Source organism: Myxococcus sp. CA039A (genome assembly GCF_013336645.1).
In the GTDB taxonomy this organism is placed as follows: domain Bacteria; phylum Myxococcota; class Myxococcia; order Myxococcales; family Myxococcaceae; genus Myxococcus; species Myxococcus llanfairpwllgwyngyllgogerychwyrndrobwllllantysiliogogogochensis.
Genome location: NZ_JABUMQ010000043.1, coordinates 1 through 44,942, shown reverse-complemented (window position 1 = coordinate 44,942; position 44,942 = coordinate 1). Strand labels below are relative to the sequence as shown.

The window sequence follows — 44,942 nt, the reverse complement described above, 5'->3', positions numbered from 1 at the left end:
CTCCTGAGTGCCGCGCGGTGGAACGGGCCCTGGACGCCACCCTGCGCGCCCCCGACGAGCCCACCGTCGTGGCCGAGGCCCGCAAGCGGCTGGACGCCTGTGACAAGCCGCCCCCGCGCGCCTGTGAGCTGGGCGGAGCGCTTTCCGCCCGAGCCCCCTTCACCCAGGGGGCGGACACCCCCATGCGGGGGCTGCTCGCCGCCCTCTGCGAGCGCTGTCCCTCCAGGGTCAACGCCTGCGCGCAGACCGTGGCCCGTGCGCTGCTGGACACCGCCGTCGGTCAAGCGCCGAACATCCCCGAGCTCCAGTGGAGCTTGGAGCACGCGGGCCCAGGCACCCCGGCGGCCTGTGATTCCATCGTCCGACTGGGGCTCGCCCCCGCCGCCCAGGCCTCCGTCGAACTTCCCCCCACCGTGCGCACGCTCCTGGATGGACTGGTGTCCCGCTGCGCGAGCGCGGACCTGCTGCCGCTGTCCGTGCTGCGCGCGGCCGCCGCCCAGCAAGGCGCCCGGGCCCCGGCGCTGCTCACGGCGGCCAGCGCGAAGCCGGTGGAGACCGCGCCGGTGAAGCCGGATCAGCTCCTGGGGGCCCAGCCCGCGTTCCAGGCGTTCGATGGAGACCTCCTCACGGGAGTCCCGGTGAGCAACGCGAGGCGGGGCACGCGCTGGTCGGCGGACGGAGCGCTGCGAGCGGGCTACGCGCCCACGCTCAAGCACCTGGTGGGGTTCCGTGTCCGGGCGCAAGGCCCGGGCTCCCTGCGAGCCATCGTCCGCACGCCGAAGGGCGTGGGCTTGAATGATCCAGAGGGAGGCTTCTCGTTCGTCAATCCCACCGTGTGCCAGTTTCGTGGCACGGGCGAGTGGGAGACCTGCAACCCCGCCGCGCCCCTGGTCGAGGTGGACGCGGTCAGCGTGTTCCCCGAGAGCGCGGACGGCAAGCTCCTGGAGCTGGAGATCCTCGGCGCGCGCTGAGCGCCGACGGCGTCAGGCGACCAGGCCACGGTCCTTTGCGAGCTGGAAGATGGGCGCCGCGTCCTTCTTCAGGACGGCGCTGACGTCCTTGACGATGGACTCGCCCGACTTCGCGACCGAGAGGAAGTTGTCGAAGGTCCGGGTGAGGATGAGCACGCCGGAGATGATGACGCGCTGGAGGTTGTGTTGCAGGTCCGTGCCCTCGTAGATGAGCCACGCCTGCTCGACACACGTCTTCCTCGCATCCACGAGGAAGTTGTTGAGGATGGTGCGCTCGTTCGCGTCGGGAACCTTGGACTTCGGGCTCACGGAACCAATGTAGATGAGACGCGAGTTGAGCCGCGTCGAGGCCTCCTCCATCTGAGCCAGCATCGCCGCGACGTCCTCCTTGGTCGGAGGATTCTGCCAGCGGGAGAAGATGACTCGGTCGATGAGCTCTGCCTTGTACGTGGTGGGGCCGTTCACGATGCCTCCGGTGAGGCGGACGGTTTCGATGCCAAGAAGCGCCCGGCCGGCGTTCTCCACAGCGCCGCGCGTCTGGATGTGTAGCAGGAACACTCCTTTCGTTGAAGAGAGTCACTGCTGCACGCGATCACTCCACCGTCGCAATCCTGCTGTCCGTATGCAGCCGTGACGGACAAATCCATCCGGGTCGACGCTGACACGGCCTGAAAACGGGGTTTGATACGTGGAATGCCCTGATAGCCCTGTGTCCTGCTCACGCGAGGTGAGCCTCGCTCATCCAGCATTGCCGGGAAGTTTTGGCTTCGCGGCACGACGTGCGAGCACGGCCTTCACGTCTTCCAGGGAGAGCCCGAGCGGCCTCACCGCGACGAGGAGGTGGTAGAGGAGGTCGGCTGCCTCCTCGGCGGCGCGTCCGGCGTCCGCATCCGCGCAGGCCGTCACCAGCTCCGCGGCCTCCTCGCCCAGTTTCTTGAGACGCAGGTTGCGGTCCGCGAGCAGGCGGCGCGTGTAGCTGGGTTTTTCGCCCGGGGCATCGGGTCGGGTCGCGCGCTCGGCGAGGGTGGCATCCAGCGCGGCCAGCGCGTCTCCCCCTCCGGGACCGAAGCACGTGGTCTCGCCGGTGTGACAGGCCGGCCCGGCTTTCTCGACGCGGGCGAGGACCGCGTCACCGTCGCAGTCCGCGCGCAGGGACACCACCTGCTGCGTGTTCCCGCTGGTGGCGCCCTTGTGCCAGAGGCCACGCGAGCGCGAACGGTAGTGCATCTGCCCCGTGGCGAGGGTGCGCTCCAGTGCCTCGCGGTCCGCGTGCGCCACCATCAACACATCACCGGTGCGCGCGTCTTGAGTCACCACCGTCACCATGCCACCGCCCTTGGTGAAGTCGAGTCGGTCCAGGTCCAGAATCACGTGGCCTCCGTCGCGCCCAGGCGCTCACGGGTGAGTGTGGCCAGGGCCGCGTTGGTGGCGATGCCGTTGCCACCGAAGGAGGTCCGCCGCCCGGTCCAGTCGGTGAAGACGCCTCCGGCTTCTTCGATGATGGGTTGGAGCGCGGCGGCATCCCAGGGCGAGAGCAGCTCGTCCACCATGACCTCCGCTCGGCCCGTGGCCACCAGCAGGTAGCCGTAGCAATCGCCCCAGGTGCGGGAGATGGCCGCGTCGAGGGTGAAGCGGCGCCAGGCTTCTCCGCGCTCGGGATGCTGACGGAAGCGCTCGTCCGTGGAGAGCACCACCGCGCGAGACAGGTCCGCCTGCTCGGACACTCGCGCGCGCTTGTCGTTCCAGAAACAACCTTCCCCTGGCGCAGCCACCAGCAGCTCGCTCACGGCGGGGAAGTACGCGGCGCCCACGAGGATGCGCTCCCCTTCCGCCAGTGCCACCAGGGTCCCCCATAGAGGTACGCCCCGGATGAAGGTCTTTGTTCCATCGATGGGGTCCAGGATCCATCGGCGCCGCGCGCCCGGCCGTGTCTCTCCGAACTCTTCCCCGAGGATGCCGTCGTCCGGAAAACGTGCTTCCAGCCATTCGCGTGCGGTCTGCTCCGCCGTGCGGTCCGCCACCGTGACGGGCGTCCCGTCGCTCTTGGTATCCACTGCGATACCACCGCGGAAGTAGCCCAGCGCCACGTCCCCGGCCTTGCGCGCGACTTCGGCCGCCGCCTGCATCAAGCCCTGTGCACTCGTCATGTCGTGCTCCGGATGGGAAGGCCGCTGAAGGCGCTCGGCGCCACGTCTCCCGAATTGCGTGCGACTTCAGCCGCCCGCATCAAGCCCTGTGCGCTCGTCATGTCGTGCTCCGGATGGGAAGGCCGCTCGCTCGGAGCAGCGATTTGATGGCCCCTACCGTGGTGAGCCCATCGTGAAGGATGCCCGCAACGAGCGCCGCGTCCGCGCCGCCACGCGTGAGTCCGTCCCGCACGTGCTCCGCGTTACCCGCCCCTCCGGATGCGATGACGGGCACGTCCACCGCGTCCGCCACCGCGCGCGTCAGCTCCAGGTCGTAGCCCGAGCGGGCACCGTCCTGGTCGATGCTGGTGAGGAGCACTTCACCCGCACCTCGCGCCACACACTCACGCGCCCAGGCCACCGCCTCCAGCTCCGTGGGCTTGCGCCCACCATGCGTGTGGACACGCCAGCGCGAACCCTCTTTCCGAGCGTCGATGCTCGCCACCACGCACTGCGCTCCGAATCGCTCCGCGCACTCCGTGAGCACCTCCGGCCGGGCCACCGCCGCCGAGTTGATGCTCACCTTGTCCGCGCCAGACCGAAGCGCACGGCCCACGTCCTCCACCGTGCGGACGCCTCCCCCGACCGTCAACGGGATGAACAGTCGCTCCGCCGTGCGCCGCACCAAATCCCAGAGCGTGTCACGCTCCTCGGCGCTCGCGGAGATGTCGAGGAACGTCACCTCGTCCGCGCCCTCTTGCTCATAGCGCAGGGCCAACTCCACCGGGTCTCCCACGTCGCGGAGACCCTCGAAGCGAACGCCCTTCACCACCCGGCCGCCCTTCACGTCCAGACAGACGATGAGCCGTCGCGTCAGCATCAGAGCACCTCCAGGGCCACGGAGCCCTTCATGCTGAACACGGTGCCGGAGTCCACCATCGCATCCCGCAGCGCGAGCCCCAGCGCCTTGAACGCCGCCTCGGTGACGTGGTGACTGTCCTTCCCTCGCAGCACCCGCAGGTGCAGCGTCACCTTCGCGTGCTCGCAGAACGAGCGCATCCAGTGCTCGTAGAGCCGATTCTTCAACGGCCCCTGGTAGAAGAACCGTCCGCCCGCATCGAGGCACGCCTGCACCAGCGCGTCATCCATGGGCACCGTGCGCTCCGCGAAGCGGGCCGCTGTCGCCGGAACCACCCGCTGCACCGCCGTCCCCAACGTAATCGCCACGTCCTCCATCAGGTGGTGCGTGAGGTCGCCACGAGCGTGCAACTTCAAGTCGAGCCCCGCGTAGCGCGCGAAGGTGGAGAGCATGTGGTCGAAGAACTTGAGCCCCGTGTCCACCTGCGTGCTCCCCCGGCCCACCGACAGCTCCACGCGGATCCGCGTCTCCTTCGTCTCTCGAGTGACAGTGGTCATTTCGCGAACTCCAGCGCGACGTCGCGCGCATCCAGCCGCCCCGTGTACAGCGCCATCCCAATGACCGCCCCGTACGCGCCCACCGAGGCCAGCGCCCTCAAGTCTTCCAGCGTCGTCACGCCGCCCGACGCGTAGAGCCGGTGACGGCTGCGAACCACCACCTCGCGCATCAGCGACAGGTCGACGCCCTCGAGTTGCCCCTCCTTGTGGACCGCGGTCACCAGCAGGCCACCGAGCGGCAACGGCTCCAGCGCCGCGAGCACATCGCCCACCGTCATGCCACTGCCCGCCGTCCAGCCTCGCGTCACCACCTCGCGGCCTCGCACGTCCGCCGCAACCACCACGCGGCCTGGATGGCGGCTCGCGACGTCGGCCAACCACGCCGCGTCCTCGATGGCCCGAGTCCCCACCACCACGGCCGAGGCCCCCCCTTCCAGCAGCGCCTCCACCCGCTCCAGCTCTCGCACACCCCCGCCCACGGTGAACGTGAGCCCCGGCTCGTGCGCGGTAAGTCGCGCCACGGCCTCGGCATTGGAACCCCGGCCCAGCGCCGCATCCAGGTCGACCACATGGAAGGCCCTGAAGCCGTAGGCGCGCCAGCGCAGTAGCGCCTCCAGCGGATCCTTCACCCGCACCCGCTCGTCTTCATACGAACCTCCAACGAGCTGCACGCACGCGCCTTCGCGCAGATCGATGGCGGGAATCGCCCTCATGACGCCACCTCCCGCAAGAAGGTCCGCACGAAGGCGACACCCGAAGACGAAGACTTCTCGGGATGGAACTGCACGCCCACCACCCGGCCGCGTCGAACCACCGCGGGGAAGCGGTCTTCCTCGTGCGTCGTCCACCCCGTCACGACCGACGCGTCCTCCACGCGGCAGACGAAGCTGTGCGCGTAGTACGCGGTGTCCAGCTTCGCTCCCGACAACGTGCGGTCGCCCTCCACCTGGTTCCAGCCAATCTGCGGCACGCGTCGCGATGTCAGTCGCGTCACCCGTCCGGAGAAATAGCCCAGGCCCGCGCCCTCTCCCTCGTCGCTCGAATCGAACAGCAACTGCATGCCCAGGCAGATGCCCAGGCAGGGCAGGCCCTTCTCCAATGCCGAGCGCATCGCATCCCGCCCGGGCGCCAGTCGCGCCGCCGCCGAGCCAAAGGCGCCAACTCCGGGCAGCACGAGCACATCCGTATCCACCGCACGCGCCGGGCTCTCCTCCACGCGAACGTCGACGCCCTCCTCCGTGGCCAGGGCCTTGGTCAGCGAGTGCAGATTGCCAGCGCCGTAGTCGAACAGGGTGACTCTCATCGCAAGGACTCCAGCAGCGCCACAAGCGCCGCCTCCAGCAAGGGCCACGGTCCACTGCCGATTCGGAGCGCATCCCCGACCCCGGTCAGTCCCTGGAACGCCCTCACGTTCACGTCACGCTCCCGCATCCGCTCCGCCACCCCAGGCGCTCCGGGCAGCGGCACCATCAGGAAGTTGCCCTCGGACGGCAGCGGCTTCAGCCCCTGCGCCACCAGCGCGCCCCGCAGGCGCTCCCTGTTCTCCACCGCCTCCTCCACCCGAGCACGCACCCAACCCGCGTCCTCGCGCAGCACGGCCACGGCCATCGCTTCCGCGAGCGTCGTCAGCTTGTACGGCCCCCGTGCCTTCTCGACCTCCGCCACGAGCTTTGGGTGGCCCACGGCCCACCCCACGCGCATCCCCGCGAGCCCGAAGGCCTTCGAGAACGTGCGCGTCACCAGCACGTTCGAGCACGTGCGCGCCAGGTCCAGGAAGCCAGGCCCGCGCGCGAAGTCGGCATACGCCTCGTCGATGATGACCAGCCCCGGCGCACGCTCCACCACCCGCTCCACCGCCGCGCGCGACAGCACCGTGCCCGTGGGGTTGTTCGGTGAGCACAGGTAGATGACCTTCGCCCCCGTGGACACCAGCCACTCGGGCTCCACGTCGAAGTCCGCGCGCAGGGGCACCGCCGCCGTCCGCAGTCCGTTCACCTGCGCGAACAGCGGCATCATCACGAACGTCGGGTCTTGAAACACGAGCAACTCACCCGGCTCCAAGAACGCTCGCAGCGCGCTGTCGAGGACGTCATCGGAGCCGCAGCCCGTCGTCACGCACTCGGCTGTCACGCCAAGCTGCTCGGCCAACACGCCGCGCAGGTCGGGCGCATAGCTTCGGGGATAGCGCGAGAGCGACTCCAGGGAGGACTCGCGCAGCACTCGCTCCGCGGCGGGAGGCACCCCGAAGAGGTTGGTGTTGTCGCTCAGGTCCACGCGACAGGGTCGCTTCGCGGGCGAATACAACGGGATGTCCCGATAGGATGCACGCGTGGGAATCATTCGGCCCTCCAGGCCCGCGCGGCGTCCGCGTGCGCGAAGAGGCCCTCACTGTCCGCAAGCAGTCCCACGTCGTCCGCCAATGCCTGGGACGCCGCGCGCTCCACGCGCTGGTAGGTGGTCCATCGGTAGAAGTCGAGCAGGTTGAGTCCTGAGTAGGCCCTCGCCAGCCCCGCCGTGGGCAGCACGTGGTTGGAGCCCGTCATGTAGTCGCCGTAGGCCACCGAGGAGCGCTCCCCGAGGAAGACGGTGCCCGCGTTGCGCACTCGCGCCAGGTCCGCCGAAGGCGCGGCGGTGGCGAGCAGCAGGTGCTCCGGCGCGAAGTCCGCGACGAAGGGCCACGCCTCCTCCAGCGACGCCACACTCAACACCGCGCCACGTGAGCGCAGTGCGGCGGCGACAATCTCCTCGCGCTTCGCACCCAGTGACAGGCGCCGCACCTGCTCCGCGATGGCCTCCGCCACCCCCTCGCCTCGCGCCACCGTCACGCAGGCCGCATCCGGGTCGTGCTCCGCCTGCGCCAGCATCTCCCGCGCCACCGCGTCCGGACTCGCCGTCTCGTCCGCGATGACGAGGATTTCACTCGGCCCCGCCGGTGCTTCGATGGCCACCGCCCCCACCACCTGGAGCTTCGCCTCCGCCACGTAGGCATTGCCCGGCCCGACGATGCGGTCCACCCGGGGAACACTCTCCGTGCCGTACGCCATCGCCGCCACCGCGCCCGCTCCGCCCAGCGCGAAGACCCGGTCCGCGCCCGCCAGCACCGCCGCCGCCAACACGCTCGCGTGTGGCAGACCGTCCGGCCCCGGAGGCGAGCAGACGATGACCTCGCCCACCCCCGCGACCTTCGCCGGCACCACCCCCATCAACACGCTGCTCGGATACACCGCCCGGCCTCCCGGTGCGTACACTCCGACGCGGCCCAGGGGGTCCGGCCTCCGGCCCACCAGCACACCAGGCTCCGTCTCCACTTCCACCGCGCGAGGCCGCTGCGCCTCGTGCGCCCGCGCGATGTTGCGCGCCGCGCGTCCCAGGGCCCGCGCCACCGACGGGTCCAATGATTCGAGCGCCTGCTCACAACGCGCGCGGGGGACCTCCAGTGCGGACAACTCCGCGCGGTCGAACTGGCGCGCCATCTCGAAGAGCGCCCAGTCCCCATCCAGCCGGACCCGGGCGATGAGCTCCCGCACCCGGGCGGAGATGCGCGCGTCCACATCCCCGCCTCGCTGCAACAATCGGAGCCGGTCCTCGCGGGACAGGCTGGCCAGCGGTCCGCGATAGCGGAGGAACGAAGGAAGCGGCGTCATCACGCCACCAGCCTTTCGATGCGCGTGACGAGGATGCCCTCGCAGCCCAGGGCCTTCAGGGCGTTGACGGTGCGGTAGATGGTCTTCGCCGCCACCACCGCGTGCACCGCGACGAACGTCCCTCCGTCCAGCACATCCACCACCGTGGGGCCATTGAGTCCGGGCAGCACCTCGCGAACCCCCGCGAGCGAGTCCCTGGGGACATTGGCCATGAGGTAGCGCTTGCCCCGCGCCGCCAGCACCGAGCCCAGCGCCAGCTTCAGTTCGTCCAGCCGCTTGCGCGCCTCCGGGACGTTCGTCTTGCTCGACACCAGTCGGGCGCTGGACTCCAGCACCGTGGCCACCTCGCGCAGGCCGTTCATCTTCAGCGTGGAGCCCGTGGACGTCAGGTCCACCACGATGTCCGCGATGCCCAGGTGCGGAGCAATCTCCGCCGCGCCCGAGACGGGAACCACGGTGATGCTCTGCCCTCGCCGCGCGAAGTAGTCCTGCGTCAACCGGGGGAAACACGACGCCACCCGCATGCCGTCTCGCACGTCGTTGGAGTGGGTGATGCCGCTCTCCTCGCGCGCCGCCACGACGAGCCGGCACTTGCCGAACTCCAGGTCCATCAGGTGCTCGAGCTCCCGCCCCGCCTCGCTCACGAGATCCCATCCCGTGACACCCGCATGCGCCGCGCCGTCCGCGACGAACTCCGGGATGTCCTGGGCGCGCACGAAGATGGCCTCGAACTCGCCGCCGAGCGACGCGGTGAGTGCGCGCTCTCCTCTGCCGCGCACCTCCAGGCCCGCATCGTTGAAAAGTTCACGAACCTCTTCGGAAAGGCGGCCTTTGTTGGGAAGAGCGATCTTCAGCAACATGGGTAGACCTGCTGGGGGCTGCGGGGGAAACGAAGGCCGCGCGGAAACGAAAAAGGCCCGTCCTGGGGAGGACGGGCCTTCATTCGCTGCGGCAGGTGCCGGGAGGGTGGTGCGTCTAGTGGCTCACCCAGGCATGCGCGTGGCGAACGGTCCCGTCGGGGCCGAGCCGATGATGCGCATGATGGGGATGCACGGAAGAGAAACGCACGGCCCCATCAGTAATGGCAAAGGCCCCCGCCGTCAACCCGACCTCTGGGCTCCCTGTCCAAGTCGCTTGCAAACCCTCGACGGGGCGAGCAGGAAAGAAGTCCATGCGAGTTTCGGACGTCATCATCGTGGGTGGGGGAATCATGGGCTGCGGCATCGCGCTGCGGCTGCGGCAGGCCGGCGCGCGCGTCACCGTCCTGGAGCGCTCCATCCCCGGCGCGGAGGCCAGCAGCGCCGCCGCCGGCATGCTCGCTCCACAGATGGAGTCCGACGGCCCCGGCCCCTTCCTCGAGCTGTGCCTGAAGAGCCGCGCCCTCTATCCCGCCTTCGCCGACGAGCTGCGCGAGCTGTCCGGCGTGGACATCGCCTACCGCCCCAGCGGCGTCCTCAAGGTCGCCTTCAGCGAAGCGGCGGTGCAGCACGTGGAAGCCACCGTGCTGTGGCAGCGCGGCATGGGCCTGCGCGCGGACGTGCTCGACGGTGCCCAGGCCCGCGCATTGGAGCCGCGCCTCTCCTCGAAAGCCGTGGCCGCCGCCCACTTCCCGGATGACCACCAGGTGGACAACCGGCTCCTCGTCCGCGCGCTGACGATGGCCGCCGCGCGCGTGGGCGCCGAATTCCGAAGCGGCTACGTGCGCGGCATCGTCCACGAAGCGGGCCGCGCGGTGGGCGTGGACCTGGATGGCGAGGTGCTGCGCGCGGACGCGGTGGTGCTCGCCGCCGGCTCCTGGTCCTCGCTCGTCCAGGGCGCGGGCGTGGAGGCGAAGGCGGTGCGCCCCGCGCGTGGGCAGATGATTCAGCTCCAGACGCGCCTTCCCCTGCTCCAGCGGATCCTCACGTCGGAGAAGGGCTACGTCGTCCCCCGCGCGGACGGCCGCGTCATCGCCGGCAGCACAATGGAGCTGGTGGGCTTCGACAAGCAGGTGACCGCGGCGGGCCTGGCCCGCATCCTCGACATGGCCCTGGAGCTGTGCCCGGAGCTCGGGTCCGCCCCCATCACCGAGACGTGGGCCGGCTTCCGCCCCTGGACGGAGGACAAGCGGCCCTACCTCGGAGAGGGCCCCACCCCGGGCCTCTTCCTCGCCACCGGACACTTCCGCAACGGCATCCTCCTGGCCCCCATCACCGCGAAGCTCGTGGCCGAGGCCGTCCTCGGAGAGCGGACCACCCTGGACCTCGCGCCTTTCCGCCATGACCGCGCGAGTACGAGGGTCCAGGCCTGAAGGCTCGACTTCCTCCCAGGGCCCGTCCACGCCTGCCCGGCCGCCCTCCCTCCCAGGGTCGTCTTCCGGACCAGCGCACTGGACTGTCAACCTGCAAGTGGAGGAAGGTGGTAATTTCCCTGACTCATTCGCCATTGAAACCCGGAAACCTTTAGAATCTCCCGCCGTGGAAGCCATCCCCCCTGCCCCACCCCGAATCCTCATCGTCGACGATGACGACTCTGTCCGAGACGTCATCTCCGTCCTCCTGCGTGAAGAGGGCTACAACTGCGTCGTCGCGAGCGGCGCCGAGATGGCGCTGGACGTGGCTGGCGAGGAGGACACCCCGCTCGTCATCAGCGACATGAAGATGCCGGGCAAGGACGGCCTCTGGCTGTTGGAGAACCTGCGAGAGCGACTGCCGGACACGTCCGTCATCATGCTCACCGGCTATGGCGACACGGAGTCCGCGGTGGACTGCCTGCGCCGGGGCGCGGTGGACTACCTGCTCAAGCCACCGAAGCTCACCGACCTCATCCGAGCCATCGAGCGTGCGCTCGCCAAGCGCCGCATCGAGATGGCCCGCAAGCGCTACCAGAAGAAGCTGGAGCGCAAGGTGCGAGACCGCACCGCGGAGCTGCGCAGCGCGCTGCACAACATCGCCAACACCTACCAGAACACGCTCCTGGCGCTGGTGGCCGCGCTGGACGCGCGCGAGCACGAGACGAGCGACCACTCGCAGCGCGTGGTCAGCTACACGTCCGCCATCGCCGGCCGGATGAGCATCTCCGGCAAGGACCTGGAGGAGATTGGCCGCGGCGCGCTCCTGCACGACATCGGCAAGATTGGCGTGCCGGACGCGGTGCTGCTCAAGCCGGGCAAGCTCACGCCGGACGAGTGGCTGGAGATGCGCAAGCATCCGGAGATTGGCTTCCAGATGATCCAGGCCATCCCGTTCCTCTCCACGCCCTCCGCCATCGTCCTGTCGCACCAGGAGCGCTGGGACGGCGCGGGCTACCCGCGCGGCCTCCAGCGGCAGGAGATCCACATCGGCGCGCGCATCTTCGCCGTGGCGGACACGCTGGACGCGATGACGAGCGACCGGCCGTACCGCAAGGGCACCTCGTTCGCGAACGCCATCCAGGAGATCCGCCGCTGCGCCAACACCCAGTTCGACCCGGAAGTCGTCCGGGCGTTCCTGGACATCGGCGAAGAGGGTCTCATCCGCATCAAGGAGGAGATGGCGCTGCGGAAGCTCAATCTTCCCGTGGCCGAGCAGGAGGCGAACGAGGCCGAGGCGGAGCTGGCGCGTCTGACGGACCTGGACGATGACCTGGAGCCCGCGCCGGTCGCCCCGCGTGCCGCCCCGAGCGAGCCCGTCGAAGTGAAGGTGCCGATCATCCGGTCGGCCACGGGCAGCGAGGGCTGAGCCCCTCACGCTGGGGGGATTGAGATGAACGTCCCCCTGGCGGCTGTTATGAGGTCAGGCCGCCCGTGACGACGCCCGCACTCCAGACGGATCCGCTCGCCCCTCCCCTGCTGGATGCGCAGGGGCGCCGCATGACGTACCTGCGGCTGAGCATCACGGACCGCTGCAACTTCCGCTGCACGTACTGCTCTCCCGCGTCCTGGGGCGGCAAGAAAGACCTGCTGAACGCGGAGGAGCTGGGACGCATCGCCGGCATCTTCGCCGCGCTGGGCATCCGCCGCGTGCGCCTCACCGGGGGCGAGCCGCTCATCCGTCCGGACATCCTGGAAATCGCCCGGCGCATCGCCAGCATCCCAGGCGTGCGGCACCTGGCCATCACCACCAACGCCAGCCACCTGGAGGCCCTCGCGGCCCCGTTGCGCGAGGCCGGTGTCGACCAGCTCAACCTCAGCCTGGACACGCTGTCCCCGGAGACGTTCCGCCGCATCTCCAAGCAGGGGGACTTCGACGCCATCCTCCGGGGCATCGACGCGGCGGCGGCCTCCCACTACGCCTCGCTCAAACTCAACGTCGTGGTGATGCGGGGCGTGAACGACGGCGAGGCCCGCGCGCTGGTGGAGTACGCGCACGCGCGCGGCATCACCCCGCGCTTCATCGAGCTGATGCCCTTTGGCCAGGGCGTTCCGGTGCCCACCGCCGAGCTGATGGACCGGCTGCGCGGCGAGGGCCTGGACCTCTCCGCCGAGCCCGAGGAGACAGGCGCCGCCGCCGACTCCGTCACCTCCGGTCCCGCGCGCTACTGGAAGGCGCCAGGTGGCCGCGTGGGCTTCATCTCGCCGCTGACCCAGAACTTCTGCGGCGGGTGCAACCGCGTGCGCGTGGCCTCGAATGGCGACTTGCGCAGCTGCCTGGGCGGCCGCGCACAGGCGCCGCTGCATCAGCTCATCCGGGGTGGGGCCACGGACGTGGAGCTGGCACGGGCCATCCGCGCTGCCCTGGGCGACAAGCCCGAGGGCCACCGCTTCACCGAGCCCGGCAACGGCGCCACGCTGCTGTCCATGATGGGCATTGGCGGCTGAAGGCCCGCACGGGCGCCATGCTGCTGTCCATGATGGGCATCGGCGACTGAAGGCCCGCCCCACCGGCGCCACGCGGCTGTCCATGATGGGCATCGGCGGCTGAAGGCCCGCACCGGCGCCACGATGCTGCCCCCGAGGGGCCGAGACCGCGCTGCCGCGTCGCGAGGATGCACCCGAGTGCTGGCGCTCGCGCGTCCCCTGAAAAGACGACGGGCGGGCCCGCGCGCTCGCGCCTGGCCCGCCCGAGTGGCCGCGGGCTCCCCGAAGGGAGCCGCCGCCGTGCCGACTACTTCACCAGCCGGATGGCGAACGGGTACCGGTACAGCTGCCCCTCGTTCGCCTTCAGCCCGCCGATGATGCCGAACACCAGCGCCAGGATGCCGACGATGGGCAGCAACACCAGGCCGATGCCGATACACGACGTGGCGACGCCGACGAGGCCGGCGATGAAGAGGGTGATCTGGAAGTTCAGCGACTCCACCGAGTGCTCGCGAACAAAGGACGACTCCTTGCCCTTGGTCAGCATCAGCACCAGCGGAACCGCGAAGCCCAGGCCCACGAAGTTGGCCAGGATGGTTCCCATGTGGGCGATGAGCCCCATCGTCTTCTCATCCTGGGTCGGCATCGGCGTGCCGGTGATGTACGAACCCACTTGCTCCCGCGGCGGAGTCTCCATGAAGTATCCCCTCCAGATAATCGAGGGCGCGTGCACCGCGCCCATGCCTGCCTAACATGACATGCACCCACTCTCATTGTCACGTCTCGGACAGGTGATGTAGCAGGTCGTTTGACGCCCTCGATTCCTGGCTTCGTGGCTCAGCGATACAACTCGCTGCCTGCCTTCCGGAATTCCTCACTCTTCTGTTCCATCCCCGAGTCGAGCGCGGTGGCGTCGGTGACGCCCAGCTTCTCCGCGTAGTCGCGAACATCCTGGGTGATTTTCATGGAGCAGAACTGGGGCCCGCACATGGAGCAGAAGTGGGCGACCTTGGCGCCGTCGGCGGGCAGCGTCTCGTCGTGGAAGGCGCGGGCGCGCTCGGGGTCCAGGGAGAGGTTGAACTGGTCCTCCCAGCGGAACTCGAAGCGGGCCTTGGAGAGCGCGTTGTCGCGAGCCTGAGCGCCCGGATGCCCCTTGGCCAGGTCGGCGGCGTGCGCGGCGATCTTGTACGTGATGACGCCTTCCTTCACGTCGTCGCGGTCCGGCAGCCCCAGGTGCTCCTTCGGCGTCACGTAGCAGAGCATCGCGGTGCCGAACCAACCAATCATCGCCGCGCCAATGCCGCTGGTGAAGTGGTCATACCCCGGCGCGATATCCGTGGTGAGGGGCCCCAGCGTGTAGAACGGCGCCTCGCCGCACACCGCCAGCTGCTTCGTCATGTTCTCCTGGATGAGGTGCATGGGCACGTGGCCCGGGCCTTCGATCATCGTCTGCACGTCGTGCTTCCAGGCGATCTTCGTCAGCTCGCCCAGCGTCTCCAGCTCGCCGAACTGCGCCGCGTCGTTCGCGTCGGCGATGGAGCCCGGCCGCAGCCCGTCACCCAGACTGAAGCTGACGTCGTACGCCTTCATGATCTCGCAGATCTCCTCGAAGTGCGTGTAGAGGAAGTTCTCCTGGTGGTGGGCCAGGCACCACTTCGCGAGGATGGAGCCGCCCCGGCTGACGATGCCCGTCAGTCGCTTCGCGGTGAGCGGCACGTAGCGCAGCAGCACGCCGGCGTGGATGGTGAAGTAGTCCACGCCCTGCTCGGCCTGCTCGATGAGCGTGTCGCGGTAGATCTCCCACGTGAGGTCCTCCGCCTTGCCGCCCACCTTCTCCAGCGCCTGATAGATGGGCACCGTGCCGATGGGCACCGGCGCGTTGCGGAGGATCCACTCGCGCGTCTCGTGGATGTTCCGGCCCGTGGACAGGTCCATCACCGTGTCCGCGCCCCAGCGGATGGACCAGACCATCTTCTCCACCTCCTCCTCGATGGAGGACGAGACGGCGGAGTTGCCGATGTTGGCGTTGATCTTCACCAGGAAGTTGCGGCCGATGATCATCGGCTCCAGCTCCGGGTGATTGATGTTCGCGGGGATGATGGCGCGGCCCCGGGCAATCTCGTCGCGCACGAACTCCGGGGTGATGACGCGGGGGATGGACGCGCCCCACGAGTGGCCCGGGTGCTGCGCGGACAGCGACGCGTCCATGCGCAGGTTCTCTCGCAGCGCCACGTACTCCATCTCCGGGGTGATGATGCCGCGCCGGGCGTAGTGCAACTGGGTGACGTTGACGCCCTGGCGTGCCACGCGGGGCTTGCGGCGATGGCCGAAGCGCAGCCCCGCGAGCCTCGGGTCCGCCTCGCGCTCCTTGCCGTAGTCGGAGGTGATTCCCGCCAGCTCCTCCGTGTCATCGCGACGCAGCACCCAGGCCTCGCGCGTGGCGGGCAGGCCCTGGCGCAGGTCGATTCGCGCCTCCGGGTCCGTGTACGGACCGCTGGAGTCATAGACGAGCACGGGGGGATTCGACGTCACCCGGGCATCCGCGCCCGGTCCGTGCCGCGTGGGGGTTTGACTGATTTCCCGCACGGGGACTCGCAAGTCGGGGTGCAGCTCCCCACTCACGAACACCTTGCGCGAGGCTGGCAGGGGGCCCTGGCTGATGCCTTCGAGCACCTTGCCATCGACCTTGAGGCTTCTGGACGCTCCGCTCATCTCTCTCTCCTCGAGGACGGGCGGGAAGGCAGACGGAAGCCCCCAGGGGGTTCCGGGCCGCTTCCCTCCGCCGGTATGACCCGGTTCAGGTTCCAAGGGTTGGCCGCGCCACGCGGCCGTCTCAGCCCCTTACGAGGGGCACCCCTAGCGACTGGGTGAGCATCTAGCGCACGCCGGGACCGGCTTCAACCTGCCCGGTGGCCAGGGCTGGAAGCGCTCCAGTCAACACCGCTCGCGCAAGGAATGCGGGGCACCACACGAACGCGCAAACCTTGCGTGTACAGGGCACCGAAATCGCCGTAGCCCGAGGGAATCCGGGCTGGCCCCTTCCATGCAACGGCCCCCGGGAGTTCCACCTATCTACCGGGAGAGCGCCACATGCAGATCGTCGGAGAGCTGATGACGCGCGAGGTGGTCGCGCTCAAGGAGACCCAGAACCTGGGCAAGGCGGAGGAGCTGCTGCGCCTGCACCGCATCCGGCACCTCCCCGTCGTCCGACAGGGAAAGCTCGTGGGCCTCATCACCCACCGAGACCTGCTGAGGGCCGCGGCCACGCACGCGACGGACCCCGCCGCGCAGCCGCTGTGGGCCGCCGACATCATGACCCGGGACGTGACGACGGTGACGCCCGAGGCGTCGCTGCGCGATGCCGTGGTGCTGATGTTGCGCAACAAGTTCGGCTGCCTTCCCGTCGTCGGGCAGGACGGCGCGCTGCTCGGCATCGTCACCGAGGCGGACCTGGTGCGCTACGCGCAGCACCTCATCGAGGACAAGGACCGCCGCGAGCTGGCGAGGGAATTCAACGCGTAGGTCCCTCCTCCCCGCGTCCCTTGCAATGACCTCCCCACTCGCCTCGACACACGCAGACGCCGAGGCCCTGTCGACCAGCCTTCCCGAGGCCACCGTCGCGCCGTCGTCACGGCGTCGCTGGACCCGGCCCGTGCTCGCGCTGGTGGGCCTGGTCGCGGTGGCCGGGCTCGCGGGCTTCGGCGTGGACGGCGAGGTGGCATCGCGCACGGTGCTGGTGGCGGGCGTGTGCCTGGTGCTGTGGCTCACGGAGCTGGTGCCGCCCTTCGTGCCCACCCTGCTCCTGCTGGGCACCACGCCGGTGGTGCTCGGTCCGCTGGGGCCGGAGTACCGGCTGTCCTCCGTGCTCACCTGGGGCGTGGACCCGGTGCTCATCCTGTTCCTGGGTGGCTTCACGCTGGAAGTCGCGGCCATGCGCCACGGCCTCGACTCGGCGGTGGCGCGGCACGTCGTGCGCCTGTCGCGAGGCCGGCCCCGCCTCCTGCTGCTCCTCGTCATGGGCGGCGTGGCCTTCCTCTCCATGTGGATGTCCAACGTGGCCGCAGCGGCGATGATGCTCGCCGCGCTCAGGCCCGTGCTGCTCGCCTCACCTCCGGGCACGCCGCTGCGGCCCGCCCTGCTCGCGGGAGTCGCGTTGGGCGCAAACCTGGGCGGCATGGCGACGCCCGTGGGCAGCGGCCCCAATGCCCTCGCGGTGTCCGCCGCGAGCGCTCATGCGCACGTCACCTTCGCGGGCTGGATGGCGTTCGCCCTGCCCCTCACGGTGTTGATGCTGCTGCTCGGCTTCGGCCTGGTGCTCCTGCGCTTCCGCATGGGAGGTGCGCTGACCTTGCCCGCACAGCCCGCCCGCACACTCGATGCCTCCGGCCGACGCGTGCTCGCGGTGAGCGCCGCCTGCGTGGTCGCCTGGCTGTCGGAGCCGCTCCACGGAGTGCCCGCACCGGTCGTCGCCCTGGGCGCCACCGCGCTGCTGTTCGGCACCGGGCTTCTCAAACGCGAGGACCTGGGACGCCTGGACTGGTCCACCCTCCTGCTCATCGCCGGTGGGCTGGCGCTGGGAAAACTCCTGGAGCAGTCGGGCCTGGTGGCCCACGCGCTCGATGGCGCCCGGCTGGAGGCGTGGCCGCGCGAGGCGAGACTGGGGGCGCTGGTCATCGTCGCCGCGAGCCTGTCCGCGCTGATGAGCAACACCGGCACCGCCGCGCTGCTGATGCCCCTGGCCCTGAGCGTGGAACCCTCCGCGTCCACGCCCATCCTCGTCGCCATGGGGTGCTCGTTCGGCATCCCCTTCGCCATCAGCACCCCGCCCAACGCGATGGCCGCGGGCGAGGGGCTCGACACCTCCGAGCTGTTGAAACTGGGGCTTCCCCTCATGGTGGCCGGTTGTCTGCTGGTCAGCTGGACGGGCCCCCTGGTGCTACGTCTCTTTGGCCTGCCATGAGTTACCCTCGTCCGCCCGTCCGGGACTTCAGGGCGAATCCCCGGTCCACCATGAAGCACCTTCGCGGCACACGGGTTGTAAGGGCAATGCCGGAACAGGGCCCGGCGGAAGGAGCGCCCATGACGTCCGTGACCGTCACTGAGTACGAAACGCGTCTGTATTGGCAGGGCGAGCGAGGTGCCGTCCTGACGAGCGACCGTGCGCCGCCCGTCCCCATCGGCTTGCCACTCGTCGAGCAGGGCACAGCGGACGATGGACGCTGGGCGCCGGAGACCTTGCTGGTGGGCGCGGTGGAGGGGCGCACGCTGCTGGCCTTCCTGGAGCGCGCACGCGAGGCGGACGTGACTGTCCTCTTCTACCAGAGCTGCGCGGTGGCCCGCGTGGTGAGCGGCCCCGGCCAGCCACCCCACCTCACCGACCTCATCGTCCGTCCCCACGTGGCCGTGGCCACCGACCTGGACGCGGAGGTGGTGCGCCTCATCTTCTCCGAGCTGCCCGCCCACTGCTTCCCCAGCTCGGTCATCCAGATCGCGCCGCGCATCGAAGCGGTGGTGGAGACGTGGCACGCCCGCGCCGCCAGCCCCCGTGCGAAACCCGACGCCTCCCACTCGAAGCCCATCCCGGTCCTCACCCTTCCCTGACACCTCGAGCCCCCCCTTCCATGTCCGCACAGCGCATCCTGGTCGTCGACGATGAGGACAATGCCCGCAGAGCCATCGCCACCATCCTGAACGAGGAGGGCTACGACGTGGCCGAGGCCGCCGACGGCGCGGAGGCCCTGGCGCGCGTGTCGGACTTCTCCCCCGCCGTGGTGCTCACCGACGTGCGCATGCCCCGGATGGACGGCCTCACCCTGCTGCGCGCCGCGCGCGAGCAGGGCAGCGACGCGACGTTCGTCATGATGACGGCCTTCGCCAGCGTGGAGATGGCCGTGGAGGCGATGAAGTCCGGCGCGGACAACTTCCTGCTCAAGCCGCTGGACGCCGACCAGGTGCTCGTCATCCTGTCCAAGGCCCTGGAGAAGCGCAGCTTGCGCCGCGAGGCGGAGGCCCTGCGAGACCAGGTCCGCACGCGCGTGCGGCGCTTCCACGACATCATCGGCGAGTCCCCTCAGCTCCAGGGCATCTACGACGTCGTGCGCCGCGCGGCGAGCACCCGCGCCACGGTGCTCATCCTCGGCGAGTCCGGCACCGGCAAGGAGCTCATCGCCCAGGCGCTGCACCAGGAGTCGCCCCGCCGCGACAAGCCCTTCATCCGCGTCCACTGCGCGGCGCTGTCGGAGAACCTGCTGGAGAGCGAGCTGTTCGGCCACGAGAAGGGCTCCTTCACCGGCGCGCTCGCGCGCAAGGAAGGCCGCTTCGAGCTGGCCGACGGCGGCACCCTCTTCCTGGACGAAATCGGGGAGATCTCCCCCACGGTGCAGGTGAAGCTGCTGCGCGTGCTCCAGCAGCGCGAGCTGGAGCGCGTGGGCGGAACCCAGACGCTCAAGGTGGACGTGCGCATCGTCGCCGCGACACACCGGGACCTCGCCGCGGAGGTGAAGGCGGGCCGCTTCCGCGAGGACCTCTACTACCGGCTCAACGTGGTGAGCGTGACGCTGCCGCCGCTCAGGGAGCGCAAGAGCGACATCCCCGCGCTGGTGAACCACTTCCTGGAGAAGTACGGCGAGGCCTACGGCAAGCACGTGCGCGGCCTGGCACCGGGCACGCTCCAGGCGCTGCTCGCGCACGACTGGCCGGGCAACATCCGAGAGCTGGAGAACGCCATCGAGCGCTCCGTGGTCCTCACCCAGGGCCAGGAGCTGGCGACGGACGACCTGCCGCCCGTGCTGCGCGGCCCCCGTCCCACCGGCACGAGCCAGGGCGCGCTCATCCCCGGCGCCACGCTCGCGGCCATCGAACGCGAGGCCATCCTCCGCACCCTGGAGATGGTGCAGGGCTCCACGTCGCGCGCCGCGGAGGTGCTCGGCATCAGCGTGCGGAAGATTCAGTACCGCCTCAAGGAGTACGGAGCCCAGGCCGACGGCGCGCCCCCGAAGCCCGACGCCGACGAGCTCCCCGGAGACCTCGCCGCCGAGTCCTGACGCGAAGCCGGACACCGACGCGCGGGCGACGCGGTGTTCCATGACGGGCATCTACGACGTCCGTCGTTGACAGTTACGACGTACGTCGTAATACTTTCGCGAATGATGCCCGTTCCACCGCAGCCGACGCGCGCCGAGCTGGCCATCCTCCGTGTCCTCTGGCAATTGGGGCCCAGCACCGTACGTCGGGTGCATGAGTCGCTCCGGGACACGCAGGACAAGGACACCGGCTACACCACGGTCCTCAAGCTCCTCCAGAACATGACGGAGAAGGGGCTCGTCCAGCGCGATGAGAGCGAGCGCACCCATGTCTACGAAGCGGCCCTGAGCCAGAAGCGCACGCAGCGCGACTTGCTGCGGGACTTGATGGACCGGGCCTTCGGCGGCTCCGCGTCCAGCGTGGTGGCCCAGGCGCTTTCGATGAAGCAGGCCTCCGCGGAGGAGCTGGCGGAGATCCGGAAGCTGCTCGACGAGCACGAGAGGCGGGGGAAGTGATGGACGTGCTGGACTCGCTGGAACAAGCCCTGCTCGCCTTCGCCTGGCAGGGCGCGGCGGTGGCGCTGGTGGTCGCGGGGTTGCTGGCCCTGATGTCGCGCCGCTCGGCGCGGGGCCGCTATGTCGTCGCCTGTCTGGGCCTGCTGACCATGGCGCTGCTTCCGCTCGGCACGTTCCTGGGCGCGCTGTGGGGGACGTCGGTCCCCGTGACTCCGACGTCGGGCGGCCTGTCCGCGGAGATGCTCCTGTCGGCGACGCTGCCCCCGGGCACCTCGCTGGTGGACGTGGCGTCTCCGGCGACGGTGGCGGCCAGCACCTCCTGGCTGGAGCTTGTGCGCCCGTGGCTGCTCCCGGCCTGGTGCTGCGGCGTGCTGCTGCTGTCGGCGCGGATGCTCATCTCCTGGTACGCGGCCCAGCGGCTGTCCCGACTGCACACCCAGGAGCCCGCCGCCGCCTGGCGTGAGGCGCTGGCCCAGGCGCTCACGCGGCTGAGCCTGACGCGCCCCGTCCGACTGCTGGCGTCCGCCCGCGTCGACGTGCCCCAGGTCATCGGCCTGTGGCGCCCCCTCATCCTCGTCCCCGCGGGCGCCATCGCCGGCCTGACACCCGCGCAGTTGGAGGCGGTGCTCGCGCATGAGCTCGCGCACATCCAGCGACACGACTACCTGGTCAACCTGCTCCAGGCCCTGGTGGAGACCTTCCTGTTCTACCACCCCGCCGTCTGGTGGCTGTCCCACCGCATTCGCGAGGAGCGCGAGCACTGCGCGGATGACCTCGCCGTGCAGTCCTGCGGAGACGCGTTCCTCTATGCGCGCGCCCTCGCGCTCATCGAACAGCTCCGCGCGCCGCCGTCCGCCCTGCTCGCGCTCGGCGCGGATGGGGGGTCGCTGCTCGCGCGCATCCGCCGGCTCCTGGCCGTGCCGGAGCCCCGTGCCCCGCGCAGGTCCTGGCGGCTGGTCAGCGGACTGGGTGGCGCCGCGCTCGCCGTTGCCCTGGGCACCTCCCAGGTCCCCCTGCCTGCGATGGCCGTTCCGCCCACCTCCAACACCGCCTCCGCCGACGCCTCGCCCGTCTCGAATCACGAGCGCGCCTTCGAGATCGAGGAGCCCCGGGTCCACCGGCCCCTCGTCGCGCCCACGCCGCGAGTCATCCCGGCCAACCTCACCTCCACCGTGAGTCGTCCGGTCCGCGCGGCGGCCAAGGCCCCGACGAAGAAGGCCCGCGAGCCCAGCCCGCGTCCGCTGCTCATCCCGGACACGGAGGGGATTGTCCGCACGGAGCTGTCCCGAACGCCGTATCCGCTCGACGCGGAGCCGGCCGCCCCCGCCGTCGCCATCGACAGCGTGCCTGTCGCCCCTGTCCAGGTGGCGGAAGCGACGCCGGAAGTCGCGAAGCCCACCCCGACGCCTCCGCCGCCCTCCACCAGGCCCATGCCCGAGCAGGATGGCGTCTTCACGCTCGGCCCTGGCATCACCCCTCCCCGCTTCCTGACGGGGCGCAGGCTGCACTTCGCGGACCTCACCCAGAACATACGCTCGCGCGTGAACGCCGTCCCCAAGGGCGCGGTGGTCACCCGCTGCACCATCACCGCCGAGGGCACCGTCACCGACTGCAAGTCCCTCCAGAGCCTCTCCGGCCTGGAAGACGGCATCATCCGGACGCTGACCACGTGGCGCTACGAGCCCGCGACGCTGGATGGCAAGCCCGTGCCCGTGCACTACGAGTTCGACGTCTGGTTCACCAACGAGCCCGGCGGAGGCATGGACGAGCGTCGTCAGGTCGCCAGCGCGGACAAGCCGGGACAGCGCGCGGACGGCTCCAACCAGAGCGCCTGCATCCTCTGCGCGAGCGCCGCCTCCACCAGCCTCGTGACTCCGCCCGTCGGCCTCTGAGCGTCGACGGGCTTTCTCCCGGTGCGCGCGGGTCCGCTACCGCGCCACCGGCAAGCGCAGCAGGAAGCGAGCCCCACCTCCGGGCGCCGCGCCCACCTCCAGCGTCCCGCCGTGCTGCGTGACGATGGCGTGGACGATGGGCAGCCCCAGTCCCGAACCCTGGGCCTTGGTGGTGAAGAAGGGCTCGAAGATGCGATCCCTCATGGCCTCCGGGACGCCCGGGCCCGAGTCGTCCACGGTGATCCACACCCGCGCTTCGTCCGCGCCGACGGTCAGCGTCACCCGGCCTCCCGCGGGCGTGGACTCCAGCGCGTTGAGGCACAGGTTGATGAGCACCTGCCGCACCCGCTCCTCTTCTCCAGACAGCGCGGGCAACGGCGCCTCCGGCACACCGTGCGTCAGCGTCACCTTCCGCGTCTCGGCCTGACTGCTCAGCAGGTCCACCACGCGGCGCACCAGCACCTTCACGTCCACCGAGCCCGGGCGGAACTCCCGAGGACGGGCGAACTGGAGGAAGTCCTCCAGGATGTGGTCCAACCGGCGAATCTCGTCACGCACCAGCAGCAGGGGCTCCAGCAGCGTGCCCTGCTGTCCATCCGGCAGCCTGCGCACGCGCCGCTCCAACACGGACAACTGCAAGGCAGCGGCGTTGAGCGGGTTGCGAATCTCGTGGGACAGCCCCGCCGTCATCGTCCCCACGGCGGCCAGCTTCTCCGTCACCTGCGCGCGCCGGGCCAGCTCGCGCTTCTCCGCGTGCAGCCGCACCTGCCGCATCGCCTGCTCCAGCGTGAGGAGCAGCTCTCGCGGCGCGCACGGCTTCATCAGGTAGGCACACGCGCCCGCGCGCACCGCCGCCACGGCCGTCTCCAGCGTGGCGAAGCCCGTGAGCAGCACGACCTCCGAGTCCGGGGCTCCCGCCTTCAGCTCCGCCGCCAGCGCCGTCCCGTCACCATCCGGCAGGCGCAGGTCCACCAGCGCCACATCGAAGCCCTCGCGCGCCTTCTCCCGTGCGTCACGGCACGTCGACGCCGCGCGCACCGCATAGCCCGCGTCTCCCAGCAGCTCGTCGAGGTTGTCGAGGAACGCCGCGTTGTCGTCCACGACAAGGACTCGCGCGGGAGGTTGGGGAATGGGCTCGCTCATGGCGTGGCCCCGGGGCGCGCGGCGTACCTCGTCTCCAGCGCGCCGATGAGCGCCCCCGTGTCGAACGGCTTGGAGAAGACATCCACGCCCACGTCCAGTGGCGCCAGGTCCGGCCACGCCGTCATGACGAAGGTGGGCAGGCTCGGGTAGCGCGCCCGCAACCTCCGGAGCGTCTCTCCATCCGGCCCGCCCGGCATGCGCAGGTCCACCAGCGCCGCGAACGGCGTCGCGCACGAGAGCAGGTCCGCGTCCAGCACCGACGACACCGTCACGCAGGAGAAGCCGCGCGCGCGCAGCACCTCGGAGAGGTTGTCGCTCAGCGCCGGGTCGTCCTCCGCCACGACCACCAGGCCGTCGCGCCGCGCATTGGCCAGCAGGCCCATCAGCGTGGAGATGGGCACGGGCTTGGGCAGCACCGCGAGCAGTCCCTCGCGCCGAGCTGTCGCCAGATCGTCCTCGCGCGGATAGGCCGTCATCACGACGGCGGCGAGCCCCGGGTCCACGCGGCGGATGCGTCGCACCGCGTCCGCGCCGCTCATGCCGGGCATGCGCATGTCCGTCACCAGCGCATCGAAGCGCGTGGCGCCCACCTCGCGCAGGGCCTCGTCACCCGAGCTGACGACGGTGGCCTGGTGGCCCTCGTCCCGGAGAATCTCGGCCAGGTTCTCCGCCAGCGCCCGGTTGTCATCCAGCAGGAGGTAGCGTCGCATGGGGGCCCTCCTCGGGCGAGCTGGGGAGCTGCATCACGAAGCGCGCACCCGCTCCCGGGCGCGGCGCATAGGTGATGGTGCCACCGTGGCGCTCCAGGATGCGCCGGACCAGCGGAAGGCCCAGGCCGATGCCCCGGGCCTTCGTCGTCATCAGCGGCTCGAAGAGCCGTCCCCGGATGACCTCGCTGACCCCAGGGCCCGTGTCCTCCAGCACCAGCTCCACCTGGCCGGGCTCGCGCACGGCACCGACCAGCGACACGCCGCCCCCCGATTCCTCCAAGGCCTGCACGGCGTTCTCCAACAGGTTGACGAACACCTGACGCAGTTGCCCCGCGTCCCCGTGCACCGGTGGCAGCGAGACGAGTCCCTCCGTCTTGACGATGACACCCTCCGGACAGGCCACGGCCTTGAGGGCCTCCTGCCAGACCTCGTCCAGCCAGACCTCCTGGCGTTGCAGCGGTCGGTCGCGAATCATGTCCAGCAGGTCGGACACGATGTGGTTGGCGATGCCCACCTGCTCGCCAATGCGGTCCAGGTGCTTCGTCGTGCGCTCATCCACCACCGGACCCGCGCGGCTGCGCAGGATGTAGAGCGAGGTCTCGATGACGCCCAGCGGGTTGCGCAGCTCGTGGCCAATGGAGCCCACCAGCTGACCGAACGTCGCCAGTCGCTCGTTGCGCGCCTGCTGCGCCAGCAGGTCCTCGCGGTACGTGTGGAGCATGATGGCCAGCTCCAGGTCCAGGATGCGCCCCAGCGCCGCGCGGGCGCCGTGCAACGTCTCCGGCTGATTCAGGTACGCCGAGTCGATGATGGCGTTGAGTTCCTGGCGCAACACGTTCATCGCCCCGAACATGTAGTGCTGCGGCAGGGAGATTCGCACGTGCATGCGGCCGATGCGGCAGCGCAGCGCGAAGTAGGCCTCGTCCCACGGCCCCCGCAGGAGCTGGTCCATCCACACCTGCAACGTACCGCGCAGGTGGCCCACCTGGCTCTCGCCGCCCTCCAGCGCCCGACGCGCGCCCTCGTGCTCCAGGATGCGGTCGTAGAAGACGCGAGCGATGCGGGGGAAATGCGGATGCGCGATGGCATGGAGGCCGACGAGTGACTGCTCGTCCCGCGCTCCAAAGCCCACGTACCGCTTCAGCTCCTCGAACAAGGTTTCCGCCATGGTGTCGGGGCCCAGATTAACCGCTCGCCCCGCATCGGAGGAGGAACTCCGAAGCAAGCACCGAGCCAGCCACACGAGGGCATGGACGACCCGGGAGCGCGCAAGAAATGCGCACCCATCGACTCGGGGCCGAGGGTGCGCAAATCCTGCGCGAAGTTGTACGTGTGGGCGCCGAGGCGGCTCGCTCGCCGCTCCACCTGCGTCAGTGCATCAGCGACTCCCGCCCCCCGCGCCCGAGCGACAGCGACTCGCGCGTCACCGTCTCGCGCCCCGTGGCCTTGCCGCGCTCCAACAGGGACTTCAGGCGCAGCAGGTCATCGTCCATCTGCCGCTTGGGGTCCACGCCCAGCAGTCGCGCGAAGGCGTGGCCAATGGCGCCCGCGGGCGGGTTGTACGCGAGGCGGATGTCCACCCGCGTGCCCCCCTTTGGCGTGGGCTCGAAGTGGATGACGCCCGCGTTCTCCACCGAAGTCCCCTGCACGCTCTTCCACGCGAGCAGCTTGTTGGGCACGCGCTGGGTGACCACGGCCTGCCATTCGAAGTGCAGGCCCGCGGGGCCCTTCACCTTCCAGTGCGAGCGCCCGTCGGTGTCGACGCGAATCTCGTCCACGTGGGTCATGAAGCGCGGGAAGTTCTGCATCGCATCCCAGAAGGCGAAGACCTCCTCCACCGGCGCATTCACCGTGATGTCCTTGTGCAGGTTGATGGCACGAGCCCCCACGCCGATGCCGGTGAGCCGACGCAGCTCCAGGTTGCTGAGCGCGCGCAGCCCCAGCACCAGGCCTCCCGCGCCGAGCAACGCGCCCAGCACGCCTCCGCGTTGGATGGCCCCTGAAGCCAGGGACACGGCACCCAGCGCGCCGAAGAAACGCGCGGAGGGCGACCAGTGCGCCGAACCGAACGTCCGGGTGGGTCCCCGCCGTGCCACGCCGCCCTGCAGCTCGGACTGACGGCCCGACTCCGCGAAGGGCAACAGCCGGTTCTCCACGCCGCGCACGCCGCGCACGCGACCGATGAACGGAATGACGCGCTTGAACTCCTCGAGCAGGAGGGAGCCCTCCAGCGTCACCACGCCATCACGCGCGGCCACCTTCACGGATCCGGGATGCGAGCACACGCGGCCCAGCGCCGACCGGACGCGCTCGGCGAGCGTCACGTCATCCACCGTCTCCGAGCGGAACCGTCCGATGGACTCCAGGAACAAGCCCCGCGAGCGCTGGGTCAAATCGCGCTTCACGACCCCCGCCGCGCTTCCGGCCTCGTGGGCGGCATGCACCGCCCTGCCCTGCAGGTGGGACCTGCGCCAGCGACCACTGCGCGGGTCGGACCAGTACATCAACCCCACACCCAGCCCCAGACCTCCCAGACCCCAAAAGGCTGCCTTCATGTCGTGCCTCCTGTTCGGTTTTTGATGAGCCCCATCCGGGGAACGTGAAGGCGCTCTTGCCGCGGTGCAGCAGCCACGGGCCAACGGCTCCAGGCCCCGAGGGGACGCTCGTCACCCCTGGAGCCCGGGAGGGCACGAGGCCCCGCTCGGGAGATGGGCGGGACGGTGCCCGCCTGCCCGGGCATGCACACCTTGAGCGGACGGACAGTCGCAGACCTCTTCAGGAGCTCCACACGCATGCCCCAGCAGCAACCGCCGATTCCCGGACCGCCGTCGCCATTGCCTCCCACGCGCGAGCCGACGCCCAACAATCCCGTGAAGGAACCCGACCCCCAGCATCCCCAGCGCGAGCCGCCGACGCGGAATCCTCCCGAGCAGGACCCGCCCATGCGTCAGCCGCCGGAAATCGAGCCGCCGTTGCCGCCCGACATCACCCCGCCTGGCATCCATGACCCGCCGCCCCCAGGGCAGCCGGGCATGCCCACCATCATCGCGGGCGAACCGGGCTCCCAGGACACTTGAGCCAGGGGCCGCCTGTCTGGGTGGCCACTCGATGTGCCAGGGCCACGGGCGAGCGGACACCGCGACGACCTCGCCCTCTCTCCGGGCTGGCGACAAGTGGCGAGACGTTCCTCTTCGTTCGCTCGTGCCCAATTTCAAGGGGGAGAAGTGCGCCAGGAGGCACACGGACAAGGAGCTTCGCATGCAGGGACCTGCGTTCCAGGACCGCTCCACGGCGGGTCGAGCCCTCGCGGAGCGTCTCGCGCATCATGGCCACCGCCCTGAAACCCGGGTGCTGGCCCTGCCGCGCGGTGGAGTGCCCGTGGGCTACGAGGTGGCGCGCGCGCTGGGTGCTCCGCTGGACGTGTTCGTCGTTCGCAAGCTGGGGACGCCCGGACACGAGGAGCTGGCCATGGGCGCCATCGCCACCGGCGGCGTGCGCGTGCTCAACCCCGAGGTCATCGAGGAGGTGGGCATCCCTTTGGAGCAGATCGACGCGGTCGCCGCGCGCGAAGGCCGGGAGCTCGAACGCCGCGAGGCAAGCTACCGACAGGGAAGACCCGCCCTGGACGTGCGCGGACGCAACGTCATCCTCGTCGATGACGGGCTCGCCACCGGCTCCTCCATGCGCGCCGCCGTGGCCGCGCTCCGGAAGCAAGGGCCCGCTCGCATCGTCGTCGCCGTGCCCGTCGCACCTCTGGAGACCTGCGAGGACCTCGCGACGCTGGCGGACGAGACGGTGTGCGTCCGGACCCCGGAGCCGTTCTTCGCCGTGGGCCTCTGGTATCGCCAGTTCGAGCAGACCTCCGACGCGGAGGTCAGGGACCTCCTGGAGCGCGCCGCGCGTGAGTCGTCCATGGCAGAGGCGCACCCTTCCCCTGGGTGAGTGCGCGCCCTCGCGGTCCTCGCAGACCCGCATGTGGCAGGAGCATCGAGGACCCGCCCCCTTGCTCACCGAACAACGGGAGCACCTGTCCCAAGCTCCGGTGGCGCGGTGGCGGGCTCGATTCCGGTTAGGCTCGCGCTCCCCACACCCCCATGCACGAGTTCCCCACCCGCCGTCAGATGCTGCTGGCCGTCCTCATGGCCACCGCGCTCGCCGCTCTCATCGAGTGGGCCTGGGCCAGCCCCGATGCCGCGAGCCCCCTGCCCCGTGTCCTCACCACCGCGGCCCTGGTGCTGACCTGTGCCGGCACTCCCGCGTTGCTGCTCGCGCACGCCCGGGAGCGGACCCGCCGCGAGCGCGACGCCGCTTTGCGCAGCGCCGGTGACTCCAGCGCCTTGCGCGACGCCATCATGGACGTCACCCCGGTGGGCTTCGCCTTCTTCGACCGGAACCTGCGCTACATCCACGTCAACGCGGCGCTCGCGGCGATGAACGGGCTGCCCGCGGGAGGCCACCTGGGCCGTCACGTGTCGGAGGTGATGCCAGAGCTGGGTCGGCTCCTCGCGCCGCGACTCAAGAGCGCGCTGGAGACGGATGCGCCCGTCCAGGACACCTGCCTCGAGGTGGAGACCCCCGCCGCGCCGGGCGAACCGCGCTTCTGGTTCGGCAGCTACTCGCGCGTGCGTGGCACGGGCGGCGAAGTCCTGGGCGTCATCGCCTCGCTCTCTGAGCTCACCGAGCGGATGCGCGCCGAGGAGAGCCTCCAGGAACACGAAGGCCTCCTCGACGTGCTCACGCGCTCGCTGCCCGACTACCTGTGGGGCGGCAAGCTGCGCGACGGCGCGCTGCGCGACTTCTACTGCACGCCCGTCATCGAACGCACCACCGGCTATCCCGCGTCCGCGTTCGCCGAGCCCGGCCCCGGTGGCGGCCCGCCGCCGCTCTGGGCGGAGATGATCCACCCCGAGGACCGCGCCCGCTACCGCGCCCGCATCGAGTCGCTCGCGCCCGGCTCCGAGGTGGAGTTGGAGCACCGCCTCATCTGCGCCGACGGCCGCGTGCGCTGGGTCCGCAGCCGCGCGGCGGCCTCCGCGAAGGACAACCAGGGCGAGCTGCACGTGGGCTGCGTCGTCACCGACATCACCGACCGGTACCTCGCGGACGAGCTGCGCCAGCGCCTCCATGAGAGCTTCCGTCGCTCCGCCCAGGAGTGGCGCCGCACGTTCGACGCCGTCACCTCGCCGCTCGTCGTGCTCGGCGCGGACGGCACCATCCAGAGCCTCAACGCCGCCGCGTGCATCCTGTTCGGCGGGCTGGACCCCTCCGGCCAGCCCCTGTCCACCGTCGCGAGCGAGCCTCCCTGGTCCAGCACATTGCCGCTGGTGGACGAGCTTCGCCGCACGCATGGCAGCCTCATCCGCGAGGTGAAGGACCCGCGCTCACGCCGCACGTGGGAGCTGGCCGCCGCGTGGGTGGACGAGGTCGGCGGAGAGGACTCGCGCATCATCGTCGTCGCCACCGAGGTGACCCGGCTGCTGGAGCTGCAAGCCAGCCTGCGCCGCAGCGAGACGATGGCCGCGATGGGCGCCATCGTCGCGGGCGTGGCCCACGAGGTCCGCAACCCCCTCTTCTCCATCTCCGCCGTGGTGGACGCCGTGGAGGCCACCGTCGGCGCTCGCGCGGAGCTGGCCCCGTACCTGGACGTGCTGCGCGGCGAGGTGCGTCGCCTCAACCACCTGACGCAGGAGCTGTTCGAGTACGGCCGCCCCACCCGGGGCGAATGGGTGGAAGGCCCCGTGCGACCGGTGGTGGAGGAAGCGCTGGCCGCGTGCGCGCTCACCGGGGAGCAGTCCCGCGTGACGGTGACGCAGACGCTCGCGGAGGCCCTGCCGGCGGTGCGCATGGACTCACGTCGACTGTTCCATGTCTTCCGCAACGTGCTGGAGAACGCCGTGCAGCACTCGCCCGCGGGCACCACCGTGAAGGTGGCCACCTCGCCCCTGGAGGAGGAAGGCCGCGCCTGGGTGCGCTGCACCGTGAGGGACGGAGGGCCGGGCTTCCGCGAGGAGGACCTGCCTCACGTCTTCGAGCCCTTCTTCAGCAAGCGCAGGGGCGGCACCGGACTGGGCCTGTCCATCGTCCAGCGCATCCTGGAGGAGCATCAGGGCGTCATTCGCCTGCGCAATCACCCGGAGGGTGGCGCCGAAGTCACGCTGCTGCTACCAGCGGTGTCCTCGCCTTCCGTCAGCCTGCACCTGGACTCGCTCGCCTCATGACACGTACCCGCATCCTCCTGGTGGACGACGAGCCCGGTGTCCGGCTGGGCATGAGGGGCTACCTCACCGCCCACGGCTTCGACGTGGACGAAGCCCAGAGCCTCGCCGAGGCCCAGGAAGTCTTCCGCACGCACCGCCCCGACGTCGCGGTGGTGGACTACCGGATGCCGGACGGCACCGCGCTGGAGCTGCTGCCCCGCCTCAAGGAAATCGACGCCGCCGTGCCGCTCGTCGTCCTCACCGGGCACGGCTCCATCGAGCTCGCCGTCCAGGCCGTCAAGGAAGGCGCCGAGCAGTTCCTCACCAAGCCCGTGGAGCTGGCCGTCCTCAAGGTCGTGCTGGAGCGGCTGGTGGCCCAGCGCCGCGAGCGACAGCGCCTTCGCGCCGACCTGTCCCGCACCGCGCGCGCCACGGTGGACCCGTTCCTGGGCACCAGCGCCGCCATCCAGGGCCTGCGCGCCGAAGCCGGGCGCATGCAACACAGCGACAGTCCCGTGCTCGTCACCGGCGAGACGGGCAGCGGCAAGAGCGTGCTCGCGCGCTGGCTCCACGAGGGCGGCCCGCGCGCGGACGCGCCCTTCGTGGACCTCAACTGCGCCGCGCTGTCGAAGGACCTGCTGGACTCGGAGCTGTTCGGTCACGAGAAGGGCGCCTTCACGGGCGCGGTGGCCGCGAAGCAGGGCCTCCTGGAAGTGGCGGACCGGGGCACCCTCTTCCTCGACGAGATTGGCGACATGGACATGGCCGTCCAGCCCAAGCTCCTCAAGGTGCTGGAGGAGAAGCGCTTCCGCCGGCTCGGGGATGTGCGAGACAGGCGCGTCGACGTGCGCCTCATCGCGGCCACACACCAGGACCTGGGCGTCGCCACCCGCGAGAAGCGCTTCCGCAGCGATCTCTACTTCCGCGTCAGCACCCTCATCCTCCATGTGCCCGCGCTGCGGGAGCGGACCGAGGACATCCCCGTGCTCGCCCGCCACTTCCTCGCGGAGATGGGCGGCGCACGCGGACGCGGCGGCGTGGGCCTCCAGCCCGATGCGGAGGCCGCGCTGACGCGCTACCCCTGGCCCGGCAACATCCGCGAGCTGCGCAACGTGCTGGAGCGCGCCGTGCTGCTGTCCGGCGGCGGCCCCCTGTCACGCGGAGACCTGCGCTTCGAGTCCTCCGCCGATGAGGCCCGCGTCGAGGACGACCTGACGCTGGAAGAGCTGGAGCGCCGCCACATCGAGCGCGTGCTGCGACGGGAGAACGGCCACGTCGAGCGCGCTGCCCTCCGGCTCGGAATCCCCCGCTCCTCCCTCTATGAGCGCCTGAAACGTTTGGGAATCAACAGATCTGGATTCCAGAAGTCGGATCCATGATCTGGAAAACCCGGTGCCAGGGCGGGGCGGCCGTGCTCGCAAGTGCCGGGAAAGTCATGGGGCCCGGGTGAGAAGGACCCCTGGCCCCTGACTTGCTCACGGCCGGCGCGTGTCCCAGAACCTCCTCATCGTCGACGACGAATCCGCGCTGTGCTGGGTGTTGGGACAGTTCTTCGCGAGCGCGGGGTACCGGGTGGACTCGGCGCAGGCGCTGGACGAGGCGCTGGGGCTGATGACGACGGGCCGCTATGACCTGGTCATCAGCGACCTGCGGCTGAGCGGAACGCAGTCCGAGGAAGGCCTGGTGCTGGCGGACTTCGTGCGCCGTTACACACCGGACACCCGGGTGGTGTTGCTCACGGCCTTCGCGTCGCCGGAGCTGACGGCGCGGGCCCGGGAGCTGGGAGTGGACCTGGTGCTGCCCAAGCCTCAGCCCCTGCCCTCGCTGGCTCGGCACGTCTCTGAATTGTTGGCGGCCCGTTGATGTGGGCCGTTCCCTTCTGGCACCGTCGGGACATGCGAGTGCAATCCCACCCACCTCGTCCCGCGTCGTGTGGACGGAGTTCGAGGACCCTGGCGCGCCACGCGGCGTATCTCCGAGGGCCCACCGTCCTCGCGCTGTTGGGCGCCCTGCTGCTGACAGCGAGCACGGCCCGGGCGCAGGCGCAGGCCTCGCAGGCCATCGACGTGCAGCAGTACAAGCCGGGCCCCGGCGCCTACGACGTGCTGGGGCTGCATGGCGCGCGCGTGGGCAAGCACCTCGAATGGAACGTGGGGCTGTCGGTCAACTACGGGGAGAACCCACTCAACCTGTTGGATCCTCGCCGCGACGAGTTCGTCTACCGCATCGTCGACAGCCAGCTCACGCTGGACCTGATGGGCGCGGTGGCGCTGTTCGACCGGCTGGAGCTGGGTGTGACGCTCCCTGTCTCCACGACGACGTCACAGCCCGCAACGGCCATCTCGCCCACGCTGGCGGATGGCGCCGCCGGCACGGGCGTGGGTGACCTGCGACTGGTGCCGAAGGTCCGGCTGTTGTCGACGGAAGGCGGCCTGCACCTGGCCCTCGTCGCGCCGGTGACGCTGCCCACGGGGGGCGGCTCCGACTTCCTGGGCACCAAGGGGCTGACCTTCCAGCCGAGGCTCGTGGCCGAGTGGGCCGGAGACTCGCTGCGCCTGCTGGCCAACGTGGGAGTGAATCTGCGCGGCGAGCAGCAGCTGCGCAACCTGCGCGTGGGCAACGAGTTCTCGTATGGCGTGGGCGCGGAGGTGCCGCTCACCCAGGCGCTGTCGGTGGCGGCCACCCTGTCCGGCGCGCTGGGGCTGAAGGAGACGAACGCCGAGGAGCGTCCGTTGGAGGCGCTCGGCGCGGTGAAGTACCGCTTCACCGAGGAGCTGGCGGCGCACCTGGGCGCGGGCCCGGGACTCACGCGGGGCTACGGCACGCCGGGCTTCCGCGTGCTCGGAGGACTGGCCTGGACGGCCTCGCCACCGGCGGCCACGCCCTCGCGACAGTGCGCGCTGGGGCCCGAGGACTTCGATGGCTTCCAGGACGACGACGACTGCCTGGATCCAGACGACGACAGCGACGGCATCCTCGATGGACCGGACGTGTGCCCTGGCGAGCCGGAGACCTTCAATGGCTATCAGGACGAGGACGGGTGCCCGGATGCGCAGGACCCGAACGCACCCTCGACGACCGAGCCCTCCGCCGCGACGCCTGGCGCTCCGTTGACGCTGGCGCCCGCGCCGGTGGACTCGGATGGAGACGGCCTCATCGACACGGAGGACCGCTGCTCCTCGGAGCCCGAGGACATGGACGGCTTCGAGGACACGGACGGCTGCCCGGATGCGGACAATGACCGCGACGGCGTACCGGACGCGGTGGATGCCTGTCCGCTGGAGGCCGAGGCCATCAACGGGGTGAAGGACGAGGATGGGTGCCCCGACAAGGGCAAGGCGAGCGTGCGGCTGGAAGGCTCGCGCATCGTCATCCTGGAGAAGGTCTACTTCGCCACCGGCAAGGACGTCATCCTGCCCAATTCCTTCAGCCTGCTGGCGCAGGTGTCCTCGGTGCTCAAGGCGAACCCGCAGCTGGAGCGGTTGCGCGTGGAGGGACACACGGACGACCAGGGCTCGGACACGAGCAACCTGGACCTGTCCCAGCGCCGCGCGAACAACGTGCGGGAGTTCCTGCTGAAGGCCGGCATCGCGCCGGAGCGCCTGGAGGCAATGGGCTACGGCGAGACGAAGCCAGTGGACAGCAATGCGACGACGCGCGGTCGTGAGAACAACCGCCGCGTCGAGTTCAACATCGTGAAGACCGCCGAGCCCTCGGCACAAGAGGCCACGCCATGACCCGGACCCTTCCCTGCCTGATGGTGTTCGCGCTCGCGGCCTTCCAGGCCCGGGCCCAGGACACGGCGGAAGCTCCTTGCGGCGGCCTGCGCTTCGTCAACGGCCGCGTGGAGATGGGGCGCAAGCTGGAGCCGAAGGGGCCCTCGACGGAAGCCTGCTTGAAGCACGTCGCGGAAGCGCTCGCGGCACGTCCCGCCATTCGCGCGGTGACGGTGGCCGCGCGGCTGCCCGACGCGGAGCGGCTGGACGGTCAGGGGCTCGCGGTGGCGAAGGCCGCGGCGGACATCCTGGTGTCGGCGGGCGTGTCACGCACGCGCGTCTCCGCGGTGGCGCCTCCCGCGGTACCGGGCGAGCCGGGTCAGCTCCAGCTCGCGTACGTCGAGCGTCCCACGCAACCTCGGGTGGCCCGGGTGCGCGCGGCCAGCGGTGAGGTCTCCGCGGGCGCCGCTCCCGACGAGCTTCGCCCCCGTGGCGTCGGTGACTCGCTCTACACGGGTGAGCTGTTCCACACGAGCAAGGACGCGAGCGCGGAGCTGGAACTGGCCGATGCGAGCCGGGTGCGCGTGCTGTCCGACAGCATGCTGCGCCTGGGGGCCATCGAGCTGGGGGCCAACGCGAAGCGGGTGGTGCGCCTGGAGCTGATGCGCGGCTCCGTGGAGACCCTCGCCGCGCCCGGGGGCGACGGCTCCGTGTTCGAGGTGCGCACGCGAGGCGCGGTGGCCGGCGTGAGAGGCACGCAGTTCCGGGTGTCGGCGCAGGAGGACGGCGGCAGTCGCCTGGAGACGCTCGAAGGCAAGGTGGCGCTGGGCGCGGAGAAGGGCGAAGTCGAGGTGGCCGGAGGCCAGGGCTCTCGCGTGCTGCCCGGAGCCGCGCCGGAGCCGCCCCGACCGCTGCTCGCCGCGCCCCTGCTGAACGGACCGCGCGGTGGGAGCTTCACCACGGCGCCGAAGCTGGAGTGGTTCACCGTGCCGGGCGCGAAGACGTACCGCGTGGAGCTGGGCCGGACGGCGGACTTCGCCGCGGGCGTGCGCACGTTCGAGTCCCAGGCCCAGGAGTTCGCCGTGCCGGCGGGCCTCGCGGGCAAGTGGTTCTGGCGCGTGCTGCCGGTGGACGCGGATGGCTTCATCGGCTTCCCGTCGAAGATTTTCGCCTTCGACCTCCGGCCCTGAGACTTTCGAATGAGCCCGAGCCCCGAGACGCCCGCGCGAGGCCCGCGCCTGCCTCGCCCTTCCCCGCCGCTGCTGCGCGGACTGGCGGCCGTGGTGGGACTGGCGCTGGCCGGAGTGACGGCGGTGACGGGTGGCGCGCCGGGACTGTTCGAACGCGCGCTGTATGACCAGGCCGTGAGCCGGCTCCTTCCCGGAGTCCCTCGGAGCGCGGACCTGGTGCTGGTGGAGGTGGATGACCGGGCCCTGTCCGCGCTGGGCGAGCGCTGGCCGCTGTCGCGCGTGACGTGGGCCCGGGCCTTCCGCGCGCTGGCGGCCCAGCGTCCCGCGGCGGTGGCGGTGGACGTGGTGTTCGACCAGCCCGGCTCGCGCGATGCGCTGGAGCTCGGGGAGGACATGTTGGCGGCGCTGCGAGAGTCGGGCCTCGCGGACCAGCCCGCGGGCGCGGCCCTGGTAACGGACCTGGAAGCCCGGCTTCATGCGCAGGACGGAGATGCCCGGCTGGCGGAGGCGCTCGCGGAGAACGGCGTCGTCATCCTGGGCGCCGCCGCACTCACCGAGGACGTGTCGCTGATGCCGCCACTCGCGGACGGAGCGCTCGGATCGCCGTTGCCGCTGCCCGTGGGCTCGCTGCGGCTCCAGGCCCGAGAGGTCGCCGGCAGCATCGCCCCGCTGCGGATGGCGGCACAGGGCAGCGGCATGTTGAACATGCTGGTGGACGCGGATGGTGTCATCCGCCGCTATCCCTACGCCGTCGGCGTGGGCGAGCACGTCTGGCCCTCCCTGGCCCTGGCGACCGCGCTGCGCCTGATGCCCGAGCAGGGCGAGTCCCTGCAGCGCCGGGCGACCCTCGACCACGGCGCGCCGCTGATGCGCCTGCCCGCGCCGGACTGGCTTCCCCGGGTGAGTCTGGCGGATGTGCTCCACGCGGATCCGCGCTCGGTGGGACTGGACCTGGCGCTGCGCGGAAAGACGCTCTTCGTGGGAGTCACGGCGACGGGACTCCACGGACAGAGCACGCTCCCGGGTCAGGTGGCGGTGCCGGGCGTGGAGATTCACGCGTTCGCGCTGGACAACCTGCGCGCGGACCGCCTGATGCGCTCCTCGGGAATCGTGGCCCTCACGGGCCTGCTGGAGACGGCCGTGTTGCTGCTGGTCTTCGGCTGGCGCTGCCGACGCGCGCGCACGCTGGGGGCCGTGGCTCGCACGGCGCTGGGGCTCACCGGGGTGCACGTCGCGCTGGTGGGCTGGCTCGCGGCGGACTTCGGCTGGGTGTTGCCGCTGATACCCGCGTGCGTGGGACTGGGGCTGATGTTGCTGGTGGACTCGGCGGCGCGCACGGAGGAGTTGGGGCGTCAGCGGGGAGCGCTGCGCCGGCTCTTCGTTCGCTACCCCCAATCCTCCCCGGGCACCTCCGTGACGCCGGGCGACCCCCGGTAGGGCCCTGCCCTCGAGCGTCACCCGAGCAACCCGCCAGGTTCAGCCCTGTAACCCGCCCGCGTGCATCCGTGGCAGCATCCACGGGACATGGCCCGCTACGCCCTCATCGCCGAGCCCGACCCCCACCGAGCCGCTGGCCTGCTCGCCCTCGTCGCTGGCGAGGGGCTCGAAGGCGTGCTGGCCCGGGATGGCGCGGAGGCGCAGGAGGTGGTGCGCCAGCGCAGCGCGCCCGCCCTGCTCCTCACGGACCTGGCGCTGCCGCGAGTGGACGGGTTCACGCTGCTGACCTGGCTGCGTGAGCGACAGGACGCGGAGGGCACGCAGGTCGTCGTGGTCACCGCCTTCGACGAGCTGCGCGTGCGAGCGTGGCAGCTCAAGGACGCCCTGGGCATCCATTCGCTGCTGAGCCGCCGCGCGCCCGCGGAGACGGTGCGAGACACCGTGCGACGCGTGCTCGCGGGACAACGCCCCCTGCCCTCCACGCCCACGGAGAATACCCCGGACGAGGAGCACCAGCGGCTGGCGCGCATCGAGGCGATGCGACTGGTGGATGAAGGCCCACCCGAGGCGGAGCTCCAGGAGCTGGTCACCGAGGTGGCCCAGGCCTTCGCCGTGCCCGTGGCGTTGCTGACGCTGGTGCTGGGTGATCGCCAGTGGTTCAAGGCGCATGTGGGGCTACCGCACGCGCTCGCGCGGGACAGGGGAACGCCGAGGGACTGGGCCTTCTGTCACCACGTGGTGATGGGCCGCGAGTCCCTGGTCGTTCCGGACGCCACGCGCCACCCTGTGTTTCGGGACAACCCGCTGGTGCGCGACGGCATCGTCGGCAGCTACGCGGGCGCGCCGCTGGTGACGCCTGGTGGCGAGGTGTTGGGCACGTTGTGTGTCATCGACACGCGGCCCCTGGTGCTCGGCACCGAGGACCTGGCGGCGCTGCGGGAGCTGGCCCGGCGCGTGGCGGGCGACCTGGAGCTGAGGTCCCGCGCGCGGATGGAGGCGAGGGATTTGGGTCGCTCGCGACAGGAGCCCTCGCGTTCGGAGGTCGCCGCGCTGGCGCAAATCAGAGACGCCATCCAGGCGCTCGATGTGGCGACGTTGCTGGTGGCGCCGGGGCGTCAGCCCTTCGCGGGCAACGCCGCGCTGTCGGAGATGCTCGGCCTGCCGCTGGAGGGCATTCCGAAGCTGACGTTCGACGACTTCCGCCAGCACGTGGCGAAGCTGACGGCGGACCCGTCGGGCCGCTCGCTGCTGCTCGACCTGGCGTCCGAGTCATCCCGAGGGCTGCACCTGACGCTGGCCCTGGAGCACCCACGTCCACGCCGGATTCGCTGGGTGGCGCGCCCGTTCCCCATTCCGGGCGGCACCGCGCAGCTCCTGACGCTCTCCGAGCTGGGTGGAGTCTCGCCCAAGGACGAGCGGGAGCGGATGTTGCGCGTGGACCCGCTGACGGGGCTGGCCACCCGGCGCGTGGGCGAAGAGCGCCTGCTGCGGGAGATTGGTCGCTGCCGACGGGACGGCGTGCCCTGTGGCGTGCTCCTGGTGGACCTGGTGGGTCTGGGGCGGCTCAATCTCCGGCACGGCTTCGACGCGGGAGACAACGTGCTGCGCGACGTGGCTCGACGCCTGGAAGACGTGGGCGTGCCGTCCGGTTTCGCGGTGCGATGGGAGGGCGGCACGCTGCTGGTGGCGCTGCCGGGTCAGGATGCCCGGGCCACGGAAGCCCTGCGCGCACAGCTCCACGAGGAGCTGGAGTCCTTCGAGTTCCATGGCGCGGCCGTGGCCGTCGAGGGTGAAGAAGACCCCCGGGAGACGCTCGCCCGAGCGCATGCGGCCCTTTCCCGCGCCAAGGCCGACCACCGCGCCCGGACCCGCACGGGCTGACGGACAGGGGAACGGTGTAGAACCGGGTCTCATGGCTCCTTCACCTGTGCCCGACCGACTCCGACTGCCCCTCGCCTTCGATGCGGTGCGGCTCCAGGAGGAGCTGGCACGTTTGCCAGCGGAGACCTGGGTGCCGCACTTCAATACCCGGTACTACGAGGGCGACTGGAGCGGCGTGCCCCTGCGTTCCGTGGGCGGAATGGAGGGACGGCTGTACCCCGACCCCACCGCGCGACAGAGTTACGAGGACACGCCGCTGCTCGCGCGCTGCCCGGCCTTTCGCGAGGCGCTCGCGGCGTTTCAGTGTCCCATCGGCTCCGCGCGACTGTTGAAGCTCGCCGCACGGGCGCACATCCGTGAGCACACGGACTACAACCTGGGCTTCGAGGATGGCGAGGTGCGGCTGCACATCCCCATCGTCACGCATCCCGACGTGGCCTTCGTGCTCGCGGGCCAGCGCGTGGACCTGCGGCCCGGCGAGTGCTGGTACCTGAACTTCAACCTCCCCCACCGCGTGGACAACTTCGGGGACACGGACCGCGTGCACCTGGTGCTCGACTGCGTGGTGGATGACTGGCTCCGCGAGGTCTTCGCTCGGGCCATGGCACCTGGTGGCGAGGGCGGCGTCCGTGTCGCTTGAGGACTTCGAGCGCTTCCGCCAGCGCGTCCTGGAGGACGTCTCACTCCAGGAGGCACTGCGAGCGCGGATGGATGTGCCGGCCTTCCTCGCCCTGGCGACACGACTGGGCGCGGAGCACGGCTGTCACTTCACCGCGGAGGAGCTTCGCGACCTGATGAGGGACGCGCGCCGGAGCTGGCTCGGAGATTGGGTATGAGCCTCGCACCGGACGACGCGCGACTGGACGGTTGGATTCCCGCGCGCATCCATGTGGATGGGGAGGTGCCTCGCATCGACTGGTGCCACCTGGGCGACAGGCGCTTCACAGACCCGTTCTTCGACGAGACACTGGAGCGCAGGCTTCGCCATCCGTTCGCCTTGCTCTTCCGGCATCAGACTTCACTGGAGACGCTGGTGGCGCGACAAGCCGCGCGGCCGGGGTTGCCCGTCAAGGGGCTCGTCTTCCACATGTCCCGTTGCGGCTCGACGTTGCTCGCGCAGCTCCTGGCCTCACTGCCTCGTCACATCGTGCTGTCCGAGGCGAGTCCCGTGGATGTCGTCCTGCGCCTGCATCTGCGTCTTCGACACGTCACCGACGAGCAACGCATCGAGTGGCTGCGCGCCGTGGTCGCCGCGCTCGGTCAGCGGCGGCATCCCGAGGAGGACGGTGTCTTCCTCAAGCTGGACGCGTGGCACGTGCTGGAGTTGCCGTTGCTCCAGAGTGCGTTTCCCGGCGTGCCGTGGCTGTTCCTCTATCGGGACCCGGTGGAGGTCATGGCCTCGCACCAGAAGCACCGGGGCGCGCACATGCTGCCGGGAGTCCTGGAGCCCGCGAGAGTTGGCCTGGAGTCGGGGCAGCTCGCGGAGCTGTCGCTGGAGGAATACGGGGCCCGGGTGCTCGCGCGACTCTGCGATGCGGGGCTGCGGGCCTATCGAGAACGGAAGGGGCCCGCGCGGCTGTTGAACTACCGCCAGCTCCAGGACAGCGCGGTGTCCCAGCTCGTGGACCTCTTCGGTCTGGAGCCGACACCCATCGAGGCAGGGCTGTTGGCCGCCGCCGCCGCGCGCGACGCGAAGAACCCCGTGCTGCCGTTCGAAGATGACACCCAGGACAAGGCCCGGACTGTCTCCAACACCTCCCGCACGATGGCCGAGCGATGGGTCCGCGAGGCCTACGACTCACTCGAAGCCGAGCGCCTGCGCGACGCCGCCGCACGCGGATGAGCCGGGATGGAGATGTCTGGCCATGCCAGCTTTGACCTGCTGCGTCGTCGTGTGCTGACCACTGTCTGTACCTACAAGTCCAGACGAAGTGCGAGAGAGAACGGAACCGGGCGAAGCCCAGAGGACGTTCGACTTCGGAGTGCGGGCCGTGCTCAATTGTGTCTGGGACAGACTTGCCGTGCGCATGCGGCCGCTGGCCCATCACCCCACTCAACCACCGGAAAAATCCAATGAAACGGATAGGGATGGTCGTCGCGCTGCTCGTCTGCCTGAGCGAAGCTTCCCAAGCTCAAGCCGCTGCCTTGAATTCAGCGGCGTCGCGCGAACGCATCAGCGTGTCGCTGGCCGCCGATAAACGCGAGCTGGCGCTGACGCTGGCGAAGCAGGACTCGGTGCTGCGAAGGGACCTCGCCTCGCGTTTGAGTGGCGAGCACCTGGCGGTAGATTTGAAGCAATGGCTGAGCACGGTGTCGGCCCCCTCCTCTGTCACTGCAGTGGCGGGGCGAGCGGACCTGACCATCCGCCAGCGCAAGGGCCTGGAGCGCGAGCTCGACAGCCTGCTGCAGCTTCGTCTCGCGAGTGCTTCCATGCTGCCGGCGCTGAAGCGTGGCGTTGAACCCCTCTATGCATACGAGCCGGATGGGAATGACTCCCAGTGGCGATTCATCGAGGCCTTCGACCGCCTTGGCGGCGTGCACCACCTTGACGTGCACCGCATGCCCGAACAGCCGGTGTTGGTGGTGGACATCGACTCTCGGAGAGACCTGGCCGCCGGCATCAAGCTGATGCGCGAGCGCCTCGTGGCTCTCGGCCAGCGTCCCATGCCGCTCCAGCCCGTCAGCGCGGCGGCGACGAGCACGCCGGTGACGATGCTCGATCGCATCTACCTGAACGACGACGAGGAGCCCTGGATCTCCGGTGACGCGGAGGTCTACGCCATCGTCAATGGAGTCGACCCGAGCCGCGACGAGCCGCAATTGGATATCGTCGACATGCCCTATCTGGACAAAGACGGTCGGACCTACTCGCCCAACCAGGTCCTGATCTTCTGGGACCGCTACCGCTGGGCGGCCGCGAACGTCGTCCTCATGGAGCACGACGACAACACCAACTATCAAGAGCTGGTGAGCCACCTGTTCACCATCGCGAGTCAAATCCTGACGGCCCTGGGCCATCCGGAGATCTCCGCCCTGGTGGCCCTGGGCAGCGGACTGGTGGATCGCATGCCCAGTGAATGGTTCAGCAACGACGACGACTACGTTGATTCGTACTACACCGTGGAGAAGAACCACTTCTACACCAACCATGGTGGCGCACGCGGCAACGCGGTGGTGTCTCTGAGACCGTATGAGATCGCAGGCCAGTAGCAGGACGTAGGCAACGAGAGGCGAACTGGCGCCTGGAGGGGTCGAGAAATAGCGACTCGCCCCTTCACCAGGAGACCGGCTCAGGGCCGGGTGCGGACTCCGTACGCCGCCAACCCTTGCTCACAGAGTTCGAAGGCGTTGACGATGCTCTCGGTTGTCTCCGCGTGGCCCTTGCGCTTGCCGGGGGGCCCGCTTACGACGCCGTAGGCCAGTCGCGTCAGCACCCCGATGATGCTCGCCACCACGCGCGGAGTCGGGTCTCCCGCCGACGCCCCCGTCTGCTCCGCGAGAATCTGCGCGAGCTGCTCCTCGGACTGGAGCGACATCTGGCGGATGCGGGTGTGCACGCTCGGGGTGCTCTGGATGACCTTGCGGAACGCGGCGCGCCGCTCGGCGGGAAGCGCGTTCAGCCGCTCCGCGATGGCCAGCGTGTGCCGACGGACCACCGCGAGCACGGGTTCCTCGACGGAGCGATCCCGCACCGCGCGGAGCAGCTCGGACTCGTGCTCCTCACGGCCGTTGAGGACCAGGTCTTCCTTCGTCGGGAAGTAGTTGAACACCGTCTTGTCCGACACGTTGGCCGCCGCCGCGATGTCCGCCACCGTCACCGCGTCGAAGCCGCGCTCCGCGAACAGCCGCGTGGCCACCTCCGCGAGCAGCCGCCGCGTCTCCAGCTTCTTGCGCTCTCGCAACCCCAGTTCACTCGACATCCGCCGGGGACCCTACCGCCGGGCCCGGGGCCCTGCAACGAACCTGGGAACAACTTACATTGACAGAAACTTTTCTGTCACTAGATATTAATCACACTCCAACCAGAGAAGGTCCGCATGAAAATCCTCGTCACGGGAGCCACGGGCTCCATTGGCAGTCAGGTCATTCAGCAGTTGCGTGCGCGCGACGCGTCGTTTCGGGCGTTCGTGCGGGACAGGAGCAAGGGGGAGTCGTTGGGAGGTGACTTCGTGGTGGGCGACTTCGATTCACCCGAGTCACTCCGGGCCGCGCTCCAGGGCGTGGACCGGGTCCTGCTGAACGGCACGCCGAGCGAAGGACTGGTGCGACAGCACCGCGCGGTGATTGACGCGGCGAAGCAGGCGGGTGTCTCGCACGTCGTGCGCATCTCGACGCGAGGCGCGAGCACGACGACGGACTTCCTCGTCGGACGATGGCATGGGGAGGCGGATGCGTACCTGGAAGCCAGCGGGCTGGGCTGGACGGCGCTGCGTCCCACGTACTTCATGCAGAACCTGCTCCGGAATGCGGAGAGCATCCGAAACGGCGGGCGGTTCTTCGGCGCGTTCGGGACGGGTCGCATCGCGTTCATCGACAGTGGCGACATCGCGAGGAGCGCCGTGGCGCAGCTCACGCACGCATCCCCTCACAGCGGAGCGCACTCGCTGACGGGGCCGGAGGCGCTCACGTTCGACGAGTTCGCCGCGAAGCTCTCGGCGCGGCTCGGCAAGCCCGTCGCCTACGTCGACCGTCCGGTCTCCGAGGTCATCGAGAACATGCGCGCGCAAGGGTTTCCGGAGGCCATGCTCGGCTCGTTCAAAGGCATGTTCGAGGCCTTCGCGAAGGGCGCGGCGTCGCAGCTCGCCACGGGCGTCAAGGACCTGACCGGGACGGAGCCGAGGACGCTCGATGCGTTCCTGGCGGACCACGCCGAGTCCTTTCGCTGAACCCACGCCGTCAAGGGTCCCCCATGATTCAACCCACTCAGAGCCTGCCTTCACGGGCGGGAACGTCGTCGTCTGTCCTCTCGCGGTTGCGTGTGCTGATGGTCGCCACCGGCTTCGTGGTCGTCCAGTGGCTCATCGTCGTCGGGCTGCTCGGCGTGCGAATCACCGTGCCCACGGGTCCCGGCGCCGTGGAACGAGAGCCCTTGTTGCTGGGCCCTGTCTTCTTCGCATCGCTCATCGCGGGCTTCAGCGCCTGGGGCCTGCTCACCCTGCTGGAGCGATTGTCCTCGCGAGGGTTGCGCATCTGGACGGGCATCAGCATCGCGGTCTTCGTGCTGACGCTGCCGTTCATGCCAGGGTTCTCGCTCGGGGAGCGACTGTTCCTGCTGGTGGAGCATGGCGGCATGTTCGCCATCATCGTGCTCGGAATGCGGCGCACCCGGGCCCGTCCGTAGCGAAGCGTCCGCGTGTCACCAGGTGACAGGCTCCGGGGACAGCGCCAGCGAGTCCACGCGGGCCATGAAGGAATCCACCTGCTCGCGGATGGGGAGCCCCGACAACGCCCCCAGCCGCATCGTGGCCAGCGCCGCTGTCGCGTGAGCGAAGCGCGCCGCGTCCGCGAGCGAGCGTCGCTCTCCCAGGGCAACACAGAGGGCGGCGGAGAACGCATCCCCCGCGCCCGTGGTGTCCACCCAATCCACGGGCAGGTTCGGCAGCCAGAGTTCGCCCTCGGTGCCCAGGAGCAGGTTTCCCTCGGGGGCGGCCACCACGGCCGTCCCCACGCCCCGGCGCAACAGGTTCTCCGCGGCGCGACGCGCGGAGTCTCGGTCCACCACCTCGAGCCCCGTCAGCACCTCTGCCTCCACGTCGTTGAGGCGGATGATGTGAACCGCCTCCAGCAACTCTTCCGGGAGGGTGATGGGCGGTGCTGGATCCAGGACGACATGCATGCCGGCGGCGCGAGCGATGTGGACCGCCGCGATGACCGCGTCCAAGGGAACCTCCAGTTGGACGAGCAAGACATCCGCGCTGGTGATGCGGGCCTCGGCGGCAATCACGTCCGCGACAGCGAGCCGCCGGTTCGCCCCTTCGGCGGAGAGGCTCTGCCTGCGGCCGCTCTCATCCACCATCTCCAGCACGACGCCCGTGCTGAAGCCCGGGTCGCGTGACACGGCCCGGGTCTCCACTCCTTCACCTTCGAGTTGCTCCAGCAGGGCGAGCCCCCGGGCGTCCATGCCCACGCGGCCCACCAGCGTCGAGCGAGCACCCAGTCGGGCCGCGGCCACGGCGGCATTGGCGCCCTTCCCACCCAGGCTCTCCAGGAAGAGATGCCCCTCCACGTTCTCGCCCGCGCGCGGGAGCCGAGGCCCCTGGACCAGGAAGTCCGTGTTGATTCCACCGACCACGAGAATGTCGGCCTGTCGACGTGGCGCCATGAC

Annotated in this window: 43 protein-coding genes and 1 riboswitch; of the genes, 25 read left to right on the top strand and 18 right to left on the bottom strand. The window is 70.2% G+C overall.

Going from position 1 to position 44,942, the window contains the following annotated elements; translation table 11 throughout:
* Nucleotides 1-971 (top strand): hypothetical protein (locus HR086_RS10010; protein WP_217441741.1); only part of this gene is annotated, 971 nt, incomplete at its 5' end.
* A 12-nt stretch (nt 972-983) separates the two neighbouring features.
* Here HR086_RS10010 and HR086_RS10005 read toward each other — a convergent pair.
* The 10 genes from HR086_RS10005 to hisG all read right to left on the bottom strand — a co-directional run bounded on the left by HR086_RS10005 (nt 984) and on the right by hisG (nt 9,017).
* Nucleotides 984-1,529 carry a DofB protein gene (locus HR086_RS10005; protein WP_246137656.1) on the bottom strand — a complete coding sequence of 182 codons (546 nt, stop codon included), beginning with the start codon at nt 1,527-1,529 and terminating at the stop codon, nt 984-986.
* A gap of 180 nt (nt 1,530-1,709) precedes the next feature.
* On the bottom strand, nt 1,710-2,339 hold the full coding sequence (gene hisIE / locus HR086_RS10000) for a bifunctional phosphoribosyl-AMP cyclohydrolase/phosphoribosyl-ATP diphosphatase HisIE (RefSeq protein WP_174462559.1): 630 nt from the start codon (nt 2,337-2,339) through the stop codon (nt 1,710-1,712).
* On the bottom strand, nt 2,339-3,118 hold the full coding sequence (gene hisN, locus HR086_RS09995) for a histidinol-phosphatase (RefSeq protein ID WP_174462447.1): 780 nt from the start codon (nt 3,116-3,118) through the stop codon (nt 2,339-2,341). Before hisN ends, hisIE begins: the two co-directional genes overlap by 1 nt.
* Nucleotides 3,119-3,215: 97 nt before the next feature.
* Nucleotides 3,216-3,980, bottom strand: coding sequence for an imidazole glycerol phosphate synthase subunit HisF (hisF, locus tag HR086_RS09990; protein WP_368773779.1), 765 nt, complete (start codon nt 3,978-3,980; stop codon nt 3,216-3,218).
* Nucleotides 3,977-4,513: an imidazoleglycerol-phosphate dehydratase gene (locus tag HR086_RS09985; RefSeq protein WP_174465463.1), complete on the bottom strand. Its 537-nt coding sequence runs from the start codon at nt 4,511-4,513 to the stop codon at nt 3,977-3,979. Before HR086_RS09985 ends, hisF begins: the two co-directional genes overlap by 4 nt.
* On the bottom strand, nt 4,510-5,226 hold the full coding sequence (locus HR086_RS09980; protein ID WP_174465462.1) for a HisA/HisF-related TIM barrel protein: 717 nt from the start codon (nt 5,224-5,226) through the stop codon (nt 4,510-4,512). The genes HR086_RS09985 and HR086_RS09980 overlap by 4 nt, the downstream gene beginning before the upstream one ends.
* Nucleotides 5,223-5,816, bottom strand: a complete 594-nt coding sequence (gene hisH / locus HR086_RS09975) for an imidazole glycerol phosphate synthase subunit HisH (RefSeq protein WP_174465461.1) — start codon at nt 5,814-5,816, stop codon at nt 5,223-5,225. Before hisH ends, HR086_RS09980 begins: the two co-directional genes overlap by 4 nt.
* On the bottom strand, nt 5,813-6,853 hold the full coding sequence (locus tag HR086_RS09970) for a histidinol-phosphate transaminase (protein ID WP_174462450.1): 1,041 nt from the start codon (nt 6,851-6,853) through the stop codon (nt 5,813-5,815). The genes hisH and HR086_RS09970 overlap by 4 nt, the downstream gene beginning before the upstream one ends.
* A complete protein-coding gene (gene hisD / locus HR086_RS09965; RefSeq protein WP_174465460.1) occupies nt 6,850-8,157 on the bottom strand; it encodes a histidinol dehydrogenase in 1,308 nt (435 codons plus the stop codon). Before hisD ends, HR086_RS09970 begins: the two co-directional genes overlap by 4 nt.
* Nucleotides 8,157-9,017, bottom strand: a complete 861-nt coding sequence (gene hisG / locus HR086_RS09960) for an ATP phosphoribosyltransferase (RefSeq protein WP_141647382.1) — start codon at nt 9,015-9,017, stop codon at nt 8,157-8,159. The genes hisD and hisG overlap by 1 nt, the downstream gene beginning before the upstream one ends.
* A gap of 311 nt (nt 9,018-9,328) precedes the next feature.
* On the opposite strand from hisG, the gene thiO reads away from it, so the two are divergent.
* The 3 genes from thiO to moaA all read left to right on the top strand — a co-directional run bounded on the left by thiO (nt 9,329) and on the right by moaA (nt 12,934).
* Nucleotides 9,329-10,447, top strand: coding sequence for a glycine oxidase ThiO (gene thiO / locus HR086_RS09955; protein WP_174462452.1), 1,119 nt, complete (start codon nt 9,329-9,331; stop codon nt 10,445-10,447).
* A 166-nt stretch (nt 10,448-10,613) separates the two neighbouring features.
* A complete protein-coding gene (locus HR086_RS09950; RefSeq protein ID WP_174456735.1) occupies nt 10,614-11,855 on the top strand; it encodes an HD domain-containing phosphohydrolase in 1,242 nt (413 codons plus the stop codon).
* Between the two features lie 65 nt (nt 11,856-11,920).
* Entirely contained in the window at nt 11,921-12,934 is a 1,014-nt protein-coding gene (gene moaA, locus HR086_RS09945) for a GTP 3',8-cyclase MoaA (RefSeq protein ID WP_141647379.1), read from the top strand.
* Between the two features lie 286 nt (nt 12,935-13,220).
* Here the strand turns inward: moaA and HR086_RS09940 are convergent, their stop codons facing one another.
* Together HR086_RS09940 and thiC are read right to left on the bottom strand one after the other, a co-directional pair.
* Nucleotides 13,221-13,610, bottom strand: a complete 390-nt coding sequence (locus HR086_RS09940) for a DUF4870 domain-containing protein (protein ID WP_141647378.1) — start codon at nt 13,608-13,610, stop codon at nt 13,221-13,223.
* Nucleotides 13,611-13,750: 140 nt separating this feature from the next.
* Nucleotides 13,751-15,625: a phosphomethylpyrimidine synthase ThiC gene (thiC, locus tag HR086_RS09935; RefSeq protein ID WP_141647377.1), complete on the bottom strand. Its 1,875-nt coding sequence runs from the start codon at nt 15,623-15,625 to the stop codon at nt 13,751-13,753.
* 45 nt (nt 15,626-15,670) lie between these two features.
* A riboswitch (TPP riboswitch) is annotated at nt 15,671-15,781 on the bottom strand.
* Between the two features lie 222 nt (nt 15,782-16,003).
* On the opposite strand from thiC, the gene HR086_RS09930 reads away from it, so the two are divergent.
* From HR086_RS09930 to HR086_RS09905, 6 genes are all read left to right on the top strand, one after another.
* Complete coding sequence (locus HR086_RS09930; RefSeq protein ID WP_174456737.1) at nt 16,004-16,435, top strand: CBS domain-containing protein; 432 nt, start codon at nt 16,004-16,006, stop codon at nt 16,433-16,435.
* 25 nt (nt 16,436-16,460) lie between these two features.
* Nucleotides 16,461-17,873 carry an SLC13 family permease gene (locus tag HR086_RS09925; protein WP_174465459.1) on the top strand — a complete coding sequence of 471 codons (1,413 nt, stop codon included), beginning with the start codon at nt 16,461-16,463 and terminating at the stop codon, nt 17,871-17,873.
* Between the two features lie 119 nt (nt 17,874-17,992).
* Complete coding sequence (locus HR086_RS09920) at nt 17,993-18,514, top strand: OsmC family protein (RefSeq protein ID WP_174465458.1); 522 nt, start codon at nt 17,993-17,995, stop codon at nt 18,512-18,514.
* 20 nt (nt 18,515-18,534) lie between these two features.
* On the top strand, nt 18,535-19,956 hold the full coding sequence (locus HR086_RS09915; RefSeq protein WP_174456740.1) for a sigma-54 dependent transcriptional regulator: 1,422 nt from the start codon (nt 18,535-18,537) through the stop codon (nt 19,954-19,956).
* A gap of 105 nt (nt 19,957-20,061) precedes the next feature.
* A complete protein-coding gene (locus HR086_RS09910) occupies nt 20,062-20,451 on the top strand; it encodes a BlaI/MecI/CopY family transcriptional regulator (RefSeq protein WP_174465468.1) in 390 nt (129 codons plus the stop codon).
* Nucleotides 20,451-22,343 carry a M56 family metallopeptidase gene (locus HR086_RS09905; protein ID WP_174465467.1) on the top strand — a complete coding sequence of 631 codons (1,893 nt, stop codon included), beginning with the start codon at nt 20,451-20,453 and terminating at the stop codon, nt 22,341-22,343. Before HR086_RS09910 ends, HR086_RS09905 begins: the two co-directional genes overlap by 1 nt.
* A gap of 36 nt (nt 22,344-22,379) precedes the next feature.
* Here HR086_RS09905 and HR086_RS09900 read toward each other — a convergent pair whose 3' ends face one another.
* The 4 genes from HR086_RS09900 to HR086_RS09885 all read right to left on the bottom strand — a co-directional run bounded on the left by HR086_RS09900 (nt 22,380) and on the right by HR086_RS09885 (nt 26,751).
* On the bottom strand, nt 22,380-23,486 hold the full coding sequence (locus HR086_RS09900) for a sensor histidine kinase (RefSeq protein WP_141646155.1): 1,107 nt from the start codon (nt 23,484-23,486) through the stop codon (nt 22,380-22,382).
* Entirely contained in the window at nt 23,483-24,196 is a 714-nt protein-coding gene (locus tag HR086_RS09895; RefSeq protein ID WP_141646154.1) for a response regulator, read from the bottom strand. The genes HR086_RS09900 and HR086_RS09895 overlap by 4 nt, the downstream gene beginning before the upstream one ends.
* Complete coding sequence (locus HR086_RS09890) at nt 24,171-25,364, bottom strand: sensor histidine kinase (protein WP_174456743.1); 1,194 nt, start codon at nt 25,362-25,364, stop codon at nt 24,171-24,173. The genes HR086_RS09895 and HR086_RS09890 overlap by 26 nt, the downstream gene beginning before the upstream one ends.
* A 202-nt stretch (nt 25,365-25,566) precedes the next feature.
* Nucleotides 25,567-26,751: an SRPBCC family protein gene (locus tag HR086_RS09885; protein ID WP_246137534.1), complete on the bottom strand. Its 1,185-nt coding sequence runs from the start codon at nt 26,749-26,751 to the stop codon at nt 25,567-25,569.
* A 237-nt stretch (nt 26,752-26,988) separates the two neighbouring features.
* Between HR086_RS09885 and HR086_RS09880 the strand changes: the two genes are divergently transcribed.
* From HR086_RS09880 to HR086_RS09820, 13 genes are all read left to right on the top strand, one after another.
* Complete coding sequence (locus tag HR086_RS09880) at nt 26,989-27,273, top strand: hypothetical protein (protein WP_246137533.1); 285 nt, start codon at nt 26,989-26,991, stop codon at nt 27,271-27,273.
* Nucleotides 27,274-27,454: 181 nt separating this feature from the next.
* On the top strand, nt 27,455-28,138 hold the full coding sequence (locus HR086_RS09875; protein WP_174465457.1) for a phosphoribosyltransferase: 684 nt from the start codon (nt 27,455-27,457) through the stop codon (nt 28,136-28,138).
* A 152-nt stretch (nt 28,139-28,290) separates the two neighbouring features.
* Nucleotides 28,291-30,414, top strand: a complete 2,124-nt coding sequence (locus tag HR086_RS09870; RefSeq protein ID WP_141646150.1) for an ATP-binding protein — start codon at nt 28,291-28,293, stop codon at nt 30,412-30,414.
* A complete protein-coding gene (locus tag HR086_RS09865; protein WP_141646149.1) occupies nt 30,411-31,772 on the top strand; it encodes a sigma-54 dependent transcriptional regulator in 1,362 nt (453 codons plus the stop codon). Before HR086_RS09870 ends, HR086_RS09865 begins: the two co-directional genes overlap by 4 nt.
* A 109-nt stretch (nt 31,773-31,881) precedes the next feature.
* Entirely contained in the window at nt 31,882-32,256 is a 375-nt protein-coding gene (locus HR086_RS09860; protein WP_141646148.1) for a response regulator, read from the top strand.
* A complete protein-coding gene (locus HR086_RS09855; RefSeq protein WP_174465456.1) occupies nt 32,256-34,130 on the top strand; it encodes an OmpA family protein in 1,875 nt (624 codons plus the stop codon). The genes HR086_RS09860 and HR086_RS09855 overlap by 1 nt, the downstream gene beginning before the upstream one ends.
* On the top strand, nt 34,127-35,299 hold the full coding sequence (locus HR086_RS09850) for a FecR domain-containing protein (protein ID WP_174462459.1): 1,173 nt from the start codon (nt 34,127-34,129) through the stop codon (nt 35,297-35,299). Before HR086_RS09855 ends, HR086_RS09850 begins: the two co-directional genes overlap by 4 nt.
* Before the next feature lie 9 nt (nt 35,300-35,308).
* A complete protein-coding gene (locus HR086_RS09845; protein WP_174465455.1) occupies nt 35,309-36,736 on the top strand; it encodes a CHASE2 domain-containing protein in 1,428 nt (475 codons plus the stop codon).
* Between the two features lie 87 nt (nt 36,737-36,823).
* On the top strand, nt 36,824-38,617 hold the full coding sequence (locus HR086_RS09840) for a diguanylate cyclase domain-containing protein (RefSeq protein WP_174465454.1): 1,794 nt from the start codon (nt 36,824-36,826) through the stop codon (nt 38,615-38,617).
* Between the two features lie 31 nt (nt 38,618-38,648).
* Nucleotides 38,649-39,257 (top strand): aspartyl/asparaginyl beta-hydroxylase domain-containing protein, encoded by a 609-nt coding sequence (locus HR086_RS09835; RefSeq protein WP_174456750.1) that lies wholly within the window; start codon nt 38,649-38,651, stop codon nt 39,255-39,257.
* The gene (locus tag HR086_RS48430; RefSeq protein WP_141646142.1) at nt 39,247-39,453 is read left to right on the top strand and encodes a Nif11-like leader peptide family natural product precursor; all 207 of its coding nucleotides are present in this window, start codon (nt 39,247-39,249) and stop codon (nt 39,451-39,453) included. The genes HR086_RS09835 and HR086_RS48430 overlap by 11 nt, the downstream gene beginning before the upstream one ends.
* Nucleotides 39,450-40,460 carry a sulfotransferase family protein gene (locus HR086_RS09825; RefSeq protein ID WP_174465453.1) on the top strand — a complete coding sequence of 337 codons (1,011 nt, stop codon included), beginning with the start codon at nt 39,450-39,452 and terminating at the stop codon, nt 40,458-40,460. The genes HR086_RS48430 and HR086_RS09825 overlap by 4 nt, the downstream gene beginning before the upstream one ends.
* 302 nt (nt 40,461-40,762) lie before the next feature.
* The gene (locus HR086_RS09820; RefSeq protein WP_254614505.1) at nt 40,763-41,827 is read left to right on the top strand and encodes a DUF3103 domain-containing protein; all 1,065 of its coding nucleotides are present in this window, start codon (nt 40,763-40,765) and stop codon (nt 41,825-41,827) included.
* A gap of 80 nt (nt 41,828-41,907) precedes the next feature.
* Here the strand turns inward: HR086_RS09820 and HR086_RS09815 are convergent, their stop codons facing one another.
* Nucleotides 41,908-42,537, bottom strand: a complete 630-nt coding sequence (locus tag HR086_RS09815; RefSeq protein WP_174465452.1) for a TetR family transcriptional regulator — start codon at nt 42,535-42,537, stop codon at nt 41,908-41,910.
* Between the two features lie 117 nt (nt 42,538-42,654).
* Between HR086_RS09815 and HR086_RS09810 the strand changes: the two genes are divergently transcribed.
* Both HR086_RS09810 and HR086_RS09805 read left to right on the top strand, forming a co-directional pair.
* Nucleotides 42,655-43,503: an SDR family oxidoreductase gene (locus HR086_RS09810; RefSeq protein ID WP_174465451.1), complete on the top strand. Its 849-nt coding sequence runs from the start codon at nt 42,655-42,657 to the stop codon at nt 43,501-43,503.
* Nucleotides 43,504-43,526: 23 nt separating this feature from the next.
* Nucleotides 43,527-43,958, top strand: a complete 432-nt coding sequence (locus HR086_RS09805; RefSeq protein WP_174465450.1) for a DUF6069 family protein — start codon at nt 43,527-43,529, stop codon at nt 43,956-43,958.
* Between the two features lie 15 nt (nt 43,959-43,973).
* Here the strand turns inward: HR086_RS09805 and HR086_RS09800 are convergent.
* Nucleotides 43,974-44,942: ribokinase (locus tag HR086_RS09800; RefSeq protein ID WP_254626267.1), on the bottom strand; the 969-nt coding region annotated here is incomplete at its 5' end.

What these genes read in the sequence shown, in the direction of transcription:
- hisN (WP_174462447.1), bottom strand. Translation starts at nt 3,118, where the DNA reads ATGACGAGTGCACAGGGCTTGATGCAGGCGGCGGCCGAAGTCGCGCGC.
- HR086_RS09985 (WP_174465463.1), bottom strand. Translation starts at nt 4,513, where the DNA reads ATGACCACTGTCACTCGAGAGACGAAGGAGACGCGGATCCGCGTGGAG.
- HR086_RS09980 (WP_174465462.1), bottom strand. Translation starts at nt 5,226, where the DNA reads ATGAGGGCGATTCCCGCCATCGATCTGCGCGAAGGCGCGTGCGTGCAG.
- hisH (WP_174465461.1), bottom strand. Translation starts at nt 5,816, where the DNA reads ATGAGAGTCACCCTGTTCGACTACGGCGCTGGCAATCTGCACTCGCTG.
- HR086_RS09970 (WP_174462450.1), bottom strand. Translation starts at nt 6,853, where the DNA reads ATGATTCCCACGCGTGCATCCTATCGGGACATCCCGTTGTATTCGCCC.
- hisD (WP_174465460.1), bottom strand. Translation starts at nt 8,157, where the DNA reads ATGACGCCGCTTCCTTCGTTCCTCCGCTATCGCGGACCGCTGGCCAGC.
- hisG (WP_141647382.1), bottom strand. Translation starts at nt 9,017, where the DNA reads ATGTTGCTGAAGATCGCTCTTCCCAACAAAGGCCGCCTTTCCGAAGAG.
- thiO (WP_174462452.1), top strand. Translation starts at nt 9,329, where the DNA reads ATGCGAGTTTCGGACGTCATCATCGTGGGTGGGGGAATCATGGGCTGC.
- HR086_RS09940 (WP_141647378.1), bottom strand. Translation starts at nt 13,610, where the DNA reads ATGGAGACTCCGCCGCGGGAGCAAGTGGGTTCGTACATCACCGGCACG.
- thiC (WP_141647377.1), bottom strand. Translation starts at nt 15,625, where the DNA reads ATGAGCGGAGCGTCCAGAAGCCTCAAGGTCGATGGCAAGGTGCTCGAA.
- HR086_RS09930 (WP_174456737.1), top strand. Translation starts at nt 16,004, where the DNA reads ATGCAGATCGTCGGAGAGCTGATGACGCGCGAGGTGGTCGCGCTCAAG.
- HR086_RS09925 (WP_174465459.1), top strand. Translation starts at nt 16,461, where the DNA reads ATGACCTCCCCACTCGCCTCGACACACGCAGACGCCGAGGCCCTGTCG.
- HR086_RS09920 (WP_174465458.1), top strand. Translation starts at nt 17,993, where the DNA reads ATGACGTCCGTGACCGTCACTGAGTACGAAACGCGTCTGTATTGGCAG.
- HR086_RS09915 (WP_174456740.1), top strand. Translation starts at nt 18,535, where the DNA reads ATGTCCGCACAGCGCATCCTGGTCGTCGACGATGAGGACAATGCCCGC.
- HR086_RS09910 (WP_174465468.1), top strand. Translation starts at nt 20,062, where the DNA reads ATGCCCGTTCCACCGCAGCCGACGCGCGCCGAGCTGGCCATCCTCCGT.
- HR086_RS09905 (WP_174465467.1), top strand. Translation starts at nt 20,451, where the DNA reads ATGGACGTGCTGGACTCGCTGGAACAAGCCCTGCTCGCCTTCGCCTGG.
- HR086_RS09900 (WP_141646155.1), bottom strand. Translation starts at nt 23,486, where the DNA reads ATGAGCGAGCCCATTCCCCAACCTCCCGCGCGAGTCCTTGTCGTGGAC.
- HR086_RS09895 (WP_141646154.1), bottom strand. Translation starts at nt 24,196, where the DNA reads ATGCGACGCTACCTCCTGCTGGATGACAACCGGGCGCTGGCGGAGAAC.
- HR086_RS09890 (WP_174456743.1), bottom strand. Translation starts at nt 25,364, where the DNA reads ATGGCGGAAACCTTGTTCGAGGAGCTGAAGCGGTACGTGGGCTTTGGA.
- HR086_RS09885 (WP_246137534.1), bottom strand. Translation starts at nt 26,751, where the DNA reads ATGAAGGCAGCCTTTTGGGGTCTGGGAGGTCTGGGGCTGGGTGTGGGG.
- HR086_RS09880 (WP_246137533.1), top strand. Translation starts at nt 26,989, where the DNA reads ATGCCCCAGCAGCAACCGCCGATTCCCGGACCGCCGTCGCCATTGCCT.
- HR086_RS09875 (WP_174465457.1), top strand. Translation starts at nt 27,455, where the DNA reads ATGCAGGGACCTGCGTTCCAGGACCGCTCCACGGCGGGTCGAGCCCTC.
- HR086_RS09870 (WP_141646150.1), top strand. Translation starts at nt 28,291, where the DNA reads ATGCACGAGTTCCCCACCCGCCGTCAGATGCTGCTGGCCGTCCTCATG.
- HR086_RS09865 (WP_141646149.1), top strand. Translation starts at nt 30,411, where the DNA reads ATGACACGTACCCGCATCCTCCTGGTGGACGACGAGCCCGGTGTCCGG.
- HR086_RS09855 (WP_174465456.1), top strand. Translation starts at nt 32,256, where the DNA reads ATGTGGGCCGTTCCCTTCTGGCACCGTCGGGACATGCGAGTGCAATCC.
- HR086_RS09850 (WP_174462459.1), top strand. Translation starts at nt 34,127, where the DNA reads ATGACCCGGACCCTTCCCTGCCTGATGGTGTTCGCGCTCGCGGCCTTC.
- HR086_RS09845 (WP_174465455.1), top strand. Translation starts at nt 35,309, where the DNA reads ATGAGCCCGAGCCCCGAGACGCCCGCGCGAGGCCCGCGCCTGCCTCGC.
- HR086_RS09840 (WP_174465454.1), top strand. Translation starts at nt 36,824, where the DNA reads ATGGCCCGCTACGCCCTCATCGCCGAGCCCGACCCCCACCGAGCCGCT.
- HR086_RS09835 (WP_174456750.1), top strand. Translation starts at nt 38,649, where the DNA reads ATGGCTCCTTCACCTGTGCCCGACCGACTCCGACTGCCCCTCGCCTTC.
- HR086_RS09825 (WP_174465453.1), top strand. Translation starts at nt 39,450, where the DNA reads ATGAGCCTCGCACCGGACGACGCGCGACTGGACGGTTGGATTCCCGCG.
- HR086_RS09815 (WP_174465452.1), bottom strand. Translation starts at nt 42,537, where the DNA reads ATGTCGAGTGAACTGGGGTTGCGAGAGCGCAAGAAGCTGGAGACGCGG.
- HR086_RS09810 (WP_174465451.1), top strand. Translation starts at nt 42,655, where the DNA reads ATGAAAATCCTCGTCACGGGAGCCACGGGCTCCATTGGCAGTCAGGTC.
- HR086_RS09805 (WP_174465450.1), top strand. Translation starts at nt 43,527, where the DNA reads ATGATTCAACCCACTCAGAGCCTGCCTTCACGGGCGGGAACGTCGTCG.